The sequence below is a fragment of the Sphingopyxis indica genome, from assembly GCF_032879645.1.
Taxonomy (GTDB): domain Bacteria; phylum Pseudomonadota; class Alphaproteobacteria; order Sphingomonadales; family Sphingomonadaceae; genus Sphingopyxis; species Sphingopyxis indica.
Map to the genome: position 1 here is coordinate 111,253 of NZ_CP076394.1, position 57,671 is coordinate 168,923.

Here is a 57,671-nt window from a genome sequence, read left to right on the forward strand (position 1 = left end):
CGGAGGAGTTGCTTCCATTGGCCGAAAGCCGAGCCGAACTCGAACGAGCCAGCTTTGCGGCGGGCAGAGCGGAACTGCTCGACGTGATCGAAGCCATCAAGGCGCTGGCGCTGCTTCGCATCGATATTCTCGAACGCGAGGAAGCGACTGTCGAAGCTGCCGCCAACCTACGACTGACATACAGGGAACACCATCTATGAGAGCCGCAATGGGAGCTGCGTGGGACAGATTGTCACCACGCCAGAAGTCTTGGACGATGGCAGCCACGGTTGCCCTCATCAGTGTTACCGCCGGATATGGCCTCTCGCAGCTTGGCCAAGATGGCGCAGGAACGGCCGAGAGCAGCGGAACGTCGGGCGCAGAATGCGAGGATGTCCTCTACTGGTACGACCCGATGGTCCCCGGACAGCACTTCGACGAACCGGGCAAATCGCCGTTCATGGACATGGAACTGGTGCCCAAATGTGCAGGCGAGGAGGCGACCGCTGGCGTTCAGATCGACGCGGGCTTGGTCCAGAATTTTGGCATTCGCACCGCCGAAGCAGAGTACGGTCTTCTCGAGCCCGAGATAACCGTCACTGGCGTGCTCGCTTATAATGAACGCGACGTCGCGATCGTCCAGCCCCGCGCCGGGGGCTATGTTCAAAGGACTTACGGTCGTGCGCCGGATGACGTGATTGGACGGGGCGCGCCGCTTGCGGATATCCTGGTTCCCGAATGGGGCGGAGCGCAGCAGGAATATCTGGCCGTCCTGAATAGCGGTGATGAAGAACTTGCGCAGGCGATGCGCGAGCGCATGCGCCTTCTGGGCATGTCTCCAGGCCTGATCTCGTCGGTGGGACGCAGCGGACGACCGCATTCGACGATCACTGTTACCGCGCCGATCGGCGGGGCGATCACATCGCTCGGCGTGCGTCCGGGAATGACGGTCATGGCCGGACAGACGCTCGCTGAGATCACCGGTTTCTCGCCGATCTGGCTGGAAGCCGCGGTGCCTGAAACGCAGGCTGCGAATGTACGGGTTGGCCAGCCTGTCAGCGCGAACCTGACCGCGTTTCCCGACGAACGGTTCGCGGGGCGCATTATCGCCATCCTGCCGAGTGCACAGGATGCGAGCCGGACGATCACCGTTCGTGCGCAGCTGCCCAACGCATCCGGACGCCTCAAACCGGGCATGTTCGCGCAGGTTTCGCTGACCCCGGACACACGCCGCGCGCTGCTGGTACCGTCCGAAGCGGTTATCAGGACCGGACGTCGAACCATCGTAATGGTGAGGCAGGACGAGGGCGGTTTCATGCCCGCCGAGGTTCGGATCGGCCGCGAAGCGGGTGGAAGGACCGAAGTGCTGGCCGGACTTTCCGCCGGCGAACAGGTCGTGACATCGGGTCAGTTCCTGCTCGATTCCGAGGCAAGCCTGGCCGGGCTCGATGTCCGCCCGATTGAACAGGTCAGCCGCGAGCAGGCAGATGAAGACGAAGCAACGACTTTCAGTGCGATTGGAACAATCGAGAAAATCGCCGATGGCTCGGTAACGCTGCGCCACGGGCCCGTCCCGCGGCTCGACTGGCCAGCCATGACGATGACCTTCCGCACGAAGAGCGCGGCGCAGATGCGCGGGCTCGAGAAGGGAGACAGAGTCCGTTTCACCTTCATCCAGGAGGATGAGGGCCCCCGGATCGAGACCATCGGGAGGGCCGGACAATGATTGCTCGGATAATCGATGCCTCGATCGCCAACCGCTTGTTCATCGTTCTGGCGGCCATCGCGGTAACGCTAGGCGGTTTCTGGGCAGTGCGCACGACGCCGGTCGACGCGCTGCCCGATCTTTCCGACGTCCAAGTTGTGGTCCGGTCCAACTATCCGGGGCAAGCCCCCCGGATCGTCGAGGACCAGGTTACCTATCCGCTGGCAACGACCATGCTCTCGGTGCCGGGGGCGAAAACCGTCCGCGGTTACTCGATGTTTGGCGACAGCTATGTCTATATCATCTTCGAGGACGGAACCGACCTCTACTGGGCGCGCTCGCGCGTGCTCGAGTATCTCAACCAGGTGCAGAACCGCCTGCCCGATGGTGTGACGAGCACGCTGGGTCCAGATGCCACGGGGGTCGGCTGGATTTACGAGTACGCGCTGGTCGATCGCACCGGCGGTCATGACCTTGCCGGGCTACGCAGCCTGCAGGACTGGTTCCTGCGCTACGAGCTCAAGACGATCCCCGGCATTGCCGAAGTCGCGAGCGTCGGCGGTATGGTCAAGCAGTACCAGGTGGTGCTCGAACCTTACCGGATGGCCTCGCTCGGCGTGACCCACGCCGAGATCGTGAGCGCCATCCAGTCTGCCAACCAGGAAGCGGGCGGCTCGATCGTCGAGATGGGCGAAGCCGAATATATGGTTCGCGCCTCGGGCTATCTCGGCGACCTCAATGATTTTCGGCAAATCCCTTTACGTACCGCGAGCGGCGGCGTTCCGGTCACGCTTGGCGACGTAGCGACGATCCAGGTCGGCCCTGAACTGCGGCGTGGCATCGCCGAGCTCAATGGTGAAGGTGAGGTTGCCGGCGGCATCATCGTTCTGCGCCAGGGAGCGGATGCGCGAAGCGCGATCCAGGCCGTGGAGCAAAAACTCGACGAGTTGCAGGCGAGCCTGCCCGAAGGCGTCGAGATCGTCACGACCTACGACCGTTCACAGCTTATCGACGCCTCAGTGGAGAATCTGACCCACAAGCTGATCGAGGAATTCATCGTGGTTGCGCTCGTTTGCGGGCTGTTCCTCTGGCACGCGCGCTCCGCCCTGGTCGCCATCATCACCTTGCCGCTGGGTGTGCTGGCCGCTTTCATCGTGATGCGCTTTCAGGGAGTGAACGCCAATATCATGTCGCTGGGTGGCATCGCCATCGCGATCGGGGCGATGGTCGATTCCGCGGTGGTGATGATCGAGAACGCCCACAAGCATCTCGAACGATGGGAGCACGAAAACCCGGATACCGTGCTCGCGGTAAAGGAACGGTGGAGGATCATCGCCGATGCATCGAAGGAAGTGGGACCAGCGCTGTTCTTCAGCCTGCTGATCATTACGCTGTCATTCCTGCCGGTCTTCACCCTGCAGGCGCAGGAAGGTCGGTTGTTCGCGCCGCTCGCTTTTACCAAGACCTATGCCATGGCGGCAGCCGCCATTCTCTCGGTAACGCTGGTACCGGTGATGATGGGATGGCTGATCCGTGGGAAGATCCCTTCGGAGGATTCCAATTTTCTCAACCGCTGGCTGACGAAAATCTACCGCCCGGGACTCGATTGGGTCATGCGGCGCCCCAAGGCAACGCTGGCGATCGCGGCGGTGATCTTCCTGACCACCGCGATTCCCTTCACCAGGCTTGGCGGCGAGTTTCTCCCCCCGCTCGATGAGGGCGATTTGCTTTACATGCCGAGCGCATTGCCCGGGCTTTCGCCCGGCGAGGCTTCGGCGCTGCTGCAGCGCACCGATCGCCTGATCAAGTCGGTCCCGGAAGTGGAAACCGTGTTCGGCAAGGCGGGCCGTGCGGATACGGCGACGGATCCGGCCCCCCTGACGATGTTCGAAACGACGATCCGTTTCAAGCCGCGCGAGGAGTGGCGCGAGGGAATGACGCCCGATCTGCTCGTCGAGGAACTCGACCGGGTCGTGCGGGTGCCGGGCCTCGCCAATGTCTGGGTGCCCCCGATCCGCAACCGGATCGACATGCTCGCGACCGGCATCAAGAGTCCGATCGGGGTGAAGGTTTCAGGCGACGACCTTGAGCAGATCGAACGCGTGGCGCTCGAGGTGGAAGGTGTGGCCAAGACGGTCCCCGGGGTCAGCTCGGCATTGGCGGAACGCCTGTCGGGTGGCCGCTATGTCGATGTCGATATCGATCGGATGGCCGCTGCGCGATATGGGCTCAACATAACCGACGTGCAGCAGATAGTCTCCGGCGCGGTCGGCGGTGCCAATGTCGCCCGGACGGTCGAGGGCCTCGCGCGCTATCCCATCAATGTGAGGTATCCGCGCGAAATCCGCGATAGCGTCGATGAGCTTAGAGCCTTGCCGGTCCTCACGCCGTCTGGCCAGCAGATCACGCTTGGAACCGTAGCCCGGGTGGGGGTCAGCGACGGTCCGCCCATGCTTAAGAGCGAACAGGGCCGGCTGACCAGCTACATCTATGTCGATGTCCGGGGCCGGGATCTCACCTCGGTGGTGGCCGATCTCCAGGAGGCGGTTGCTGCGGGTGTCGATCTGCCCGCCGGTGTCAGCCTCTCATATGCGGGCCAGTTCGAATATCTGACACGCGCTTATGAGCGGTTGCAGATCGTGGTGCCCGCGACACTGGTGATCATATTCCTGCTGCTCTATCTCATATTCAGGAGAGTGGATGAGGCGATGCTCATCATGGGCACCCTGCCTTTCGCGCTCAGCGGTGGTTATTGGCTGCTCTATCTGATGGGCTACAACCAGTCCGTGGCGACAGCGGTCGGCTTCATCGCGCTCGCCGGTGTCTCGGCCGAGTTCGGTGTGGTGATGCTGATCTACCTGAAAGCCGCGCTGGAGCGGCGGCAAGGTACCCTCAGCGCTGAAGAAGTGGACGAAGCCATCCGGGAAGGCGCGCTCCTGCGCGTGCGACCCAAGGCGATGACGGTGGCGGTCATTCTTGCTGGCCTCTTCCCGATCCTGATCGGCACCGGTGCAGGTTCGGAAGTGATGAGCCGGATCGCCGCACCGATGATAGGGGGTATGATAACTGCCCCGCTTCTGTCGATGTTTTTGCTTCCCGCCGCATATCTGCTGTTGCGGCGGCCCCGTCCGGAAAAACCGGCACAAACCGAAGGAGACGAAGAATGCGTACCCCAACCTACATGATCCTGCTCGCAGCTCCGCTGGCGTTGGCGGCTTGCGATAGCGCCGAGGATGCGAGCGAACCGGCAGAAACGATGATGGCCGACGAAATGTCCAACGCGGACAGCATGCCGATGTCAGACGATATGCCGATGATGGACAATGCGGAGGTGGGCCAGTCTGGCAGCGGCGAAGGCTCGGTGACCGAGATTGACGAGACCGAAGGAAAGATCACGATTGATCACGGCCCTATCCCCGCGGTGGGATGGCCGGCCATGACCATGGCTTTCGCCGCCGATGAGGAAAGCCTCGGCAAGGTGTCGGTCGGCGACCGCGTGACTTTCGAGTTCCGGACTACAGAAGGCGGGAGCGGAGAGCTCACCGCAATCGCCAAGCAGTGAATCGAGAAGCGCCGCACCGAAGGACGGTGCGGCGCACTTCAACCCGGATTGTTTAAATCAATATCCGTCAGAAAGGAGCGCGAGATGATGACCGGAAACAGCATGATGGATGCCCCCATGATGATGTGGGCGATGGGCCTCTTCTGGGTCCTGCTCCTGACACTTATGATCCTTGGGATCCTGGCACTGCTCAAATACCTCAGAACGTAGAAGACCATACGGCGGCGCGAAGTGGTCGTGGTCGAGGCCTTGGACGGTTCGGAACAAGTGCAGCCAGAGCATAGTATTTCAATAGGCGCTTTCGAAACGGGAAGAATACATGACTGATAAATCTGTCACAGGCACGCAGACCGCTGTCCCGAACGAAACGGCGGTCGATCCCGTATGCGGAATGAACGTCGCTATGAAGACGGCGAAATATACGCATGAGCATGAGGGAGCCGAACATTACTTCTGCTCCTCGCGCTGTCTCGACAAATTCCGCGCCGATCCCGAACTCTATCTCTCGAAGGCTCACCTCGACGCCGTAGAAGATGTACCTGAAGGCACGATCTATACCTGCCCCATGCATCCCGAAATCAGACAGCCCGGACCGGGGTCCTGTCCCATTTGCGGGATGGCGCTCGAACCGGAGACAGTCAGCCTTGACGACGGGCCGGATCCCGAACTCGTCGACATGAGTCGCAGGTTCTGGTGGAGCGCGCTCTTCACGCTTCCGCTGTTTGCGTATGCCATGGGCGACCTTTTGCCCTCGAGACCATTCCACGGGGTCATCGACCCGGCCTGGGCACAGTGGCTGCAGCTGGTGCTTGCCTCTCCGGTCGTTCTGTGGGGCGGCTGGCCTTTTTTCACGCGTGCGGTGCAGTCGGTCCGCACGATGAATCTCAACATGTTCACCCTGATCGGGTTTGGCGTAGCGATCGCCTATTTTTTCAGCGTGGTGGCGACGCTCGTGCCGGACATCTTTCCCGATGCGTTTCGCGATGATGCGGGCCGCGTCGGCGTCTATTTCGAAGCCGCCGCGGTCATTACCACACTGGTACTGTTGGGCCAGGTGCTGGAGCTCAAGGCGAGGGGGTCTACTTCGAGCGCGCTACGCGCCCTGCTGGAGCTAGCACCTCCAACAGCGATGAAGATTTTCGCCCGCGGCGACGAGCGAGAAGTGCCGCTCGACGAATTGAGTTCGGGCGATCTCCTGCGCGTCCGCCCAGGTGACAAGGTTCCGGTTGATGGCAGCGTCGAGGAAGGCAGCAGCGCCATCGACGAATCGATGATCAGTGGCGAGCCCATCCCGGTCAAGAAAAATGCCGGCGATACGGTAATCGGCGGTACGGTGAACCAGACCGGCAGTTTCACCATGCGCGCGACGCAGGTTGGCGCGGATACGATGCTATCCAAAATTGTCCAGATGGTGGCGGAGGCGCAGCGCAGCCGGGCGCCGATCCAGCGTCTCGCCGATCAGGTTACTGCCTGGTTCGTACCCATCGTTGTTCTGGTGGCCATCGTCAGTTTCGGTGTCTGGGCGGTGTGGGGGCCTGCGCCGGCTCTGGCATACGCATTGATAAACGCGATCGCCGTTCTGATCATCGCCTGTCCCTGCGCCCTCGGACTGGCGACGCCGATGTCGATAATGACCGGCACGGGCAAAGGTGCCCAGCACGGGATCCTTATCAAGAATGCCGAGGCACTCGAAACCCTCGAAAAGATCGATACACTGGTGGTCGACAAGACCGGCACGCTGACGCTCGGGAAACCGGATCTGGTCGATGTGCAACCCCGCTCCGGCTTCACCGACGGCGAATTGCTCAGCCTGGTGGCGGCGGTCGAACGCGGAAGCGAGCACCCGCTCGCGCATGCGATAGTCGAGGGTGCTGAAAACCGCGGAGCAGCCATTCTGGATGCCGCGAATATCGAATCCGTCACCGGCGAAGGCATCCAAGCAAGCGTCGAGGGTCGCAATATCGCGATCGGCAACGAAAAAATGATGAAGCGCATCGGCGCCCTAGAGGAAACCTGGCGGCAGTCTGCGGAAGAAGGTCGACAGCTGGGCCAAACGGTGATGTTCGTGGCAGTGGACGGAGCGCCGGCGGGCCTCATCGCGGTCGCCGACCCGATCAAGGAAACGAGCCACACTGCCATTACCGCGTTGCACGAGCGAGGCATCAAGGTCGTGATGCTGACCGGCGACAGCGAGGCTACCGCCCTCGCGGTTGCCGAACAGGTCGGCATCGATGAGGTCGAGGCGAACGTCTCGCCAGAAGACAAGCATCGCAAGATTGAGGAGTTGAAGAGCGGCGGCAGCCGTGTCGCCATGGCCGGCGATGGGATCAACGACGCCCCTGCGCTCGCCGCTTCGCACGTCGGAATTGCAATGGGATCCGGGACCGATGTCGCCATCGAAAGCGCGGGCGTGACACTGGTCCGCGGTGATCTGCTTGGCGTTGTTCAAGCGCTGGTCCTGTCCCGGGCCACGATGCGCAATATCCGCCAGAACCTGTTCTTCGCCTTCGCTTACAACACGCTCGGGATTCCCGTGGCCGCCGGCGTCCTTTATCCTTGGACTGGCATGCTCCTCAGCCCGATGATCGCAGCCGCGGCAATGAGTTTGTCGTCGGTCTCCGTTATCGGCAATGCGCTGAGGCTTAGAGGCCTATCGCTCCCAAGGTTCGACGCGTGAGGTGTACTGACCGAAAAGACGAACGCACGGATGTCGCCACGCGATCGCATGGAACGAGCGCTAATCCGAGCGGTGAACCATGGCGCGGCGCACATCCATTGGTTTGGATTTCGGTGATCGGGTTTCTGATCGCGTTCGTCTGGGAGATGCTACAATTGCCGTTCTACGAGGCGGGCGGCCTGACGCCCGCGCAGGCCGCATACCGCTGCGGCCTCGCATCGCTCGGCGATGCCGGTATCATGGTCGCGGCCTATCTCGTGGGCTCCATCGGCAACTCGTATTCCCCATGGCTGGTGCGCTGGCCCGCGGGACGGTTTAGTGCATACCTCGCGACAGGTCTTGTCATCACTGCGAGCGTCGAGGTTCTCGCGGTCGGGGCCGACTGGGGCTGGACCTACAGCGATCTCATGCCCCTGCTGCCAGGAACGCATATTGGACTTGTTCCTATGCTCATGTGGGTCATTGTCCCTACTGCGACCCTGTGGCTGGTCCGCAGAATAGGCGTCGGACCGAAGGAGCGTCTCCCGAACAATTAGAGCAAGTTCGAGATGCCCCGCTACTGTGAGCGGTGGTGACGATTACCGTAGCGAAATCCAAGCACCAAAGCGAGGAAGGCTACCAGCTGAGCGGCGAGCGTTTCCACGGTGGGAAAGAACCCGAGATCGGGCAGGCGGGGAAGTCCCGACACCGCGGTCATGGAGATCGTGCCCGCTTCCTGGAACGCGCCCACACCCTTGCCGGCCAGGATGATCGCGAGGACTGCGATCAGTATCGCGCTGTACTTGAAGAATTGCGTGATCGGCAGCTTGCGGCTGTAGCGGAGCATGAACCATGCAAGAGCCGACAGGACGGCGAGAGCCGACACCGCCCCTGCAAGTATCACCGAACTGCTATCAGGGGTCCAGAGGGCGGCATAGAACAGGATCGTCTCGAAGGCTTCGCGATAGACTACGACAAAAGCGAGCCCGAAGAGAAACCATGCTGATCGCCTGGAAAGAGCCTTCCCCATCCTTTGCTGAATATAGCGTCGCCATTCATCTGCCTGGCTCTTGCCGTGCATCCAGATCCCGACGGAAATGAGGATGACCGCCGCCAACAGCGCACCGAATCCTTCGGTGAGCTCGCGGCTCGCTCCGCTAATAGCGACGAAGTAGGTCGCGGCCACCCAGGTGGCGACGCCTGCCAGCAGCGCGGCGATCCAGCCGCCATGAACGTAGGCGATTACTTCGCCGCGATCCGATTTGCGAACGAAGGCGATCATGGCAATCACCACGAGAAGTGCCTCTATCCCCTCGCGCAGCAGGATCGTGAAGGCACCCAGAAAAGTGGAGATGTCGCTGGCTGCTTCGGGCGCGAGAGCGACATCCGCTTGCTCAAGCAGGCTCGCGGCGAAAGCGTGTCGTTCGCGCAATCGCGAGACAGGCACGTTGCGCTCGATATCTGAACGATATTGGCTGAGCGCTTGCTCGATCTGCCGCATGAGATCACCATCGCGCGTCGCGAGAATACCCTCGACCGGTTCGAAGCCGTCAAGATAGGCCGACAGAGCTAGTCGGCGCGCCTCTGCGCGTTCGCCCCGCTCGTAGGCGGCGAGACTTTGCTGCAGGGTCTGCCGCGCAAGATCGAGCGAGCCGTTCTCGCTTCTCTGGCTGACAACTCCGGGATTTGATCGCAGGTATGCCATGACGGCCAATGCCCGGTTCTCTCCGATCGCGTCGGCGAGCTCTGCGGGCGTGATGGCCGCAAGTGTCTCGAGATCGGGTATCAGACGCCGCACCCGGTCATCTTCGCGCCAGATTTTCTCCCCCCGTTCGAGATCCTCGAATGCAATGCCGCCTGCATAGAATGCGAGGGCCCAGCGATCGGCTTCCGAAAGTCCAGCAAAGCTGGGCATCGACGTGCCCTCAAGGCCCTGTGTTATGACCTGATAGAGACCGAAAATGCTGCGCTGGCGCGCTCGGTCGGCATCGGTGAAATCGATCGGAGGAGGCTCGAGCGTCATGCTGGCTGCCGGAGGGGAACGGCCCGATGCACCGTGACACGAGGCGCAGTTCTGGGAAAAGAGTGTCGATGCGCGAGACAAATCGGGCGGGCTTCGGGGAGCCAGCGGAACCGGGTACGCCTCCAACAGCGATCCACCCAAGGCACGGGCCAGCCGGGAAACGCGCTCGACCGAAGCTTTCTTCTCAATCGCCTGACGCAGGTCCACAGACATCGCGATTAGACCGGGTTTGGCCGAAGCATCGGGAAGCGCGGCTACTTGTTCGCCGACGGTCGAAGAAAATTCGACCATTTCGTCATATTCGAAATTGTCAATGACCTGCCCGTTCGACACCGCTGCGGAGTAATCGACAGCGATGTAGTCGAGAAGGCGCCACGTCGTGCGCACCTCTGAGCCCTCCGCGCGCGCCATGCCCGACAGGCTCAGAAGGAGGGCCAGTATGAAGACCTTGAGCACCTTGTGCGGCGATGGAATGGAAACAGGCATCCGAGCCCCCTTAAGGATATGCAACTAACTCGCAATAGCGAATAGGCTACTTCTCATGTCGGACGCAACCGGCGGCTGTACTTCGGACCTTTCATGCTGTCCTGAGCTCGCGCCTCGCCTGGGCGAACACGTCGGCACTCCCCCAGATCGCCAGGCTTGCCAGGATTCCCGCAACAGCAAGATCGGGCCATGCCGCCCCCGTCCCGAAGACACCGACCGCGGCCGCGAGCACCGCGACGTTTCCGATCGCGTCGTTGCGCGAACAGATCCACACCGAGCGCATATTCGCGTCCCCGGTTCGATACCGAAAGAGCATCGCCGCGACCGCGAGATTTACTGCGAGCGCCAGGAAACCGACGATGCCCATCGTGCCGGCATCTGGTGAGGCACCCACAAAAAACCCCCAAAGTGCCGAGCCAAGGACCCAAAGACCAAATCCCAGCATGGTCGCCGCTTTCGCGAGCGCCGCGCGTGCGCGCCATACAATTGCCATTCCGGCAACTCCGAGGCTGATGGCGTAATTGGCTGAATCGCCCAGAAAATCGAGTGCATCGGCCTGCAGCGCGCGCGAATCTGCGGCTATCCCGGCCACGATTTCGATAGCGAACATAATGGCGTTGAGAGCGAGGGCCACCCACAGGACCCGGCGCCATCTCGGATCGTTATGGGCATCGCCGACTGTCCGCCGTCAGCACCAATGGCACAGATTTGAGGTTGTGATTTAAGGAGGATTTGGGCTTCGTCGTAGTGACGAAGGAACGAAGATGAAGCCCAAATCCTCCTTGAAAAAATCGGCGCCGAAGGCCCCTGCTGAGCGGGTGGTGAAGGACATACGGCGTGCGACGCGCCGACACTTCTCTGCAGAGGACAAAATCAGGATCGTGCTGGAAGGCCTGCGCGGCGAGGACAGCATCGCCGAGCTGTGCCGCAAGGAAGGCATCGCCCAGAGCCTGTACTACACCTGGTCGAAGGAGTTCATGGAAGCGGGCAAGCGGCGCTTGGCGGGCGACACCGCCCGTGCCGCGACCACCGGCGAGGTGCACGACCTGCGCCGCGAAACCCGTGCCCTGAAGGAATGCGTGGCCGACCTGACGCTGGAAAACCGTCTGCTCAAAAAAAGCATGATCGCGGATGGGGGCGACGACGAATGAGGTATCCCGCATCTGAGAAACTCGAGATCATCAGGATCGTCGAGCAGTCACATCTGCCAGCCAAGCGCACGCTGGACCAACTCGGCATTGCCCGCCGGACCTTCTATCGGTGGTACGACCGCTACCTCGAAGGAGGGCCGGAGGCGCTGGAGGATCGGCCATCGGCGCCGAGCCGGGTGTGGAATCGCATCGGTGACGACATCCGGGACCAGATCGTCGAGATGGCGCTGGAGACGACCGAGCTATCCCCTCGCGAACTGGCGGTGCGGTTCACCGACGAGAGGCGCTACTTCGTGTCGGAAGCCACGGTTTACCGCCTGCTCAAGGCCCATGACCTGATCACCAGCCCGGCCTATGTCGTGATCAAGGCCGCCGATGCGTTCCACACCAAGACCACCCGCCCGAACGAGATGTGGCAGACCGACTTCACCTACTTCAAGATCATCGGGTGGGGCTGGATGTACCTATCGACCGTACTCGACGACTTCTCGCGCTACGTTATCGCCTGGAAGCTGTGCACCAACATGCGCGCCGAAGACGTGACCGACACCCTGGACCTCGCCCTGGCGACTTCCGGCTGCGACAGCGCCACGGTGCTGCACAAGCCCCGGCTGCTCAGCGACAATGGCCCGAGCTACATCGCGGGCGAGCTGGCCGAATATATCGACGCCAACAAGATGACCCATGTCCGCGGTGCCCCGATGCACCCGCAAACCCAGGGCAAGATCGAGCGCTGGCACCAGACCCTCAAGAACCGCATCCTGCTCGAAAACTACTTCCTGCCCGGTGACCTTGAGGCCCAGATCGAGGCCTTCGTCGAGCACTATAATCACCGCCGATACCATGAAAGCCTCGGCAACGTGACGCCCGCCGACGCCTACTTCGGTAGGGCGCCGGCCATCATGAAACAGCGTGAAAGGATCAAACAACAGACCATAAAATATCGGCGCTTGCATCACCGCATGCTCGCCGCTTAACATCAACCCCCAGACGAGGCCCGCACTCCGCTAATTTACGCCGCGAATTGTGCCAAATGTTCTGACGACAGACACTCGTTGATTGTCGGCGTTCTCGTAGATGTCCGGGATTCGGAGTTTGGGCTTCCACAAGAAAGCATGATCCGCACCTTTGAAAATCTGTCGTTGCTCGGCGATTGAATGAACAATGATCTCCAATGACGAGCCCCGATATGCCGCTCCAAAGGTGCCGGCCTCAATTTCGGCGACGACCTGCGAGATGCCTCTTCTGATCGACCGAAAATTCTTCAGTCGCTCCTCCCACAGGAACCAGCTTTGATAGGTCGAGCCGGAATCGCCGCGCCAGCGCTCGATCAGTTCGCGAACAAGGTCGCGCTTCATGTTTATAGCCCCCGCTTGATCCATTCCGAATTGCTGTTTTCCACCTGCGGCTTGCCGGCCAAGACAGTTCGCTCGATTCGGCCCTTAGCGAAAGGCGAAACCTTCCGTCCCACCGGCAAGGTGGGCGGGAATGGAAGGTCGAAACGAGCCCGTTCACGCCCGGCGCTGCATAATTGTCGACGACCTCAGTGCCCTGCGTGTTCGCCCGCTCCGCTTGGTTTCTGACTCGCGCCTTCCGCCTCTGTCATGCCCTTCATCATCGCGTCATGGTCCATTGGCGCATTCTGCGTAATAGCCTGATATTGTGCCGGCGACAGGCCAGGGAGTTTTCGGACAAACGCGACCATATCCCAGATGAGACGATCATCATGCGTTTTCCCCCAGGCCGGCATGGCGGTCATCTTGATGCCATGCTTGATGATCCAGAATTGCTCCGAAGCCGAACGTTCCGAACCTTTGAACAAGACGGGCGCTTGCGGATACAGCCCTTGACTCATTTCGGTCTTTTCCATCCCGGGCGCGAGATGGCAGCCGCTGCACATCTCGGTATAGAGACCTGCGCCCGACGCGATCCGCGCCGGAGCCGCCAAATCTGCCGGCACCGCGATCGATCCGGATCGCGCTGCGATGGACTTCTCCCTGAATGTTTCGATGACGCTGTAAGTCAGCCGGTTATGGGGGGCATCGGCCGCTATATTATATAGGCCGAGATAGACGGTGATCGCACCCGCGCCCGCTATCAGGGCCACCGCCAGCAGCGTGAACGTCACGCTCGGCATATGCTTTCGGAAATCGAAAGTTCGAAATCGCTCCATTATCTATCTCCCGCATAACAGGCCTTGAGCTTTGCAGCCGAACGCAATGCGGCGGCTGTTCAACAGATGATACGCACCCCAACAGCTTTGCCCTTGTCACAGACGAGGCAGGCGTTTCCGTACTTGCCGCGACGAGCCATTTCAGGGTGCCCACACCCGCTCGGGCTCATGCGTCCTGCTAGGTGTGGGTTCGGAGAGATCGTGAGGACTAGCCCCTTTTTTGCCCGCTCAGCTGCCACCCGCCGGTCGCACCTTCGGCTTGCGTGAGGAGCTGTGGAGATTGAAGATCTGCCACTTTCCGTTGTCCTGTTTGAGGACACTCGTAGCGACGCCATCCCGTTCGATGGTCTCGCCGCTCGCGAGCACAATCGAGAAGCTGTAGGTCTCGGTTGCGATCGCGATATTTCCTTCGCCGCGAACCGAAATCTTGTAATTGCGGAAGGTGAAGGATTTGAATTCCTTGAGTTCGGGACCCAGGTGATGGTCGCGATAGTGGGCGAAATTCCCTTCAACGCCGCCGGATTCGAATATCTGGGCGTCTGGCGAAAAGAGGGCCTCGACGCCGGTCAGGTCCAGTTTCTCCATCGCCGATTTATACTGCGCGAGCGCTGCCGCCGCGCCCTGAAAATCCGCAGGCTCGGTCGCCTGAGCCGGGACGGCCACCAGCATGGCCAATGCGATTGCTGTAATCGTCAGTCGTCTCATATCATTTCCCCTTGTTGTGCCGACACTTCACGAGTGCCTCCCGTGGTTTCGATCAGATTCTGGCAAAGCGCAGCCGCAAAGAATTGGCAATGACGCTGACGGACGAGAGTGCCATTGCAGCGGCGGCAATGACCGGCGAGAGCAATAGTCCGAAAATCGGATAGAGCACGCCCGCAGCGACGGGAATCCCGGCGACATTATAGGCGAAAGCGAAGAAGAGATTCTGACGGATGTTCGCCATCGTCGCATGGCTGAGATGCCGCGCCCGCACGATGCCCAGAAGGTCGCCGCGCAGTAGCGTCACACCCGCGCTTTCGATGGCGACATCGGTTCCCGAGCCCATCGCGATGCCGACGTCGGCGGCGGCGAGCGCGGGGGCGTCGTTGACCCCGTCGCCGGCCATGGCGACGATCCGGCCCTCTTCGCGCAGCCGCTGCACGACCGCGCTCTTCTGGTCGGGGAGGACATCGGCCTCGACGTCGTCGATGCCGAGGCGCCGCGCGATCGCCTCGGCGGTGACGCGATTGTCGCCGGTGAGCATGATGACCTTGATTCCGGCTTCGCGCAGCGCAGCGAGCGCGTCGCCCGTCGTTTCCTTGACGGGGTCGGCGATGGCGATAACGCCGGCCGCCTTACCGTTGACCGCGATGTAGATCGCCGTTGCACCGTCTGTACGAAGCCGGTCAGCCGCCTCGGCGAGTGCGTCCAGATCGACGTCATATTCTTCGAGAAAGTTCGAATTGCCGAGGACGATCGCCTTGTCGTCGACAACCCCGACGATGCCCTTGCCGACCGGCTGGTCGACTCCCGATGGCTCGACGAGCGCGAGGCCGCGGTCTTCCGCCGCTTTGACGATTGCGGCGGCCAATGGATGTTCGCTGCTGCGCTCGAGGCTCGCGGCAATCCGGAGGAGGTCGTTTTCCTCGAACCCTTCGGCGACTTCGATGGCGACGACCGAGGGTCTGCCTTCGGTCAGCGTCCCCGTCTTGTCGACGACGAGCGTGTCGACCTTCTCCATCCGCTCAAGCGCCTCGGCATTTTTGATCAGCACGCCGGCTTCGGCGCCGCGCCCCACGCCGACCATGATCGACATTGGCGTCGCGAGGCCGAGCGCGCAGGGACAGGCGATGATGAGCACCGAGACGGCGGCGATAAGGCCATAGGCCATGGCGGGCGCGGGGCCCAGAAGCGACCAGACAACGAAAGCGACAATGGCGACGACGATGACGCCGGGCACGAACCAGCCCGAAACGGTATCGGCGAGACGCTGGATCGGCGCCCGGCTGCGCTGCGCGTCGGCGACCATCTGTACGATCCGCGCGAGCATCGTGTCGCGCCCGACCTTCTCGCTGCGCATGAGCAGGCCGCCCGTTTGGTTGATCGTTCCGCCGATCAGCGCCGCCCCGGCCGCCTTGGTCACCGGCATCGATTCGCCCGTGACCATCGATTCGTCGACCGTGCCGCGGCCTTCTACGACGATGCCATCGACGGGGACTTTTTCGCCCGGACGGATGCGTAGCATGTCACCGACCGCGACGTCCTCGAGCGCGACCTCCTCGTCGCTTCCATCGCTGCGGACGCGCCGGGCGAGCTTCGGTGTGAGGTCAAGGAGCGCGCGGATCGCGCCGCTCGTCGTTTCGCGGGCCCTGAGTTCGAGCACCTGCCCGAGTAGCACCAGCACCGTGATGACCGCCGCCGCCTCGAAATAGACCGCGACCGAGCCATCGGCGGCGCGGAAAGCCGCCGGGAAGATTTGCGGGAGAATCGCCGCGATCATGCTGTAGCCCCAGGCAACGCCCGTCCCCATCGCAATGAGGGTGAACATGTTGAGGCTCTTGTTGCGGATCGAGAGCCAGGCGCGCTCGAAGAAGGGCCAGCCCGCCCATAGAACGACGGGGGTCGCGAGCAGCATCTGGATCCAGTTGTTCGTCTGGCGGCCGACATATTGGTGGAGGCCCGTCAGATGGCCGCCCATTTCGAGCGCAACCACCGGGAGGGCGAGAAGGAGCCCGGTCCAGAAGCGCCGCCGCATATCGCGATATTCTTCGCTGGGGCCGCCCGATGCTGTCGGCATGACGGGCTCGAGTGCCATGCCGCAGATCGGGCAGCTTCCAGGGCCGGGGCGCTGGATCTCGGGATGCATCGGGCAGGTCCAGATGGCGCCTTCGGGTGCATCGGCTGCGGCTGGCTCGCTTTTTGCGGCATAAAGATCGGGATCGGCCTCGAATTTGGCGAGGCAGCCCGCGCTGCAAAAATGATGATGGTTGCCGCCGTGCGTCGCCTTGTGCGGCGTGGTGGCCGGATCGACCGTCATGCCGCAGACCGGATCGGTCGTGCTTCCGCTGCCTTTTTCTGCGCCCTGATGATCGTGCATCGCCGCCGCTCCCGTATGTGTCGGATGCCCGCCTCGCGGCGGAGCGGTCCAAACGCCACCGGTCGAGTTCGCCGCTGGCGTCGTTCCTGGTGGTTCCAGAATGGAGCCGCTTCTATCGATACGCAAGAAAGGCGATTGTCCCTTGGATTTTCTTTGCCCTGTGCCGTCAGGTCCCGGGCTTTCGGGCCTCGATGATCGCGATCGCACCGGTTGGCGTGCGGAACGTCTCAAGTTCGCGAACATCGCAAAAGCCTGCCTCTCTCATCAGAACCGGGAGCAATCCATCGGCGTTGGGTTGGGTGTCCTGGACGCCGTCGAGCTGCTGGATCGTCAGGCGGAACAGCAACCGCATGAGGCGGCTGCGCTGTTCTCCATAGTCGGCGACATAGAGTTTGCCGCCCGGCGCGAGCACCTGCCGGGCCTCGCGTAGCAGACGTGCCTTTTCCTCAAGCCCGACCTGATGAAGGACGAGGCAGATCGCAATCTTGGCAGGCGGGGGCCAGTCATCGATCGCCGAAGCCGCGAAAAAGCCAACTCGAAACTCCGGCGGTGGAACAATCTGCGCGGTCTTCGTTCGGGCAATTCGCGTCGCTGCCTCGTCGGGGTCGAAACCAAGATAGCGGACGTCCCGGCTATGGCGAGCGATCGCCAGCGCAAGATTTCCCGTACCCGAGCCGATATCGAGAATGACGTCACCCTCGCCGAGCGCCATATGGCGAACGAGACGGTCGCGCCACACGCGCTCGCGCGTTGTCACCGCGACGCCGAAATCATAAAAGGGCGTCAGGAAGTGATATCCTGCCGCTGGCGTGTAGGATCTTGCTACGGGTTTCGGGTCGGGCATGGCCGTCTCCTTTCGACGCTTTGGCTTGCCGCCGGATTGCGGCCGCAATCGCCGGTCTCGACGAGACGCTTAAGGGCAAACAGGCGCGGCAGTCTTGAATGTTTCGCCGGGGCGACGCGGTGCGAGGCGCATCCGGCTCAGGGCACGATTTCGAACGCGAAGGCACTAAGGCCGGCCGAAGGCGTCACGCCTAGCCATTGAGCGCAGCGGCGCGTGAAGTGCGACTGATCGGCGAAGCCTCCCGCCGCCGCGGCGTCGGCAAGACCTCCGCCGCCGACCAGCGTCCGCACGGCGCGTTGAAGCTGGAGCCATTGCAGCAATTTGGCCGGAGGCACGCCGAAGTCGCGGCTGACGATTTCGCGGAGGCGCGAGGGCGAAAGGCAGGCGACGTCGGCCAAGGCGCGCGCGGTCGACAAATCGTCAGGGGCCGCGAGCACTTCGGACAGGCGGGCATCCACCGGACGCGCCTGCGAGCGGTCGAGATAGTCGGACGCCCAGCGCTTCGCGTCCGCGCCGCTTGCGATGTCACCTAGTCCGGCTGTCTCTATCGGCGTCAACAGGACAGGCGCCGATCCGGCGGACAGCCGGGTGCCGGCACGAAAAAGCGGGTCGAGATAAAATGACCGCACGAGGGCGCCCGGCGGCCCGAGGCGGTGCCGGACATGCGACGCTATCGCAATGGCGTGTCCGGCGGGAACTATCAGGTCGGCATCACCGGAAATTTCGAGGTCGCGTTCGATGGCGAGGCTGATCTGGTGCGCCACATGGTTATGGGGACGGCTGCTCCCGATGCGCGCGTCAATGAGCGCCCAGCCGGTCCCGAGCATGATCGAACCCGACCAAGAGGCGGTGCTTGGGGTCAAACCGGATCGGCGGTGACGAAGGGTTCGAGCGTACCGAACCAGGCAACCAGCGCGAGTATGGCGAGCGCGGCCGACGCTTCGATGATGAGGCTTCTGCGCATGGCTGCAATCGCGAGGTCGGGGTCGGCGTCGACATTGTCGGTATCGGTCCCCGGGACGGCGGCCGCGAGCGCCGGGGTCAGCCGCCAGCGGTTCGCCGCCGCGAGCGCCAGCATCAGTCCGAACAGCGCAAGCTTGGCGAGAAGCAATTGTCCATAGGGCGAGCCGAGGGAACGGCCGAGATTCTCGGCGCCGACGATCATCTGGCTGTTGACGAGGCCGGTGGCGGCGATGACGAGGACGCAGATCGTACCGACGCGCGAGAATTGATCGAGGCTCCGCGCCGCAATTTGGAGTCCGCCCGGCCATTCGCGGACACGACGTGGTGAGATCAGGATCAGGAAGGCGCCGATCGCGCCGATCCAGACCGCCGCTGCAATCAGGTGCAAGATGTCGCTGATCCGGTGCACGGTGCCTGCGGCGCCTTCGGTCGCGCCGGCGTGGCCGGACCAGACCAGACTCGCGACGGCCACCGAGCCCGCGGCCGCGAGTACGGCGGCCGAAGTTGTCGGCCAGCGGACCATCCAGATCGCGACTCCCAGCGCGAGCAGCAGCGCTGCGCTCCGGTAGACCCAGGCTGTGCCGACCTCGGTCTCGCGAACAAGGTCCCAAAAAGGCTGGAGTTCCAGGGAGAGGAGCCCCACACCCTGCATCGAAGCCGCGAGCACGCCCATCCCCAAGATGGAGAGAAGCAGTCCGGCGGCGCAGAGCCATCGCTCTGCGCGCCAGATCGAGGCCATCATCGACTGCGGCGCAAGGCGTTCGCTCCGTGTCAGCGCAAAAAGCGGGAACGCAGCAAGGCCGGCGATGAGCATCAGGTCCGCATAAAGTGCGAACCTGATGCCGATCAGAACGGGGTCCCCCACCGTCTTTTACTTTACGGTGAAGCTGAATTCGCTGCCCATGCGGTGGGTATCAGCGCCCGCCGCCGACCATGTGACCTTGTAGGTTCCGGCTGTCAGCGGCCGCTTGAGCATCAGCATCGCCGACTTGCCCTCTTTGCCCATCATCGACGAGTAAGGCACCTTCATCGGGGCATGATTGGCCATGCCGGGCATGCCGGTCATGACCAGCTCGGTCTTGAGGGTCGAGGCGACGATCTTTTCGTTGAACTGAAGATTGACCGACGTGACCTTCGAAACGGTCGAATTGGCGGCGGGCGTCGAGCTGACGAGCTTGGTGTGCGCGCTTGCCGTGGCCGGCATGAGAAGCAGAGCGAAAGCCGCCGCTGCAGAGGGGAGAAGAGACTTGAACATGAACACCTCCAAATGCGTGTCTGTCCTGCTAATACGCAGGATATCGGCATGGCCCTCAAATATTCCGGAATAATATTCTGGTGTGAGGGGTGAGGCGCTTCGGCGCGTATGTACAATGATGGAAAGGTTTGAAGAGACGATCGATGGATAAGGAGCTTCGCATTTTGAACAGGATCGATCTGCCCGCAGCGCTCGATGCGCTCGATGATCGCATCATGGGCGCATTGGCGATCCGCCGGCGCGAAGCGGTAGCGATGCGCCGCCTGATGGCGCTCGCGGCCTTTGTCTCGCTCGGCGGCGGTGTCTTTGCGGGGAGTGCGATTTCCCAGCCGGCGGTCGCGGCAAGCCCCCTGACCCCATTCGGCCCGCCTAGCGCATTGGTGCCTTCCACCTTGCTGGATGTACAGTAGCGATGCCGTCGCGCCGTCTTCTTCTCTTGGGGCTCATTGCCTTCGCCGCGGCGATTGCCGGCGTGTTCATCGGCCGTCTGGTAGCCGATGCGCCCAAAGCCAGCGAAACCGAACTTCATGCGCTTCTCCACGGCCAACTCGACCTGACCCCGGAGCAGGAAAAGAAACTCGAGCGGATCGAAGCCGACTTCGCCGGTCGCCGCCAGGCGCTCGAACTCGAGATGCGCGCCGCCAATGTCCGGCTCGCGCAGGCGATCGAAGCCGAGCATGGCTATGGACCGCGCGTCACCGAGGCGATCGACGAGACGCATGAGGTGATGGGGACATTGCAGAAGGAAACGCTCCAGCATCTCTTCGCGATGCGCGGGGTTCTCAACCCCGATCAAGCGGAAATGTTCGACAAAAGCGTGGTCAAGGCGCTGACCGCCGATGCGCGGTGAGCGCCGACCTATCGCAATGTAGCGACCAGGATCTGGCGGCCTTTGCGCGCGCGCACCGCGAAGACGCCTATCGCGAGTTGCTGCGCCGTTACAAAACGGGCGTCTACCGGCTCATCGTAAAGCAGATCGGCGATGCCGACGAGGCGATGGATTTGACGCAGGAGACGTTCGTCTCCGGCTTTTCGGCGCTCGATCGCTATGATGGCGAACGCCCCTTCCGCACATGGATCGCCCGTATCGCGCTCAACAAATGTCGCGACTGGGCACGACGGCGAAAGGTGCGCGCCTTTTTCTCCCGCGCGCTCCCGCTCGAAAATGCGCATCACGTAGCAAGCGATGGTCCTGGGCCCGATTCCGCGGCGACCGACAGGCGAGAGCTCGCCAGGGTTCGCGGGGCGATCGATCAGCTGCCGCAGAATTTGCGCGAAGTGTTGCTCCTCCGCGGTGTCGACGAGGTCAGCCAGGCCGAAACAGCGGTCATTTTGCGGGTCAGCGAGAAAACAGTCGAAACGCGCCTCTATCGAGCGCGGACCAGGCTCCGGGAATTGCTCGCGGGAACATCTGCGAGCGCCGAGGGTTGAGGGTTCGACCGCTCGTTCAGGCGGCATCTCCTCATCGTCCGGCATTTTTATTGAGGGGCAGGCGTGCCGCCTGCGTATAGCTTTAGGAACAGTCAGTAACGGTCGGAAAGAATATGCAGATGGAAAGGCGTCGGTTCGTCAGTGGAGCTTTGGGTGGAGGGGCTGCTGCGGCGATGGCCGCATGGTTCCCGGCCTGGGCCCAGCCGGTGTCGTCCGGCATCACCGCGCCGCTTCCGACCGTATCCGGCAATGACATAACGCTGCGCATCGCGCGCCAGACGATGCGCATCGACGGCAAGGTCAGTCGCGCGATCGGGATCAACGGCACCGTGCCCGCGCCGCTCGTCCGGCTGAAGGAGGGACAAAACGCGCGCCTCACCGTCGTCAACGATCTCGACGAGGACAGCTCGATTCACTGGCACGGCCTGATCCTGCCGTTCCAGATGGACGGCGTGCCCGGCGTCAGCTTCCCCGGGATCAAGCCGCGCTCGAAGTTTGTCTATGAATTCCCGGTCGTTCAATCGGGGACCTATTGGTATCACAGCCATTCGGGGCTTCAGGAACAGCTCGGCCATTATGGCCCGATCGTCATCGATCCCGCGGGCGCCGACCCGATCGGCTACGACCGCGAGCATGTCGTCGTCCTGTCCGACCACAGTCAATTGTCGCCCGAGGCGATCTTCCGCAAGCTCAAGGTCAATCCCGGCCATTTCAACATGCAGCGCCAGACGCTGGCGGGCCTGCTTGCCGGCAAGGATCAACCGCTCAAGGAGCGGATCGATTGGGGCAAGATGCGGATGGACCCGACCGACGTCGCCGACGTCAATGGTTCGACCTACACCTTCCTCGTCAACGGCCATGGTCCGCGCGACAACTGGACCGCGCTCTTCAGCCCCGGCGAGCGGGTACGCCTGCGCATCGTCAATGCGTCGGCGATGACGATCTTCAACGTCCGTATCCCGGGCCTCAGGATGACCGTCGTCCAGGCTGATGGGCTCAATGTCGTGCCGACCGAAATCGACGAGTTCCAGATCGCGGTCGCCGAAACCTATGACGTCATCGTGACCCCGGTCGAGGACCGTGCTTATACGCTCGTTGCCGAGGCCAATGACCGCTCGGGCATGGGACGCGCGACGCTCGCACCGCGCGCTGGCATGGTCGCCGAGGTGCCGCCGCTCCGCGAACGGCCGCTCGCGACCATGAAGGACATGGGCATGGGCGACATGTCGGGCGGCGCGATGGCGCGTATGGACCATTCGGGCGGCGATATGGGCGCCATGCCCATGCCGGCGAGCGACCCTTCTTGTCCTCCCGAACATGCCAAGATGGGCCATTGTACGCCAGCGGGGGAAAGCGGCGCGATGGCGGGCATGGATCATGGATCGGGCGGAGGCATGCAGCACAGCATGCGCGACTTCAGTGTCGCGCCGCAGGTCAAGCGCGATCCCAGCGTTCAGACGATCTCGCCGATGCCGATGGATCGCATGGGCGAGCCGGGGCAGGGACTGGAGAATGTCGGGCACAAGGTGCTGACCTACCATGACCTTGTCGCGCTCGAGCGCAACCCCGATACCCGCGCCGCCTCGCGCTCGCTCGACATCCATCTGACCGGCAATATGGAACGCTTCATGTGGTCGTTCGACGGCATCAAGATGTCCGACTATCACGAGCCCATCCCCTTCATCGAGGGAGAGCGCGTGCGGATCAACCTCATCAACGATTCGATGATGAGCCACCCCATCCACCTCCACGGCCATTTTTTCGAACTGGTGACGGGCAAGGGCGACCGGTCGCCGCGCAAGCATACGGTGCTTGTCCAGCCGGGCGGCATCGCGAGCTTCGATTTCACCGCCGACGCGCTCGGCGACTGGGCGTTCCATTGCCACCTTCTCTATCACATGCACGCGGGGATGATGCGCGTCGTCAGCGTCCGTCCGAAGGGAGACGGCGAATGACCCGGGTCGCGCTTCTCCTCGCGGGTATCGCCCCGCTGGCCTTTGCTGTGCCCGCCGCGGCGCAGTCGATGGATCATTCGATGCATGGTGCGGCGCCCGCGCCGACACCCGCTCCCTCGCCAACGCCAGCACCCGTAGCGCAGTCCGCGCCCGAAGCGCCCGCCGAAGGGTCGATGGAGCAGATGGACCATGGGAACATGCAGGGCATGGACATGGAACCCGAGGCTTCAAGCTGCCCGCCCGAACATGCGGCGATGGGTCATTGTACGCCTGAGGCGGAAGCTCCAGGCAAGGGCGCTTCGGACATGGGTGCGATGGATCATGGCGCACCGCAGCCGTCCGATCCCGATTGCCCGCCCGAACATGCCAAAATGGGCCATTGCACCCCGAAGGGCGGATCTGCGGACGCGATGGCGGGAATGGAAGGCATGGCGACCACGAGCAGCGCTAGCGGCACCGATTTGCCGCCGGGCGATGCTACCGCGCCTGCGCCTCCCGGCGACTGGTATGCCGATCGCATTTATCCCCAAGCCGAAATGGAGCATTCGCGCCACGACATGATGAAAGAGAATGGTGCGCAGACCATCGCTTTCATCAGCTTCAACCTTGCCGAATATCAGGCGCGCAAGGGCCGCGACGGGTTCCGCTGGGACGGTGAGGCTTGGTACGGCGGCGACATTAACCGGCTGACGATCAAGAGCGAAGGCGAGGGCGTGTTCGGCGAAGGCATCGAGAGCGCCGAGGTACAGGCGCTCTACAGCCGGGCGATCGGACCCTATTTCAACGCGCAGGCGGGTATCAGGCAGGATCTTGGGCCCGGCCCCGACCGCACCTATGCGACGATCGGCTTCGAGGGGCTCGCCCCCTATTGGTTCGAAGTCGAGGGCGCGCTGTTTCTTTCGAACAAGGGTGATCTGCTCGCCCGGCTCGAAGGCTATTACGACCAGCGCATCACCCAGAAACTGATCCTCCAGCCGATGGCGGAGGTCAATTTTGCGCTCCAGGATGTCCCCGAGACCGGCGTTGGTTCGGGGCTTTCGGATTTCGAGCTCGGGCTTCGCCTGCGTTACGAGGTCGTGAAGGAATACGCGCCTTATGTCGGCGTCGAATGGGCGCGCAAGGTCGGCGATACCGCGCGTTTTGCCCGCGCCGCGGGCGAGGATGCGAGCGGCGTCAGCTTCGTGATGGGGGTGCGGGCCTGGTTCTAGAAGTTTCGCGGGGTGGCGACACGTCGAGGAGAAATGCCGTGAAACCAGCCTATCGCAGCCTCGCGCTGCAGACGATCGTCAGCGGCGTCATCATGTATCTGGTGATGTTCGTCATGATCGACCGCCTCTCGAGCTTCTACAATAATCTCAACATGCTCTACATGACGCTGATGATGGTCTCGCCGATGGTCGTGCTGATGATCGTCGCAATGCCGGGCATGTTCCCGTCGAAACGTCTCAATACGTTCCTGCTGCTGGGATCGGCAGTTGCCTTCTTCGGGAGCTTCGGGCTCATCCGGACACAGACGACGATCGGCGACACGGCCTTCTTGCGTTCGATGATCCCGCATCACTCGGGCGCGATCCTCATGTGTGAACAGGCTTCTCTCAAAGATGCCGAGATACGCGAACTCTGCCGCGGCATCATCGCGGGGCAGGCGGCCGAAATCGAACAGATGAAATCCATTCTCGCGAGGAAATGACATGAAAAATCTGATGACGCGCCGTCATCTTTTCGGCCTGATTGCGGTCGGATCGGGGATGGCGCTTGCGGCATGCAATTCTGCCTCGGGCCCGGCGGCGACCAGCGATAAGAATGGCGCGGCGCCCGCGCCGGGCGCCGAGACGTCCAGCCCCAAGCGAATGCTCGTTTATCGCGATCCCGAATGCGGCTGCTGCGAAGCTTGGGCGGATATCGCACGCAAGGCCGGTTATGATGTGACTGTCGAGAACCGCGCTGACATGGCCGCCGTAAAGACGCGATATGGTGTGCCTGGCCAGCTGGCGTCGTGCCACACGGCCGTGATCGGCGGCTATGCGATCGAGGGTCATGTGCCGATGCGGCATGTTGCGAGACTCCTCCACGACAAGCCACGCGACATTCGCGGAATCGCCGTGCCCGGCATGCCGCGCGGTTCTCCGGGAATGGAAATGCCGGACGGAAGCGCGGACGCATTCGAAGTGATGGCATTCGGCAGCGACGGCAAGGTTTCTGAATTCCGCGCATGACCTGCCGACACGAAGAGGAGACAGATATGACGAGATTCATTCCCCTAGCGAGCGCCGCCGCGCTGATATTTGCTCTGGCAGGATGCGGCACTGAGCCCGCGCAGCAGAGCGACGTCACACCGGAACAGAGTGAGGTCACTGCCGGTGAGCCGCCCGCAATGGTCGAGACCATGCCCGTAGCGGACGAGCCGCCCGCCGCGTCTGCCCCGGCGGCGCCGACCGAAGAAGCGATGCCTCCGGAGAAATCCCGCCCCAAGCAAGAACCCGCCGCGAAGGCCGCTGTGCCGCCGCGGGCAAAGGCCGCGCCGGAAGCGCCGAAACCTGTCGAACCCGAACCCGATCCTCATGCCGGGCACGATATGGACAAAAAATAAGGAGCATGTGCCGACGCGGCATGTCGCCCGGGCGGTCGAGGACAAGCTGCGCGAAGTGTCCGGCATCGCCGCGCCCGGCATGCCGCGCGGTCGGGTGCTGTTCGATGCCGTGCAGCGAGAGATATAACCATATGGAATAACCATCTCGTTTATAGCGATGAGTGGTGATTATTTCTGGTCATGCCAAGGCCGCGAAGATAGCTCGGTGGCGAAGCCGAGAGCTTTCGCAAATGGGAGGGGACCATGAGAAAATTGCTTCGCACGAGTGGCTCGATTATCGCCGTCCTGGCAGGCATGTCGGCCGCCGCCGCCTTCGCGCAGGATAAGGCCAAAGAGGCGCCGCAGCCGGGCGCGTCGCAGGGCGAAATCGTTGTGACGGGCACGCGGCGGAACGATCTCAAGGCGGCCGATTCCGCTCAGCCGATCGACATCATCACCGGCGCCGAACTGCTCGAAAAGGGCACGGCCGACATGAACGATCTTCTCCGCACCGAGGTCCCGTCGCTCAACGTCCAGCGCCTCGTCAGCAACGACGGCGCCGTTTTCACCCGGCCTTTCTCGCTCCGCGGCCTGCCGCCGGACCAGACGCTGGTGCTCGTGAACGGCAAACGGCGCCATCGCGGCGCGACGGTCCAGTTCACCAATGTTCCCTATATCCGGGGATCGCAGGGACCCGATCTTTCGGCGATTCCGTCGATCGCGATCGGCCAGCTCGAGGTTCTGCGTGACGGCGCGTCGGCGCTCTATGGATCGGATGCGATCGCCGGCGTTCTCAATTTCGGTCTGCGCCGCGACCGCGAAGGCGGATTGCTGATCGCCCGCTATGGCCAATTCTACAAGGGCGACGGCGAGGATGTCCTCATCCAGGGCAATGTCGGGCTTCCCTTCACCGATGCCGGTTTCGTCAACATCAGCGGCGAATATGTAAACGCGAATACGACGTCGCGCGGCGTTCAGCGCCCCGACGCGCAGGCGCTCATCGATGCGGGCGTCGAGGGCGTCCCGGTCCCGGCGCAGCGCTGGGGTAATCCCGAGTCCGAAGCGGCCCGCATCTTCGTCAATGCCGGTATCGACCTGTCGGACGAGATGGAATTCTATACCTTCGGCAATTACAGCTGGAGCCGTGGGACGACGGCCTTCTTCTACCGCAACCCCAATGCCAGCTTCATTTCTACCTCGATTCCGCTCACCAATACGCCCGGAGGACAGCGGTTCAGCTTCCGCCAGCTCTTTCCCGGCGGCTTTACCCCGGATTTCGGCGCGACAGTGACCGACGCCGCGCTTGCGGCCGGCCTCAAGGGCGAATTCTCCTCGGGTCTGACCTATGACCTCAGCGCTTCCTATGGCCAGAACCATGCTTCCTACCGGATCGACAATACGGTCAATCCGTCGCTTGGCCTCGCGTCGCCGACATCCTTCAAGCCGGGGCAGCTCGAGCAGCGCGAACTCGCTTTCAATCTCGATCTCACTTACCCCATCGCGATCGGCACCTCCGATCCGCTGACGCTTGCAGGCGGTCTCGAGTATCGGCGCGAGACATATGAGATCACGGCCGGCGACATCGCATCATGGCAGGTTGGTCCTTTCGCGTCGGTCATCGATCCCGATACAGGAAACCGCGTCGGACTGCCGGTCGGCTCGAACGGCTTCCCGGGCTTCAGTCCCATCCAGGCGGGCGAGTTCGCGCGCAGCAACTGGGCCGCCTATACGTCGCTCGAAGGTAATCTCACCGACGCTCTCCAGTTCGGCCTTGCCGGCCGTTACGAGAATTATTCGGACTTCGGCTCGAAATTCACCTGGAAGGTCAACGGGCGATATGATTTCTCGGACGTCTTCGCGGTGCGCGGATCGGTCAACACCGGCTTTCGGGCGCCGACGCCGGGCCAGTCGAACGCCTCGCAGGTCCAGACCAACATCGACTCGATAACCGGGGCGCCGCTGACCGCGGGCATTATCGCGCCCAACAATCCGGTCGCGCAATTCTTCGGGGCGACGCCGCTCCGGCCGGAAAAATCCTTCAACCTGGCGGGCGGCATCGTCGTGAAGCCGTCCAATCGCGTCACCTTCACGCTCGATTATTTCAACATCAAGGTCGAAGACCGGATCGCGGTATCGGGCAATTTCAACCTCACGCCGGCGCAGCGGGCGCAGCTTGCGGCGCTCGGCATTCCGGGCGGGGATTCCTTCCAGCAGGTGAGCTTCTTTACCAACTCCTTCGACAGCCGCACCCAGGGGGTCGACGCCGTACTGACCGTCGGCTTCGACCTCGGCGCAGGCAAGGCAACACTGGGCCTCAACGGCAATTATACGAAGACAGACGTCATCAAGGCTTCGCCGGTGATCACCGCCGACCGCGAGCGACTGCTCGAACTCGAAGGCTTCGTCCCCAAGTGGAAAGGCAACGCCTCCTTCAGCTATGAAGGCGAGCGCTTCGGCTTCCTCACGCGCGCGAACTATTATGGCAAATGGACCGACTATGGCGCGACCCCGGCGGCCGACCAGACCGGCGGCGCCGAACTGCTGGTCGATCTCGAGCTTTCCTACCGGGTCAACGACATGCTCAAACTCGCGGTCGGCGGCGAGAATATCTTCGACAACTACCCCGACCGCGAGGCGCGCCAATCGCAGATCAACAACGGGATCCAGTATCTCCGCTTTGCGCCGACGGGGTTCAACGGCGGCTTCTGGTACGTCCGCGCGACCGCTTCCTTCTGATCGGTGGCGCTGGGCGGGCGTGCGACGACTTTCGTCTTCAGCCGGCTTCGGCGCCGAACATCGCGTCGCGGTGGGCTTCGAGCATCGCGATGAAGGCGGCCGCAACTTGCGACATCGGCCGCAGCATCGGCGTGAAGAGCATATATTCGAAATGAACCTCCGGCGCGAAATCACGGACCGTAAGCCCCCGCTCAGCATAATCCGCGGCGGTTACGGGGTTGAGGATCGAACATCCGACGCCCTGCATGACCAGCGCGCAGATCGTCATCGCATATTGGGTTTCGATGACCATTTCGCGGTGGACGCCCGCGTCCTCGAAAATGCGGTCGATGCGGTGGCGCACGCCGTCTTCGAGCGCGAGCGAGATGAAGGGCTCGCCCTCGAGGTCCGCCGGCCGGATGACGTCCTTTGCGGCGAGGCGGTGCCCGGCGGGAAGGACGCAGGCACCGGGGCAGCGCAGAAAGCGCTCCATCCGGATGCCAGGCAACTCGCGCGCCGGCGTCGCCAGCCCGATGTCGAACTGCTGGTTCGCCATCCATTGCCGCACCGTGGACGAACTGCGTGTCTGCAGCTGAATGGTGACGCCGGGATGCGTCTCGCGAAACGCCGCGATCACGCGTGGCAGGAAGCTGACGGCAAGGGCGGGGAGCGCTGCGATCCGCAAGGTTCCGGTCGCCATGTTGCGGATGTCCTCGGCCACCCGCTTCAGCGCGGCGATGCCGGAAAAGCTACGCTCGACCTCGTAAAAAAAGGCATCGGCCTCGGGGGTCACGGTGAGCGCGCTGCCGCGCGAGCGCAGGAAGAGCTGAAAGCCGAGTTGATGCTCGAGATCGGCGAGCATCTTGCTCACCGCGGGCTGCGACAGGTTGAGCGACTGCGCGGCCTGGGTAACCGATCCCGAGACCATCACCGCCCGGAATGCTTCGAGGTGACGCAGGTTCATCGCACATCGCTCCTTATAGCTATTCTTTATGGCATTAGCATTGAAAGCTTCCATTATGAATAGGTCGCGCGCGCCGCGCTCTCTGCTTTCTGCCCTACTCGCCGCGGGCGCCCTGCTACTGGGCGGCTGCGGCGGCAAGCCTGCGGGCTCTGGCGAACATGAGGTCGCCGCTGCGGCGAAAGGTTCGACCCTCGCGCGAATCCGGGCGCGGGGAACGCTCAATTGTGCCGTCCACACGGGACAGCTCGGCATGTCCTATCTCGACCAGCGCGGACGCTGGCAGGGGTTCTTCGTCGATTACTGCCGGGCGCTCGCCGCCGCCGTTCTGGGCGATGCGCGCAAGGTCCGCTTCATGCCGGTTGCCTCGAACAAGCGCTTCACGATCGTGCAGACGGGCGAAGCCGACGTCCTGTCGCGGACGACCACATGGACGCTGACGCGCGACACCGATCTCGGGGTGAATTTCGTCGGCATCATGTATTATGACGGGCAGAGCTTCCTTGTGCCGAAACGCTCGGGCGTGCGGCTTCCGGCGGATCTCGACGGCGCGTCGATCTGTATCACCAAGGGGACGACATCCGAACTCAACACCGCCGAATATTTCGAGCGCAAGGGGCTCCGCTTCCAATCGGTCGTCTTCGAGAATCCCGAGGAAGCGAAACTCGCCTTCTTCGCGGGGCGATGCGACGCGATGACCACCGATGCCTTCACGCTGACGGTGATCCGCCTCGCCGATACGGCAACGCCGGGCGATTATGTCGTGCTGCCCGAACGGCTCACCAAGGAACCGGTCGGGCCTGTCGTGCGCAGCGACGACGAGCAATGGTTCGAGATCAACAAATGGGTCCTGAACGCGCTGTTCGCCGCCGAGGAAATGGGAGTCACCCGGGAGAATGCGGCGCGGATGCGTTCAACCTCCCCCGATCCCGAGGTCCGCAAGATGCTGGGCGGCCTGCCGGGATTCGGCAAGTCGCTCGGCCTCGACGATGACTGGGCGTATCGGGCGATCCGGGAGACGGGCAATTATGGCGAAATCTTCGACCGCCACATCACCCCGCTCGGTGTCGAACGCGGGCAGAACAGGCTATACCGGGACGGCGGGCTGATCTTCCCGTTGCCGATGCGATGACCCCCGTTCGGCGACGATCTGCCATCGCCGCGCTGCCCTGGCTGCTTTTGGCGGGAGGGCTGGCGGCAAGCTACGCCTTGTTCATGACACTCACCGACAATCTCGCCGACCGGAATATCCGGACGGGGTTCGGTTTCCTGTTCGACCGGGCGGGCTTTGCGATCGGCGAAACGCTGATCGCATACGCGCCGGGCGACTCCTATGCCGCTGCGTTGTCGGTGGGGCTGCTCAACACGCTCCTGATCTCGGCGCTCGGCATCATTTTCTCGACCCTGTTCGGCCTCGCAATCTGTATGGCGCGCCTGTCGTCCAACTGGCCGTTTGCGAAGCTTTCCGGCCTCTATATCGAGCTGGTTCGCAACATTCCGCTGCTGCTCCAGATGTTCGTCTGGTACGCCATATTGCTGTTCGGGTTGCCGGGTCCCGCCGCAGGATCCGTCGGTGCGTTCGATCTCGACAATCGGGGGTTGCATCTCCCCGCACTTGTGCTCTCCGATCCCGGCAGGCTCGCCTTGCTGACCGCGATCATCGCGGTGGCGATCCTCTTCGGCGCCGTCGGGCGCCAGCGCGTTCGGGTGCGCACCGCGCTGGCGCTGGCTGGCATCGCCTCGCTTTCGTTCATCCTGTGGGGCGGGGTCGATCTGCCGCGGGCGGGGCGTTTCGGAACGGTCGGCGGCCTCTCGCTCTCGACCGAATTTCTGACGCTGGTTGCCGGGCTTTCGGTCTACGCTTCGGCCTATCTGGCCGAGATATTCCGCGGCGCCATTCTCGCGGTGCCCGCCGGGCAGCGCGAGGCGGCGAGGGCGCTCGGCCTGTCGCCCGCGCAGACGATGGGACGGATCGTCCTTCCGCAAGCCTTGCGCGTCGCGATACCGCCGATGACGAGCTGGCATCTCAATACGATCAAGAACAGCTCGCTGGGGGTGGCGATCGGATATCCCGAATTTGTTTCGGTCGTCGATACCGTCATCAGCCAGACGGGGCAGGCCATCGAGGGCGTCGGTCTGATTGTGGCGACCTTCCTCCTACTTTCGCTTTCCTTGTCCTTCGTCACCGGCCGCTATGCCCGCCGTCTGGGCTGGAGTGTCGCCGGACAGCCGGGCCGGAGTGCCGAGGCACCCCGTCTTGAACCCTTCCCCTTGCGCCGGATGGCCGACTGGCCCGCATGGATGCGGCGCAATCTGTTCGGGGGCGGAGGGCAGTCTGTCCTGACGCTCGCCATTTTTGTTCTGGCGGCTCTGGCCATCGGCAAGGGGCTGTCGTGGCTGTTGCTCGATGCGACCTTCGCCGGCGGGGCGATCGAATGCCGGTTGGCCAGCGGCGCGTGCTGGCCCTTCCTGCGGGAAAATGCGCGGCTCATCCTGTTCGGCACCTATCCCGAAGCCGAGCAGTGGCGCGCCGCCGCAGCAGCGGCGGTACTGCTGCTGTCCCTCGCGCTGTCCTTCGTCCCGCGCTTTTGGGGCCGTCGCCTCGGGCTGGTCTGGGTCGGCGCTATTCTGGTCGCTGTGCTCTTGTTGCGAGGCGGGTTCGCGGGGCTCGTGCATGTGCCCATGGAAAAATGGAGCGGCCTTCCGGTCACGCTTCTGCTCGCCAGCATCGCGGTGGTCGGCGCATTTCCGCTGGCGATTGTCCTCGCATTCGGTCGCAGGTCGTCGCGGCGCACGCTTCGCTGGGCGAGCACCGCCTTCATCGAGCTCGTTCGCGGAACCCCGCTGATCGGCGTGCTGTTTCTCGCCGCGGTGATGTTCCCGCTGTTCGTTCCCGCCTATCTTTCGATCGACAGCCTGCCGCGTGTCCAGATCGCGCTCCTCTTCTTCACCGCCGCCTATATGGCCGAGGTCATCCGGGGCGGCCTGCTCGCGGTATCGGCCGGGCAGGGCGAGGCCGCGCAGGCGCTCGGCCTGAGCAAATGGCAGGCGCGGCGGCACGTCCTGTTGCCGCAGGCGCTCAAGGTCAGCGTGCCGGGTCTGGTCAACACCTCGATCAGCGAGGTGAAGAATACCACCCTCGTCCTGATCGTCGGCGTCTTCGATGTGTTGCAGACGACGCGCCTTTCCTACGTCGAGGCGCAATGGCGACCCTATTTCGCCGAAGCCTATCTTTTCACCGGGACCATCTTCTTCCTCCTCTGCTTCTCCCTGTCCCGGCTCAGCATGAAGATCGAACGGAAATTATCCTATGCATGAACAAGACCCAGCATCGCCCCGCGAGCGGGCTGAACCCGCCGGGGGCGCCTGGCAGGATCCAACCCGCGCCGTTCACGCCGGCCCGCGCGCGAGCGATCAGCGGGGTCTCATCAATCCTCCCGTCGATCGCGCCTCGACGATCATCTACGACAGCGTCGAAGCCTATATGGATCGCCACCGGGGGCTTTATGACGAGGTCATCTACGGCCTGTATGGCACGCGCACGACCTTTGCGCTCGCTGAGGCCGTCGCCGAGCTCGAGGCCGGCTATGCGACGGTCATCACCTCCTCGGGAACAAGCGCGATCGCGCTCACCCTCACGGCGTTTGCGGGCGCGGGCGATCATCTGCTCGTCGCCGACTGCGTCTATGGGCCGACCCGAAAATTCCTGACCGATGTGCTCGCGCGTTTCGGGGTCGAGGTCGAATATTTCCGGCCCGATATCGGCGCGGAGATAGCTGACCTGTGCCGCAGCAACACCCGCCTCATCTATATGGAGACCCCGGGCTCGCAGACATTCGACATGATCGACGTGCCGGCGATCGCGGCGGTCGCGCGCGGCCGTGGCATTTTGACGGCGGTCGACAACACCTGGGCGACGCCGCTCTTCTTCAAGCCGCTGGCTCATGGCGTCGATGTCTCGCTCGCGTCGGCGACCAAATATCTCTCGGGGCACTCCGATTGCCTGCTCGGCACGATGACCGCGGGCAGCGAGGCCATCTATCGCCACCTCAAGGATGCGGCGGCGCGCTGGGGCAATTGCGCGAGCCCCGACAATTGCTATCTGGTCCACCGGGGCATCCGGACGCTCGACGCGCGTCTCGAGCGCCACCAGCGCACCGCGTCGACCCTGATCGACTGGTTTCTGTGTCAGCCCGAGGTGGTCGCGGTTCGCTATCCGGCTCACCCCGCCGATCCGGGCCACGCGATCTGGAAGCGGGACTTTGCGGGGGCGTCGGGATTGTTCGGCGTCCAGCTCGATCGTCTCTCCCCGCCGGAGACCAGCGCATTCTTCAACAAGTTCTCGCTATTCCAGCTTGGGTCGAGCTGGGGCGGTTTCGAAAGCCTTGCGGTCCCCGCGTGGCCGGCGCCGATCCGCGACTTTCCGAATGGCGAGGCCGAAGGTGCGCTGATTCGTATTCATGCAGGGCTGGAGGCGCCCGACGATCTAATCGCCGATCTCGATGCGGCCTTCGGGCGGGTGCGGATGATGCGGAGCGGAAAGCGGGCGTCATGACGGACGCTTCGATTCCGGCGGCTGTCAGTCTGCGGCAGCTCGAAAAATATTACGGCGGCTATCACGCGCTTCGTTCGATCGACCTCGATATCGCGCCGCGCCAACGCGTTGTGATTTGCGGTCCCTCGGGCTCCGGTAAGTCGACCCTGATCCGCTGCATGAACATGCTCGAAGCGCCGGACGCCGGAGAGGTGCTGATAGAGGGCGTCAGGATAAACCGGGTGTCCCGCGATGCTGCCGCGGCGCTCCGTGCGGTCGGCATGGTTTTTCAGCAGTTTAATCTGTTTCCGCACAAGACGGTGCTCGAAAATTGCACCCTCGCGCCCGTCCTCGTCGGCGGCGTCGCGGTCGAGGATGCCGAGGCGCGGGCCATGTCCTATCTGGACAAGGTCCGGATCGCAGATCAGGCGAGCAAATATCCCGGGCAGCTTTCGGGCGGGCAGCAGCAGCGAGTAGCCATCGCGCGTGCGCTGGCGATGGAACCCCGGATTCTCCTCTTCGACGAACCGACATCGGCGCTCGATCCCGAGATGATCAAGGAGGTGCTCGATGTGATGACAGCGCTGGCCGGCGAGGGGCGGACGATGGTGTGCGTGACGCACGAGATGGGATTCGCGCGCGAGGCAGCCGATCGCATTCTTTTCATGGACCAGGGGCAAATTGTCGAGGACGCGAGGCCGTCCGACTTTTTTGCGGCTCCCAAAAGCGAACGCGCACAGACATTCCTTGAACAGATACTTTCGCACTGAGCAGTCGCTTGTGAGCGGCCCCGAATGGCTTCGATCTGCGTCCCCTGTCATTTCATGAGCAAGTCGAAGGGGAAGGCGGTCGGCTCCTTGCGCGAATGGGCCGGACCCTGCAAAAAATTTCAAAATCGATGAGGGGTGAGGCGTCGGCATGCGTATTAGACAAGTATGATGCGCGCCGAATTTGGCATTTAACTAATTGATATATTTCGATAAATTCCTGTTGACCTGTATATACATTTAATGCTCTCTGAGGGAAATCGGCCAACCAACAGGGGGTTTCGCTATGATGATCAGAACATTTTTGCTCGCCAGCGTCGCGGCAGTCGCGGTCTTGGCAACGCCGGCACTTGCGCAGGACGAATCGTCAGGGCAGCCGCCCCTGGCCACCGACGCGCCGAATGGTTCGGACATCGTCGTGACGGGTTCACGCATCCGCCGCCAGGACCTCGCGGGCGTCGGACCCGCCACGGTCGTCTCGGCTGAGCAGATCGAGAATACCGGGATCGTCAACATTGAAACGGTATTGCAGCGCCTTCCCGCCAATGCAGGCTTTGCGGGCAACCAGACCTCGGCCTATTGGACAAGCAACGGCTATGGCACGGCGCAGGTGAACTTGCGCGGGCTTGGCATCAAGCGCACGCTCGTGCTGCTTAATGGTCGCCGTCTCGTGGCAGGCGGCACCGGCGCGAACTCGTCGCCGGACCTGAACATGATCCCGGTCGTAGCGCTGGCACGTACCGACGTGCTGAAGGACGGCGCGTCGGCAATTTATGGCGCGGACGCGATGGCGGGTGTTGTCAACCTGGTCACCCGGACCGATTATGAAGGTCTTGGCCTGAGCGCGCGCTATGGCATCACGGGCGAGGGCGACGGTTCCGATTTTTCCGCCGACCTGATCTGGGGCATCCGCAATGATCGTGGTGGTGTCATGATCGCCGCGACGTATCAGAAGACCAGCGCGGTCAATATGGCGACGCGCGCGCCCTGTTCGCTCGCTGAGGTCACGCCAGGTTCGCTATCGTGCGTCAACAGTGCCTCGACGATCGGCGGCCGCGCCGTGTTGCCCAACGGGCAACAAATCAACTTCAATCAAACTCCCGGCGGCGATGGCGACTTCTTCGAGCCGTACAGCGCGGCGAAGCATAATTTCAATTCGGCGCCCTTCCTCAACGCGGTCAGCCCCGTCGAACGCATCAGCACGGCCTTCTTCGTCGACTATGACCTCAGCGACAGCATCGAGGCTTTCGGCGAGTTTCTCTATACATTCCGCAAATCCAATCAGATTGCGACGCCGGGCACGCTCCGCAACCTGTCCATTTCGGCGAGTAATCCGACCAACCCAACCGGGCAGGACATCGTGCTCATCCAGCGCCGGCTTGCCGAACCAGGGCCGCGTCAATTCTTCCAGGAAACTGATACCTGGCAGGGTACGTTCGGCCTGCGCGGAAAATTGTCCAACGATTGGGCGTGGGAAGTCGCGGGGGCATTCGGACGCAACACGGCGATCGACGGATCGACCAACATCGCCAACCTCGAACGCATTCGCAACTCGATCGACCCGAGCAAGTGCAGCGTGACGGTTGGAGCTGCGATCCCCTGCGCTGACTATCTGGGCGCCGGCGACCTGACCCCCGAGGTTCTCGACTATATCCTTTTCACCTCGCGCGATCGCGGCGGCAACGAACTGGCGACGGTCACCGCCGATCTCAACGGCAGCCTGTTCAACCTTCCAGCTGGCCCCGTCTCCTTTGCGACAGGGGTCGTCTATCGCAAGGAAAAGGGCTGGCGCGATCCCGATCCGCTGACCGTGCTCGGTATTGCCAACACGAACCAGCAGGATCCGATTTCGGGTTCGACCACGGCGAAGGAAGCCTATCTCGAGCTGTCCGTGCCGATTCTCGCGGGCAAGCCTTTCTTCGAGGCGCTGACGCTGGACGGCGCGGTGCGCTATTCGGACTATAATCTGTTCGGCAGCGACTGGAATTACAAGGCCAGCCTCGACTGGATGATCAGCGACAGCTTCCGCCTGCGCGGGACCTATGGCACCGGCTTCCGCATTCCCAACGTGCCCGAACTTTACGGCGGCGTATCGGAAGGCAATCTGACAACGACCGATCCCTGCTCGCGCTATTCGACGAGCGGTAATGCGACGCTGATCGCCAATTGCCAGGCATCGGGGGTACCGGCAAACTATGTCCAGCTCGGTACGACGATCCTGACCACGGTCGGTGGCAACGAGAATCTGAAGCCCGAAAGCTCCACGACCTGGACGGTCGGGACGGTGATTTCGCCAAAGGGGCTGATTCCCGGCCTGTCGCTCACCGCGGACTGGTTCGACATAAGGATCAAGGATGCGATCCGTGCGATCCCTGGTTCGACCAAGCTGTCGATCTGCTACGCGAGCCAGAATCTGTCGCATCCCTTCTGCGACGATTTCACGCGCAGCCCGCTGACCGGCGAGGTTACCTTCCTGTCGGCGCAGCCGATCAATACGGGCCGCGAGGAAATGAACGGGCTCGACCTCGGGCTCGTCTACAATAATGATATCGGCAGCGTGAACGTCTCGCTCGACGTCAACCTGACCTATCTCAACAAATATGTGGTCCTGCCCTTCCCGGGCGGCGCACCGATCGATTTCGACGGTTTCATCGGCGGCGGTAACGGCGGCTATCCGAAGTGGCGCGGCTATGGCGTGCTGACCGCCGAGAAGGATGGGATCAGCGCCACCTGGTCGACCCAATGGATCGGCAAGGCGACCGACTTCAATGCGTCGCCGGGCGAAATCGGCTATCGCACCCCGAATGTCTTCTATCATAATCTCCAGCTTGCCTATGAGGTCGACGAGAAGACGCGCTTCCAGCTGGGGGTCGACAATCTCTTCGATCGCAAGGCCCCCTATATCCAGAGCTTTACCGATGCGAACACCGATACGATGACCTATGACCTGCTCGGCCGGCGCTTCTATGTCGGTTTCCGCACCGCCTTCTGAGGAATTGGGAGATGGCGATACGTTGGCCGCTGCTCGTTCGGCGAACGCATAAATGGCTGGCGCTGGTCGTGGGCGTCCAGGCTTTGCTCTGGACCTTGACCGGCTTCTACATGGTGGTCGTTCACATCGACACCATCCACGGCGATCATCTGGTGCGCTCCCCGGTGGCCCAGCCCTTCGACCTCGACGGCCTCGCAGCGCCGTCGAAGGTCGTCGCGGCCGCGCCGGGGGTGTCCGAAATCCGTCTCCAGCGTTTTTTTGGCCAACCGGTATGGCGCGCCGAGACCCCTGAAGGCGCGCGCCTGTTCGACGCGCGTTCGGGTGCGCCGCTGCCTGCCCTGACCGAGTCCCAGGTCCGCGAACAGGCACGGCGCATCTACACCGGCGACGGCAAGATCGTTTCAGTGCGACTTTTGACCGAGGCGCCTCAGGAAATGCAGGCGCGCAAGCCACCCTATTGGCAGATCGAGTTCGAAGGCTGGAACCGCCCGACGCTCTATCTGTCGCCGACGACCGGCGAGCTCATTTCGCGCCGCCACGCATTGTGGCGCGTGTTCGACTTTGCGTGGATGCTCCACATCATGGACTATGATGAGCGGGCCGACGTCAACAACCCGCTGCTGCGCGTCGCAACCTGGAGCGTCTTCGCGATGGCGCTTTCCGGTGCGTGGCTGCTGATCTGGTCCTTCAAACGCCGCAAGAGGAAGCAGGCATGAAACGCATCCGGCTGACGCCGCTCTTCTTCCGGCGCATCCACAAATGGGTCGGACTCATCCTGGGCCTCCAGTTCCTGCTCTGGGCGCTCAGCGGATCGGTCATGGCGCTGCTCGACAAGGACAAGGTTGGGGGACACGGCGGCGGCATGTCGCATGCGCATGCCTTGCCCGCCGGCGAATATTTCGATGTCGCCGCCCTACCGCGCGGCGAACCCGTCACTGGCGTGGTTCTGCGCGATCTCGGTGCGCGGCCGGTCTATGAGGTCCGCGCCGCCGGGGGCACACGCCTTGTCGATGCGACGAGCGGCGAGGATATTCGGGTCGACGAGCAGGTCGCCCGCGATGTCGCGGCGATGATGAACGAGGCGCCGATCCGCAACGTAAGTGTGCTCGCCAAACCCAATCTTGAATCGCGCGACCATGAAGGCGCGATGTGGCGCGTCGATTTCGCGGACGCCGAAAACAGCAGTGCCTATGTTTCGCTCGACACCGCGCGCTTCCTCGTGATGCGCGGCGATACCTGGCGGACGTGGGACTTCTTCTGGATGCTTCACAATATGGATTATGTGAACCGGAAGAGTTTCAACCACCCGCTGATCATCTTCGTCGCATTCGGCGCGCTGTGGCTTTCGGGGACCGGTTTCTATCTACTCTTCAAAAGCTTCAGCCGCGCCGATTTTCGCTGGCTGCGCCGTCGCCGCAAGCCCGTCGTTACCCGCAGCACGGCCTGACGCGTCAGTCGTCTACCGAAAAGGCGGCGGAAAGCTCGAAGCGCGTGCCGGGATGGGAGAGCCAGGCGTGCGACACCAGCCGACCGTTGCTCCAGGTCCGCCGGGTCATGCGCAGAACCGGTTCCCCCTCGTTGAGACCAAGCATGCCGCGCGTGCGCGCGTCGGGCATTTCCGCGCGGACGCGGTGTTCGACCCGCTCGAGCGGCGCGGTGCGCGTCAAATATTCGTTGGGCGTGAGCTGCGTAAAATCTAGCGTGCCATAATCCGGCGCGGCAGATGCGAGCACGAACCGCTCTTCGAGCTGGATCGGGAATTCGGCCTCATGGTGCACGATGATCGAGTGGAAGATTTTCGTGCCCACCGGCACCTCTAGCAGCGCGGCGGTCTCGGTGCTGGCCTTCTCCTCGACATTCTGGATGACCCTCGCCCGGTAGTCATGACCGCGTCCCCGAATTTCCTCGGCGATATTCCGGATCTCGATCATATGGCCGATCGGCTTTGGCTCCGCGATGAACGAGCCGCTGCCTGCACGGCGGACGATGATACCTGCCGATTGCAATTCGCGAAGCGCCCGGTTCGCCGTCATGCGCGAGACGTCGAATTGCCCGACCAGATCGGCTTCCGACGGCACGCGGTCGCCCGGTTTCAAACGGCCGTCGCGGATGGCATCATGGATGCTTTGCTTGATCGCTGCGTAGCGCGGTGGGGCATCCGGGGAAGCACCGTCGGCAGACCGCTGGGCACTGTTCGAGTTCAGTCGAGGCATAAGATCCATCACCCGTCTATACAGGTGAAACCATTCAGATTCCAAGCGTTCCGACGTGAATTTCCGATGGACTCCTTCCAAAGTCATATGACTGCAAGAAACGATTCGCGGCATCGGGGCGACTGGTGCCTGATGCCACCGATTTGTGACGGCAAGTCATCTCGCCAAATGACTATTGGGCTTGCCCATGCCAGCCAAAAGCTCGGCTACCTTGAGTGAAGCTCGGCGATTAGTCAGGGCCTGCTGATGCTGTGGGCAGCGGCGGAAGCTCGTTCAGGAATTCGCGGATGGCAGGCGCCAGGCATCTAGCGAAATCCTCGGCTGTCATGATCGCGTCCGACATTGCTGCCGCAGCCAGCTTGCCGTGCGGCAGCAGGTCAGCGAGCTGCTCCGCTAACGCTTGTGGATGCCTCTCGTCCATTCCTGGAATGATCAGCGTCGGCATTGCTATACCTGCGAGTTCGCTGACGCCGCGGAAGGCGCGGTCATCACCTATTGCCGCGGCAGCCGCAATGCTGGCAGCATTGCTTCGCGGAATCGCGTCGTAAACCATCTCGCGAATGACTGGCGCCAAATTGGGCAGTATTGGCGCCCAGGCCGCATAAAGCCCTTCTTCGCGGACGCGCGCCGCGAACTCTCTCATGAATGCCGTTTCAGCTACTTTGGCCTCGTCGTCTTCGATGTCTTCAACGCTGATCAAGATGGCCGCTCTCACTCTCTCCCGATGGGCGCGTGCGGTTCGCAAAGTGATCGTGGCGCCGAGCCCCGCACCGCCGACAATGGCGGAATCTGCCTTCAGGTGATCGAGAAGCGCGATCACGTCGGCTGCGTAGGACGTCCAGGTGTGTTTCGCTTCCTCGCTGCAAAGGGACCGGCCATAGCCACGGACATCGGGCAGCAGTACCGCATGCCGGTCGCACAGCTGGCGCGCCAAGGGTATCAAACTTTGATGATCAGGGCCGCCGCCATGCATGAGCACAACGACGTTGGCGGTCGGCAGCCGGCGATAGGGATCTACAAGCGCAGCAAAGAGCGGCCAGCCGTCAGGTCCGGAATAGGTTATGTCGATTATGTCGGTCCGCATGCTAACCGCCACGAGCTGCCGAGAGGATGATCGCACCGTCATCCGAAAGACCATTTAATCGGGCTATATCAAGCAGCCTCTCCAGATCGCCGCGCAATCCGCAAGGCTCCAGGATCTCGTGAAGCCTCTGTCTGGCCGATAATTCGATTTGGGAAACGGAGAGGGGCACGAGAAAAAGCCTACAAGAATAGTCGATCCTAAAGCCCGCGGTCAGAAATGGGGCGGCGAGATCAGCTGGCTGGGGGCAGGGATTGTGCACAAGACCGGCCCGACGGTCTATTACCTTTATCCATTCGTCATATAGCTGTGCTGCCCGCTGCGATGGAATGGCCGCATCGTACCAGCAATCCAACACTACGACACCAAGCCGTGCGACCCTGATTGCCTCCTGAAGCCCCCTATGAAGGTTTTCCAGATGGTGCGCGGCGTATTCCAAAGTCACCACATCAAAGCTTTGATCCGGGAATGGAAGTGTCTCTGCTCGGCCGAGGTGTATTTCCAGACCTAGCGCGCGGCCTTCCTCTACCGCCTCTTCCTCCGGGTCTATACCGACGCAGTGGGCGACATCGGCTTCGCTGAATAGCTGCAGCGAAGCACCATTGCCGCACCCTACGTCCAGTATCGACGACGGCTTGAAGGCGAGCACACGCGATAGGAATTCCTTGCGATACTTCCCGTGCGGGCGAGGCATTTCTTCCGGCTCTCGCTGTTCGACCATCTTCAACGACATCTGCAACTCCACCTGATGGCGTCTGGTAGGCAATCCGCGTTGTGTCGGATATGTGCTCGCATGACAAAGAATATTCTGAATCGGACATATTGTGATAATTGCCGAAGGCGGGGCCGATGCCCTCTCAGTGAACCGTTCGGTTTTTCCGGCGGGGTTCAGGGGCACGTGGCATGCCCATCCTGCCGCACAGCTCATCTATCCGAGCCGCGGTGTGATGATCCTCGAAACGGCGGCTGGATGCTGGGTGGTGCCGCCCCAGCAAGCCTGCTGGCTTCCTTCCAATGAAGATCACCGCGTGCAAACTTCAGCTGGCTTCGAAATGCTCAGCGTTTACTGTCGCGGCAGCGTGCTCCGCCGGCTGCCCGAGGCTCCCGGTGTCGTTGCGGTGAGTGGCCTCCTGCGCGAGTGCATCTTTGCCCTCGAAAAGGCAGCGCTGCGCTCCCGGCGCATCAGTTTGACGATCTTGTTCTCCCAGGAAGTGTCCGTCGAAATCGCGCCATCCCTGTTCGTCCCTCAACTGCGGTCCTCGCGTCTAAGAAAAATCGAGGCCGCTCTCTCGCGGGAGCCGGGGAATGACAAACCATTGTCGGAGTGGGCGAGCGAATTGGGCGCGAGCAGCAGGACCTTGGCTCGCGCGTTCGAGCGTGAAGCCAATATGACTTTTACCAATTACAGAAGACAGGCGCGACTTCGGGCCGCCCTGGTTCGCTTGGCCGAAGGAGAGCCCATCACCAATATCGCCCTGGATTTGTCATTTGGCTCGGCCAGCAATTTCATCCGTATGTTCCGTCAGGCGACCGGCGTCACCCCGGGGAAGTATTTCCAAAGCCAGTCCAAGCGGAGGTAGATGGTCGAATTTCGGCGCGCCCTTAGCTGCGGCTTGCGATCTGAATTCAAGCCTCCCTCCAAAATCGCGTAGCCCTGTCCCAGCTAGGCTGCCTTGCGGATTGGTGCCTCCTGTCGCTCGAGGAACTCGGAGAGAGCCGCCTTCCGCGATGCGCGATCGAGCGAATAAGCACGCTGCTTGAAGATTCTTCCGTCGAGCAGGGCGGCAATGTAGCCGGCCAGTGTGTCGGCCGCCATAATCAACGCCGCGTCCAGGACATGGATATATTTGCTCGTTACCGACCCCTTCGCATGACCCATAAGGGCGGCGATGGTGACCTCGGTGAAGCCCAGGTCATTACCGATGCTGGCGAAGCTGTGGCGCAGAACATGCGCAGTGACGCCTTCGAGGGGCGAGCCCAAGAATATCTCGTCCCAATGGTTTGGAAAGCCGCCAAATGCCGTGTCCTCCCCGCGTGGGCCAGGAAACACATAGGTGCCATTGTCTTCGCTTTGGCGCTGCTCCAGAAACTCCACAACCGGCAAGCCGACAGGGCGGACCGACTTTCCCTCCTTGCTCTCAGAGAGACGCAGGCAACTTCCGTCGATATCGACATCGCACCATTTGAGATTGATAATCTCACCGCGCCGGCAACCCGTAAGCGCGATTTGCCGAATGATATCGATCGTCGGGCCGAACTTCTCGATTTGCGCAGCGGCCTTGAGCATGCGGCCAAGAATTCGATACTCGCCGTCGTTGAGACGCCGCGAACGGACATTGTCTTTGGGACGCTTGATGCCATGCGCGGGATTGCTGTCGATGATGCCGAGATCGACGGCATAGGTCAGTATTCCGCCAATCAACCCCAGCGTCCGAGCCGCCGTGCCTGGCCCACCCCGCACATTGGCGCGGCCGCGGAGCTTTTTGGTCTTGATGAAGGCTTTGGTCTTCCCCGCCATGATATCGCGCATGGCTTTCGTGAGGATCGCCTTAGTGAGGTCTTTGACCCGGCGGGATCCGAGGAGCGGGATGACGTGCCGTTCGATCCGGCCCAGATCGATGTCGACGGTCGATTGCTTCTTCGGGCGGCCCCCTTTGCCCAGAATGAGTCCATCCCTGAGATCCTGCATGTAGAGCTCGCATAGCTCCTTCATCGACATCGCTTTGTTGAGTTCGGCCCGTTCTTCGGCAGGGTCCTCGCCTTGAGCAACCCTACCGAGCTGGGACTTGGCCTCCCGCCTGGCAGTTTCCGGGGTCCAGACTCCATGGATGCCGATCGTGTAACGACGCGAGCGGCCTCCGGCGCGATACTGAATGAGGTAGCTGCGCTTGCCGGTGGGGAATATCCGGAGCCCGAAGCCAAGTAGTTCATCGTCCCAGAGGACATAATCTTTCGTCTCTGCTACAGCTGCATCGACAACGCGCTTGGTCAGTTTGACCATCGAGCCTACTCCCGTTTGGCCCGGTTTTCGCGTAAGCACCACGTAAGCACGCGGAAGGAAATCAGGGCGAATTCAAGGTTACGGCAGCGCAGATCGACAAATCAAGAATAGCGTTTTATTATAGTGGCTTAGGCTAGAAAAACTTGCTCTGGCGTAGGCTGGCGCAAACATGCTAGTACCCCCTCCGAAGGCAGAGGCCACAGGTTCGAATCCTGTCGGGTGCGCCATTATTTTCAATGACTTACGAGCAGAGTGGCGGCTCTGTATGGCATCCTGATCCGGATTATCTCCGGATTAAACCGCCTTTGTTTGGCGATCCCCGCCCCCTACATGGCACCGCTTTCCAGTGCCTGAGCCAGAACGACGGACAGCAAAAAGCCGCCGAAAGGGCTGCCACCCTTTGCGACGGCGCATTGCATAGCACAGCAGCTATAGGCGAATCATACGGCAGGGCTGCGCTCCGTTCAAGCGGCATGTCACCGGGAGGTGCAGCATGAGCATCACCCTGACGCATTCCGGTCTTCCGGATGAGGATCAGCGTGCAATAGGCACCCCCTTCGTGGGGTGATCGGCGTGCAAAAAGGACCCCTTCATCCCGGGGATTTAGTCGGCCGACTGGTTTTGATCAGTTGGCGAGAACGGGATGTTGATCGTGGAGACAGTGGTTCGGATTCGGCGTGAGCATGCAGCGGGGAAGGCGATCAAGGCGATCGCGCGCGACCTTCGTTTGTCGCGGAAGGTAGTCCGCAAGGCGATCCGGTCGCCGGAGGCGGCGTTCAACTATCAGCGCAAAGTCCAGCCGCTGCCGCGGATCGGTCCTTATCAGGATCGTCTCGATGCGCTGCTTGAGGAGAACGAAGGTCGCGGCCGCCGCGATCGGCTACGGATGACGCGTATCCATGACCTGCTGGTGCGCGAGGGGTTCGATGGATCCTATGATGCGGTGCGCCGCTATGCGGCGCGCTGGCGTGCTGCGCGGCGGAAGGATGCTGGCGAAGGCGCACCGGCGTTCATCCCGATGACCTTCCAGCCGGGTGAGGCCTACCAGTTCGACTGGAGCCACGAGGATGTGGAGATCGCCGGCAAGCCGATGCGGGTGAAGGTGGCGCATATGCGTCTCTGCGACTCGCGCGCACCTTATGTCCGGGCTTATCCGCGCGAGGGCCAGGAGATGCTGTTCGATGCCCATGCCCGGGCGTTCGCTTTCTTCGGGGGTGTGCCGCGACGCGGTATCTACGATAATATGAAGACGGCGGTGACGGCCGTGTTCACCGGCAAGGAACGTGTGTTCAACCGCCGCTTCCTGATCATGACCGATCATTACATGGTCGAGCCGACCGCCTGCTCGCCGGCGGCGGGATGGGAGAAGGGCCAGGTCGAGCAGCAGGTCCAGACGATCCGAGGCCGCTTCTTCCAGCCGCGGCTCCGGTTCGCCAGCTTGGCTGAGCTCAACGGGTGGCTCGAGGCCGAGTGCCGGCGCTGGGCCGAGCATCATGCCCATCCCGAACGCGGGGATATCACCGTCGCCGAGGCGCTGGATATGGAGCGACCGGCCTTGCAGCCGATCCTGGCACCGTTCGACGGCTTCCATGAGAGCGAGCATGCGGTCACCGGCACCTGCCTCATCAGCTTCGATCGCAACCGCTACTCGGTCATGTCGACGGCCGCACGCCGGACCGTTCAGGTGCGCTCCTATGCCGATCGCATCGTCATACGCTGCGGCGATGCGCTCGTCGGGGAGCATGAGCGCCACTTCGGTCGGAACCGCACGATATACGATCCCTGGCATTATCTGCCGGTCCTCGCGCACAAGCCCGGCGCGCTGCGTAACGGCGCACCGTTCCAGGACTGGGATCTGCCGCCCGCCCTGCACCGATTACGGCGAAGGCTGGGCACCGGGGACGAGGCCGATCGCAGGTTCGTGCGGGTCCTCTCGGCGGTGCTCACCGATGGCCTGGAGCCGGTAGAGGCTGCCGTGCGCGAAGCGCTGGCGAGTGGAACGGCCAGCGACGAGCTGATCCTCAACATCCTCTCCCGGCGCCGCGAGCCGGCGACACCCCACAGCATCGTCACTTCGGAAGACCGGATGCTGCGGCATCCTCCGCTCGCCGACTGTGCCCGCTATGATCTGCTGCGAGGCTATGATGCAGCGGCATGATATGATCGACACGATGCGCGGCCTCGGACTCAAGGGCATGGCGGCGGCGTTCGACGAGGCGGTCACCACCGGCCTCCAGCGCAAGCGCACCACCATGGAGATACTGACCGATCTGCTCCGCGCCGAGGCGACCCACCGGGATGCAGCCTCCATCCGCTATCGGATGACGGCTGCGAGGCTGCCCGTGGTGAAGGACCTGGAGCGGTTCAGCTTCGAGGGCACGCCGATCAATGAGGAGATGATCCGGTCCCTTCATGACGGCTCCTTCCTCCCGCCTCGCCGCAATATCGTGCTGGTCGGCGGCACGGGGACAGGCAAGACCCACCTCGCCATCGCGATCACCGCCAATGTCGTGCGAAGTGGCGCTCGCGCCCGCTACTTCAACACCGTCGATCTGGTGACACGCCTCGAAGAGGAGACCCGGATCGGCAAGGGCGGGACCTTGGCGGCGCAGCTGTCGCGGCTCGACCTGATCGTGCTCGACGAGCTCGGTTATCTGCCGTTCGCCCGCTCGGGAGGGCAGTTGCTGTTCCACCTCATCAGCAAGCTTTATGAGCGGACCAGCGTCATCATCACCACGAACCTCGCCTTCGGCGAATGGCCGACCGTGTTCGGCGATCCCAAGATGACCACGGCGCTGCTCGACCGCGTCACCCACCACTGCGATATCGTCGAGACGGGCAACGACAGCTGGCGCTTCAAAAACCGCAGCTGACAGCCACCTTCGGCGCCTTCAAAAATCTATCTTGCGCTGCGCGCGCCTCCGGTCGGGCTACGCCCGCCCTCCGCCGCACGCAGCGCAAGGCCATCTTCAACAAACCAGCATCATATTATCCGAAAAGGGGGTCCCTCTTCGACGCCGATCGGGGGTCCCTTTTGAACGCCGTTTGACACTTCCGGAAGGGTGCGGACGATTCGATCTACTGTCAGCGTTCGAAGCCGTGGCCAAAGTTCAGTATCGCCTGTCTCGAACAGCGATCGCCCTGATGCGACATTATGTGCTCAGAACCTCCGATGAGGATTATCTGGAGGGACGCATTTGCGCGGTCTGGGCACAGGTTTGTCGCACGGCGCGCGTCCTGAATCTGTCGCCGAGATCCATCAATTATGCCGAACGCGAGCTTGAGACCGCCGGCTTCCTGGTCCGATCCACCGGAAATAACGGCTCGCGTTCGGGTGATCGTTGCAATGGTCGAATCACATGGGCGGCCGGCGCCAATCTCGGCCCACTGATCCAGCGCTATCAGGAACTATTGGGCAAGGCTCAGGCGATGCGCCTCCGCAATCGGGCCATCGACCAGTGCAAGGCCGAGATTCGGCAGATCAATCGCGCGATCAGAAAGAGCGAGGTTGCCGAGGCAAAGACACTAGCCGCCGATATTCTGCCCGATGGGCGCACGGCGCGGATTAATGACCTTGAGCGATTGGAGGACATCAAGACCGCGCTCGCCGCCGTTCTGGTGGAGCTGGAGCCATGCCCCGGTGCGCGAAAAACTTCCGATCGATCGGAAGAAAACTGCGCACCTGATATACCACCAGAAGAATCTTCAAAAATCTGTAGCGGCAGCGCTGCCGCGCCACCTTCTTACGATCGGATCACCCCGCGTCTGGCAGCGGTGCTTGCAACCGATGAGTATCGCAGCGTGCTCGACATGTATGGCGGGGTGAACTGGCCAGCCATCGTGGAGACGTCATTCCAGATGGCTTTGCAAATGGGCGTTGACCAACGAACCTGGCAGACAGCTTGCGCTCGTCTTGGTCGCGAGCGAGCGGCTCTGTGCATCATTATCATCCAGCGCAATGCCGTGCTCGATGTGTCTCATCGTTATCACGTCAAAAGACCGAACGGCTGTCTGGCTGGCATGGTGGAAAGCAGCCTGCGTGGTCAGATGAACCTCGCCGGCCTTGTGGGCGCCATCCTTGATCGGACGAGGGCGATTCCTGCAAAAGCGGGATGCGCAAGATGATGCGGAGGGAGCGGAGACCGGAGGGCCTTCATGGTCTTCGCGTTGCCGGCGCTCGAATTGGCCGTATGCGGGTGGTGGCACGTGCCACCATTGTGGAGGTCAGTGGGGGTAGGTTTTGCTTAGAGCAGGATAAGCCTCGCGGCGTGCATTGTGCACCTCTGCGCTCGCCATTGTGGTTTCGAGCGCAGCGGCAAGGGACACCTACCCCCTGATGGACGGGTGGCTCAGCCTCCGGATCGAGCGTGAGAAAGTCGCTCAGATCGACGTGATCGCGCGGCCATATGGCGGACGTGGACCGTTCATGCGGCAGATTGTGGACAGGCTTCTCGCTCAGGCCGGTGTGGCTCCAGGCGACAATCCCATTCCCAAAGAAGGAACGCCGGCAGGCAAGCGATTGCCACCCCTTCGGCTTACCGAGGCCGAGCTTGCGGTTCTGCGGTATCGGGCACGCGAGCGTCGCATGACTCCATCGACATGGGCAAAGACGCTCATTCGCCTGCATCTGGAGATCGGTGCGCCTGTGGATGACGAGCTGCGAGCAGAGCTGTTGAACTGCCGCCGGCAGCTCCAGCACATTGGACGCAACGTCAATCAGATTGCCAAAGCCATAAACAGGATGGCTTTGGCCGACGGCCCTGCCGAAATTGTCGAACAGTTGCATGCCATGAACGAACTACGCGCCGCGATCGGTGCGGCCGTCGAGGGAATTGGCGCGGCGACCAAGGCCGATCTTTCATATTGGGAGATTCCCGGTGAGCGACTTTGATAACAGCTTCGAAGCCCATCAGCTTGCCTTGTTGTTTCGGCCGCGCCCGAAGGGCGATCCGAACATACGGCTGTCGGCAGGGCTGGCCCGCGCGACGGGGCGAAAGGCTGTGCGTGGAACCACGGCTCGCCTGGCACGCGTTGTCAGCCGGGCACCAGAGGTAATGGTGAAAGTGACAGGCCGTCCAAAGGGAAGTCAGCACCTCGCGGCGCACCTGGACTACATCGGCAGAAGAGGTGGGATCGTCCTCGAAAATCGCGACGGTGACTATCTGGACGAGCGTGACGAGCGGCATGAGCTGGCGAGGCATTGGAGTGATCCGATGTATCGGCGGAATGCTTCGAGCGTTGCCGCTGTCGGCATGATCTTCTCGATGCCGGCGGGCACAGAACCGGGTAAGGTCTTGGCGGCCGTGCGTGAGGTCGCCAAGAGTGAAATCGCGCAGGAGTGGGACTACGTCATGGCGCTGCACACCGATACGCCGAGGCCCCATGTGCATCTTACGGTCGCAGCGCGCGGCGATACGGGCCGGCGCTTTAACCCGCGGCCGCACACACTGCACCGCTACCGCGAGCGGTTCGCTGAGGAGCTGCGAGCAAGAGGTGTGACCGCTGAGGCGACTCCGCGTGCCGCACGAGGTGTTGGGCGTGCGGGGCACAGCATGGCGCTCCATCGCATGCGAGAGCGATTGAAAGCGGGGACTGCGATACCACCGCGCGCCAATCAGCGGTTCCGCGCCGCCGTCATCGCCGACTATAAGAGTGAGGCGCCACCACCACGGTTCGTCAGCGCGAGTAAGAAACTATGGGCGGAGACATCCCGTGTTTATCTGGCAGCGGCCGACCAGCTTGCCCAGAGCACGGATGCTGCCGACCGTCAGCTTGCCGACAAGGTGCGGGACTTCGTGAAGCGCGGGCGGATGCCCACCGCTCACGAACAAGCGATAACCGCAATCGAGCGCGCCGCAATTCGCGACCGGTCGCCAAGCGAACGAGAGCAACAGCCGGGACCGCCAGGTCGCTCGCGTTGATCGCCAACTATCGTTGTTGCTTGTAGACTACACTGAAATCAGCCGGGCGGTGGCACGTGCCACCGCTTATCGAAGCGGTGCGCAGTTCTCGGCCGCCCGCGCAACCGGCAGCGGCGTTTATGCTTGGAAATCGGTGTAAAAAAGAGGGAGGCCGGAGCCTCCCTCGGTGCGTCAATTGAAGAGCTGGGCTGCGCCGCTCATCACCACGCCTGCGGCGATGATAAGGCCGAAAGCACCGATCAACCAGGTCTGTGCTTTCAACTGCGCCCTGATCTCGGCGTTAGCATCCTTAATCTTCACTGCAACATACTCCTCAACAGCCTTAACAACTTCGGCTGCCGCGTCGTCGGACACATTAACCGATTGCAGCGCTTGATACAATTCAATGTGGATCCGGTTCTCCTTCTGCGTTGTGGGGAGTGACGGGCAGGCATGGGCACCGGCGGCGGCTGTCCAGGACCGCGACGCGGCCGCGCAAGCGGGCGGTGGGGGAGCCGATTTGCGTAGCAAATTGGGGGGAACCGCCGATCCTTGATGGGCGCCGCGAACCCATGCCACAATAGGACGACAACAGAGCGTATCCCCCCGGAAGTCGTCAGCTCATTTGGCAGGCGGTGGCATGTGCCACCACCTGCTGCGCGAAGCGCATTAAGGATTGATTCTCGATGTTACGAAATTCGCGAGAAGCTTTTCCGACCGGCCTTTGCGATGCAAGTATGGGTGCGCGATTTTCGCTCGGGCGGAGCAGCCGCATCGCGCTCCGATCAATATCCGGCTTCCTTCTGATGTCGGAACGCCAGTACATAGATCGCATCATCGGCGGGTTCATGGCGATACAACGCTACATAGCCGGAATCTCCGAACGGTATCACCAGCTCGCGAAGTTCCGGAAACTCCGGAAACGGCCTGCCTATGCTCGGCGACTCTTCCAGCAGCAGGAAATGCCGCTCGATCGCCTGTGCAGCCCGCTGAGCGGCTTCCGGAGCCTTGTCGGCCAGAAAGCGGCGGCAACGATCCAAACCCGGCGCTGCGCCGGGCGTGACGATCAGTTGTGGCACTCAGGCACCGCCGTCTCGTCCTCGGTGCCCCATGTGCGGAGCCAAGCGCGCACTTCCTTACCGGTTAGATGCTGTCCGGTTTCCTGATAGGCCGCCCAGCTCGCCAAGGCTTCCTGCTTGAAGCTCTCGCGCGCTTCTTCGCGGTCGACATACTGCTGGATTGCTTCGAGCATGATCCAGTGAGCCGATCGCCGGCGCTGACTGGCAAGATGCCGCACGCGCCCTTTCAGCTCGTCATCGAGCTTGATGGATGTCGCTGCCGCCATTGAGAAAGCTCCATAGCAAGAGGTAATACCAAACACTACTTTATGCCTCCTCCGGCCCGCTGTCCAAGGTCAAATTGTCCAGGGTGGTGGCACGTGCCACCACCGATGTGGCGCCCGAAAGATCAGCCGCTCCGTTCAGTGGCGCGATGTTACAAATATCGCCGCGATGGGCGGTAGAAGCGCTCGCCGCTCCCATAAACGGGCATGAGGGTATGCAGATCGAGAAAAGCGAACCGCCCCAGCCTCCTGCCGCCGCCGGTGTCGATGAAGTGGACATTCCCCAGGACAGCTACATCCGGGATAGTCATGTGCCCATGGACGACCGCTCGGATATTACGGACAGGGCGATCATACTGCCGGACGTAGCGGGCGCACGACCACAAGCTGACCATCATGGTTTCGTCGAGATCGTCCAGGCTATCCCAATCCACCGTGCGCATTTCTTCCCAGTCATCGAAAGGGCAATCGGCGTGGACCAACCCGACCGTGCCCGCCGGTGTCTTCACTTCCATCACGACAGGCAAAGCCTTCAATCGTTCGCCGATAAGCGCTTGCCGCTCAGGAGGGAGTTCCTGCAACCATTCTCCGCCTTCCTCGGCATGCACCACACCGGGGAACGGTTCGCCTGCGACGGAACGCCATGTGAGCATTTCGTGATTGCCGGCGATGGCGTGAAACCAGGGCTTGTCGAGCCAGTTCAGCACGTCGGCAGATTGTGGTCCGCGATCGACAAGATCGCCCACCGCGAACAACCTGTCCATCGCAGGGTCGAAACCAATTTCGTCCAGCCCCTCCTGCAAGACCGAAAAGGCGCCATGAATGTCCCCCACGGCGAAATCGCGCCCCCTCTCGTTGAGACCGTAGCTGACAAACCGGCGCTGTCCGCTGCGAGGCATCGTTGGTTCCATTGCATCATGATACGGGGGCAAACGGTGGGAACCAATGGCAATGCGCGGGGAAGCTTCATACGCTCCCTCATGCCGTCCCGTCAGAGATACGCGGGCAGGTTCGCCTTCCATTCGCTCATCAGGATCAAGGTGCCTTCCACGGTTTCGCCGTTGTTGACCAGTTCCAGTTCGCCGACCGGCGTGGTCTCGTCCCACTGGAAATGATCCGATAGGAACGAAAGCGCTTCGCGCTTGTAAGCCGTGTCGAGATTGTCGAGCTGATCGCCCTTGGTCTCCAGCACAGTAATCCGGTTGGCTTCTCCGTCACGCTGCACGGCGAAGATGAAATCCGGATAGATTTTGGCCTTCTTCCACCCCTGAATACCATATTGCGTTCGCGCGACATTGCGGTGCCACCAGGCCAGCGTCTTTTCGCCGTCGAGATAGACCGCCACATCCCGCTCATCGCTGTTCAGCTCGTTCTCATAGACGGGTGCGAACAGGCTCTTTTCGAGCGGGCCGCCCGCGCGGTTCAGGAGCTGGCGAGCATTCTCCGGTTCCGTTGTTTCGACGCTGAAGGGCATCCGCCAGTTGCGGCCATCGAGCCGCAAACGGAACTGGATGCGCCCCGCCGCCACTTCGTTCTTGAACATGGCTTCAGCGCGCGCATTGCGTGCGGCGTCGAGACCCTTGCGCAGCTCTTCCACGATCAGGCTGGCGAGCAGGCCAAGCTTGGCGTCATCGAAACCCCGCGTCCGAAGGGCCGCGACTGCCGCGCCGACAATCTCGCGCCCGACGAAGGGATTCGGCACGATGTCGGAAATCATCCGGACGGCATGCGCCGGATCGAAGGCAAGGATTTCCGCATTGGCGGCCACCGTCTCGCCGACGAACAATTCGTCGCCGTCCTCGGCAAGCCTGATCCGTTGGAGTTGGCTTTCCGCCGCCTGGGCGTTCTTCGGCACGCGATCCGCGATTTCCTTCGGATCGAAGCCCCGCCAGTCGAGCGCGGAGAGCACATCCATCTCATAGTCCAGCTCGCGCGCGTCGCCGTCGTCCTCCACCACCATCACCTTGGGCAAGTAGATTTCCGTGGAGGCGAAAACCTGGCGGCGTTTGATCGTGCGGGCCGTCTTGTCTGTCCCGCTCTTGTCGTCCTGCGTCACGCGCAGCACCAAATCGCCGAGGCCATCCTGCTCAAGGCCATCCTTGATAGCGCCGACCACCGTGGCCGTATCGGCGTGGTGCGTGATGACATGGCATTCGTCGAGCGCTTCAACGCCAGTCTTCAGCGCGCCGGGCTGGCGGAGGATGCGGCCGACGAGCTGCGTCATGGCCTTGAGGTTGGCGCTGGCCGCAAGACTGCACAGCACATAGGCGAAGGGGCAATCCCAGCCCTCTTGCAGCGCTTGTTTCGTGATAATCGCCCGCACGCGGTTGGTGGGCGACAGCAGGTCCTGATTTTCGGGATTGTTGAGATCGTTTTGCTGCGCGGTTTTGACTGCGATTTCCGCTGGATCGAAACCCGCCGTCAGGAGCCAGTCCTTCACATCTTCGGCGTGGATATGGCCGCTTTCGCGCTGATCCGCGCCCGTGCGCTCTACCTGGATCAGCATGATCGGGCGAATATAGCGGCCTGTGTCGGCCCGCAATTGCCGAGCTTCGACATCAAGCGTGTCGAGCTTGGCGAGCGCCGCGTTCAGCGTGGCCTTCCAGTCATTGCCCTGCCGGGGATCGAGGTTGAGCGGCATCTTTATCATGCCCTCACGGTCCAGCTCGCGCCCCGTCACTTCCACCAGCACATTGGCATAGCGGCCTTCGCGCGGATTGCGGCCGCCGCGCGGCTGCACGTCCTGCGGCGTGGCCGTCAACTCCAGCACGAAACACGGATTGAAACCGTAGAGCGTGCCGAAGGCGAGATCGGAAATGGCGCGGTGGCCCTCATCCATCACCACCACGGGCCGGATGATCCGAAGGGCGTTCCCGAGGGAATCCTTCACCATCGGGAACATGCCCGTATAGGCGGAGAGGTTCGGCGTGCGGTCGATGGCGGCCTGATGCGCCTGTTGCTCACCTTCGGGCGGGAAGAAGCCGTGCACGTCGCCCCGGTCCTGAAACATTTTCAGGGAATCCTGCGTCTCGCGGTTCGCGGATTGCAGCATCAGCAGCATGACGCAGAGATTGGTTTCCACGTCCCGCGCATCGAGCCGGTCGGTTTTCTCCATGATCTTCACGCGCCCCGCCGCCGCGCGGTCGAGCGCCTGGCGATAGGGGTGCTGGCGATCCTTCAAGTGCTTGAGTGTCTGCGTGTAAATTGCCTCATTCGGCACGATCCACAGGACGAAGCCGGTGTTGCGGTCGAGATAGCGGCCCATCACCCGCGACACGGCGGAGACGGCAAGCCACGTCTTGCCGCCGCCGGTCGGCACCTTCAGCACGGCGTTGGGCACGGGGCGGTCGCAGCCGTCCATGCGCGGCGAGAACGGAATCGCGGCGCGGGAAGCGGGCAGCTTGCCCACCGCGTTCATGGCTTCCCAAGCCTCCTTCGCAAAATCCGGAATGGCAAGGCCAAGGTCCGGGTCTTGCGCGGCGAGTGCCGCCACTCTGTCGGCGCGCGCCTTCTTTTCCTTCAAGAGGTCCAGATAAGCGTCGAGCGTCGAGAGCACGCGGTCCTGATAATCGAGCTGGCGAAACACAGCGTCAGCTCCGATCTATCCGGTAGAGCGCGAAAGGCAGCGGCACGAACTCCACGGGGATGTTCTGTTCCGCCAGCATCTTCTGGCTCACGAATCGCGCCGGGGCGAAGACAAGGTGCCGCCTGTCTGGATCGGAGGCGGCGAACGCCTTAGCGCGAGCTAGCGTCAACGCCGCTTCCGGCGACTTCAGCCAGTCGAGATCCGGCTTGTAGATCAGCCAGACATGCTGGCCTTCGGATGCGCCGAGGTAGAAATCATCTTCGCGCACGACAACGGTATCTAGCGCGTGATTGGTCGCCATATGGAACAGCGCCGAACCCAGACCGGAATAGGGCGGCAAAGTTTCACCGTTGAGCACCTTGTCCAACTCGACAGGATCGCCGAGCGTGCAATAGGTGAAGCAGCCGCCAAGACCTTCGGCGCGCTCCGCCACCGTTTTCTCCCCGGTCACGATCAACTCGCCGTCCTTCACTTCCTTTTTGATGCGGTCGTACTCGTGGCCGTGCAGGTTCTCGATAGCTTCGACCTTGTGCACCAAATCGCCGCTATTATTGAGGGCGCGCCAATTCAGCCGTTCGCGCAGAAGTTCAGTCTTCTGCGTGCCTTTGAAGTCATAGCCGTTCATAACGCGGCGGACGCGCTCCGCCGTCAGGCGGTCGGCATAGTTTTCCATTTCAACAAGGATGAAGTGGCGGTTGCCGCCATCTTTCTCATTTGTAGCGAGAACGGCGTGTGCCGTTGTACCTGAGCCTGCGAAGGAGTCGAGAACGATGGCATCCGGCCCGCAGGAGAGCTCCAAGATGCGCTCGATGAGTTGCCGTGGCTTGGGGGTTTCAAAAGGCTTCTCACCCTCAAAAAGCTCCTTCAATTCTGCTCCTGCGTTTCGAGTACTCCCCGCGAATGTGTACGGCCACCACGTCTGATTAACCACGCCTGGCTTTGCTTCTTTTAGAAACTTCTTCTCCATTGGGAAATCGGCGTCACCGTTCTTACCCCACCAGATTCGTTTATCACTTTCGAGCCACTTCATTTTGGCGGGCGGTCGTCTCCAGCTACTGCCTTTCGGTGGGAAAACTTCTCGGCCAGCCCTGTTAGTAAGAGCGTAGTAATCTCTATCGCGATGCTCTGCGCGCGTCAGCGGCGCGGCCAACCAATCGCCCCTATGGTCGCCGTCAGGGTTGGTGTAGTTCGCGATCTGATCTTCGTTTCTCTCCAAAAGATCGGGAGTAAAATCTTCCGATTTTCGGAATGCGATTACATGGTTATGAGTTTCAGCGATTCCAGAACTGTTATTACCGGGTGTATCCTTCGACTGCCATACGAAGTTTGCTAGGAAGTTTTCTTTCCCAAAAACTTCATCGAGCATTAATTTAAGGCGGTGCCCTTCATTATCATCTATCGTGATCCAGATACTTCCGTCATCCGCGAGAAGTTCATGGAGTAGCCGCAGGCGCGGCCACATCATTGCGCACCATTTGTCGTGGCGGAGACCATCTTCGATGCCGATGGGGTTGGATTCCAGCCACTCGCGGATCATTGGGGCGTTGACGTTATCGTCGTAACACCAGCCCTCGTTGCCGGTGTTGTAGGGCGGGTCGATAAAGATGCAGTCCACCTTGCCCGCGTAAAGCGGCAGAAGCGACTTTAACGCGTGCAAGTTGTCGCCGTGGATGACGAGATTGCCGTCGAGCGCGACGGGGCCGATGCCTTTGGTTTCATCGGGCACGAGTGGGCGGAAGGGCACCGCCAGATGGTGGTTATAGACAAACTCCTTACCCTTGAAACTCAGCTCCGTCATGCCCGCCCCTTCTTGGTGCCGCCTCTTTACCGCTCATGCGGCAGATCTCTCGGTGTCGTCGTGAAATATGGATCAGCCAGCGGTTTCCGCGTTGCCGCTGGCTGGCTTGGGCATCTCGAATTCCCAATGCCAGAATCCCGATCCAGGGATGCCGCGCGGACGCAGAACCGGCTTGCCGGATCGCGCTTCCACCCACCCCAGGCCAATCAGCACGGCCAACGCCGCACCAGTGATGATTGCCCCATACATCGAATGCGACCCGATCGCCGGAGAAGCAAACGCCAGAAGGCTCAGCCCACAAAGCGCTGTGAGCAATATCAGAGCCTTTCCGCCCAGCAGAAGAGCTGAGTATCCGCTACGCGATCGTTCATGCACAATGTAACCGTGCATGACCCTGCCATAGAAGTCCGGGTTATTCCGTTCCATAATTGACCCTCTCATGAAGAAGCGAACTTATTTATAATGTCGCGCCCCTCCGCGATGATGCTACGCTTATCGAAGAGGTAGAATTGGGCGAATTTTGTGGCATTTATTAGCTTCTCTTCATCCCATTGGATTTTCTGATCCTTATAGGCATCGAGCAGCATCAATACGATCCGCGCGGCATTTTCGACTAAAAGTTCTTCCTTCGCGGAAGATGGCCCTCGTTCATTACCGCGAAGCATCCAGTATGGATCGGTTCCGAACTCCCGCAGGAGGGCGTCGAGAACGCTGGATGGAATCTCGCGCCCACCTCGACTGTAGTGCTGGTAGGCACCCCGACTGATGCCAAGCCGCTGCGAGAATGCTTCCTGCGACAGATTCTCGCGCTTGCGAATCTGCTCAAGGCGCTCCGCCATGTCATCCAGGACAGCCAAGTTCCCTCCTCAACCCACTTTTCAATCCAAAACTGCCTTGATTGATTGAAATGTATTCATTATGGGTGATGCGTTCATTGTCCGCGCAATCGG

General features: G+C 62.0%; 52 protein-coding genes and 1 pseudogene (1 of these 53 running past the window's edge). 30 read left to right on the forward strand and 23 right to left on the reverse strand.

Going from position 1 to position 57,671, the window contains the following annotated elements; translation table 11 throughout:
- The 7 genes from KNJ79_RS00570 to KNJ79_RS00600 form a co-directional block, all read left to right on the forward strand.
- Positions 1-200 carry the 3' portion of a TolC family protein gene (locus KNJ79_RS00570; protein ID WP_241554626.1) on the forward strand. It extends 1,030 nt beyond the left edge of the window, so the window shows 200 of its 1,230 coding nt (coding positions 1,031-1,230); the start codon falls outside the window, past its left edge; it ends in the stop codon at positions 198-200.
- 8 nt (positions 201-208) lie between these two features.
- The gene (locus KNJ79_RS00575; RefSeq protein ID WP_160733282.1) at positions 209-1,705 is read left to right on the forward strand and encodes an efflux RND transporter periplasmic adaptor subunit; all 1,497 of its coding nucleotides are present in this window, start codon (positions 209-211) and stop codon (positions 1,703-1,705) included.
- Complete coding sequence (locus KNJ79_RS00580; protein ID WP_317152386.1) at positions 1,702-4,869, forward strand: efflux RND transporter permease subunit; 3,168 nt, start codon at positions 1,702-1,704, stop codon at positions 4,867-4,869. Before KNJ79_RS00575 ends, KNJ79_RS00580 begins: the two co-directional genes overlap by 4 nt.
- On the forward strand, positions 4,848-5,246 hold the full coding sequence (locus KNJ79_RS00585) for a copper-binding protein (RefSeq protein WP_237486934.1): 399 nt from the start codon (positions 4,848-4,850) through the stop codon (positions 5,244-5,246). Before KNJ79_RS00580 ends, KNJ79_RS00585 begins: the two co-directional genes overlap by 22 nt.
- A gap of 84 nt (positions 5,247-5,330) precedes the next feature.
- Positions 5,331-5,456: a hypothetical protein gene (locus KNJ79_RS00590; protein ID WP_255351904.1), complete on the forward strand. Its 126-nt coding sequence runs from the start codon at positions 5,331-5,333 to the stop codon at positions 5,454-5,456.
- Positions 5,457-5,565: 109 nt separating this feature from the next.
- Positions 5,566-7,923 carry a heavy metal translocating P-type ATPase gene (locus KNJ79_RS00595; protein ID WP_317152387.1) on the forward strand — a complete coding sequence of 786 codons (2,358 nt, stop codon included), beginning with the start codon at positions 5,566-5,568 and terminating at the stop codon, positions 7,921-7,923.
- A 113-nt stretch (positions 7,924-8,036) separates the two neighbouring features.
- A complete protein-coding gene (locus KNJ79_RS00600) occupies positions 8,037-8,459 on the forward strand; it encodes a hypothetical protein (RefSeq protein WP_251104431.1) in 423 nt (140 codons plus the stop codon).
- Positions 8,460-8,479: 20 nt separating this feature from the next.
- Here the strand turns inward: KNJ79_RS00600 and KNJ79_RS00605 are convergent, their stop codons facing one another.
- Together KNJ79_RS00605 and KNJ79_RS00610 are read right to left on the reverse strand one after the other, a co-directional pair.
- Positions 8,480-10,411: a cytochrome c/FTR1 family iron permease gene (locus tag KNJ79_RS00605; RefSeq protein WP_202389008.1), complete on the reverse strand. Its 1,932-nt coding sequence runs from the start codon at positions 10,409-10,411 to the stop codon at positions 8,480-8,482.
- A gap of 91 nt (positions 10,412-10,502) precedes the next feature.
- Positions 10,503-11,021, reverse strand: coding sequence for a cation transporter (locus tag KNJ79_RS00610; RefSeq protein ID WP_317152388.1), 519 nt, complete (start codon positions 11,019-11,021; stop codon positions 10,503-10,505).
- A gap of 154 nt (positions 11,022-11,175) precedes the next feature.
- Here KNJ79_RS00610 and KNJ79_RS00615 point away from each other — a divergent pair.
- Positions 11,176-12,539, forward strand: a protein-coding gene (locus tag KNJ79_RS00615; RefSeq protein ID WP_317152389.1) for an IS3 family transposase whose coding sequence is annotated in 2 segments (ribosomal slippage) — positions 11,176-11,523 and positions 11,526-12,539 — 1,362 coding nt in all. Because the reading frame shifts where the segments join, the coding sequence is not laid out codon by codon here.
- Between the two features lie 75 nt (positions 12,540-12,614).
- On the opposite strand, the pseudogene KNJ79_RS00620 reads toward KNJ79_RS00615, so the two are convergent.
- The 8 genes and pseudogenes from KNJ79_RS00620 to copC all read right to left on the reverse strand — a co-directional run.
- A pseudogene (locus KNJ79_RS00620) lies at positions 12,615-12,920 on the reverse strand (type II restriction endonuclease); the annotation flags it as partial.
- 185 nt (positions 12,921-13,105) lie between these two features.
- The gene (locus KNJ79_RS00625) at positions 13,106-13,699 is read right to left on the reverse strand and encodes a c-type cytochrome (RefSeq protein WP_317152390.1); all 594 of its coding nucleotides are present in this window, start codon (positions 13,697-13,699) and stop codon (positions 13,106-13,108) included.
- A 264-nt stretch (positions 13,700-13,963) separates the two neighbouring features.
- Complete coding sequence (locus KNJ79_RS00630; protein ID WP_037553291.1) at positions 13,964-14,440, reverse strand: YybH family protein; 477 nt, start codon at positions 14,438-14,440, stop codon at positions 13,964-13,966.
- A gap of 52 nt (positions 14,441-14,492) precedes the next feature.
- Positions 14,493-16,814, reverse strand: a complete 2,322-nt coding sequence (locus tag KNJ79_RS00635; protein ID WP_317152391.1) for a heavy metal translocating P-type ATPase — start codon at positions 16,812-16,814, stop codon at positions 14,493-14,495.
- Between the two features lie 166 nt (positions 16,815-16,980).
- A complete protein-coding gene (locus tag KNJ79_RS00640; RefSeq protein WP_317152392.1) occupies positions 16,981-17,658 on the reverse strand; it encodes a class I SAM-dependent methyltransferase in 678 nt (225 codons plus the stop codon).
- A gap of 137 nt (positions 17,659-17,795) precedes the next feature.
- A complete protein-coding gene (locus tag KNJ79_RS00645) occupies positions 17,796-18,485 on the reverse strand; it encodes a helix-turn-helix domain-containing protein (protein WP_003046411.1) in 690 nt (229 codons plus the stop codon).
- 32 nt (positions 18,486-18,517) lie between these two features.
- Positions 18,518-19,486 (reverse strand): copper homeostasis membrane protein CopD, encoded by a 969-nt coding sequence (gene copD / locus KNJ79_RS00650; RefSeq protein WP_003046408.1) that lies wholly within the window; start codon positions 19,484-19,486, stop codon positions 18,518-18,520.
- A gap of 6 nt (positions 19,487-19,492) precedes the next feature.
- A complete protein-coding gene (gene copC, locus KNJ79_RS00655) occupies positions 19,493-19,825 on the reverse strand; it encodes a copper homeostasis periplasmic binding protein CopC (protein WP_231732871.1) in 333 nt (110 codons plus the stop codon).
- Between the two features lie 215 nt (positions 19,826-20,040).
- Between copC and KNJ79_RS00660 the strand changes: the two genes are divergently transcribed.
- The 9 genes from KNJ79_RS00660 (at position 20,041) to KNJ79_RS00700 (ending at position 28,567) form a co-directional block, all read left to right on the forward strand.
- Positions 20,041-20,286 carry a hypothetical protein gene (locus tag KNJ79_RS00660; protein ID WP_137870392.1) on the forward strand — a complete coding sequence of 82 codons (246 nt, stop codon included), beginning with the start codon at positions 20,041-20,043 and terminating at the stop codon, positions 20,284-20,286.
- A gap of 2 nt (positions 20,287-20,288) precedes the next feature.
- Positions 20,289-20,726 (forward strand): periplasmic heavy metal sensor, encoded by a 438-nt coding sequence (locus KNJ79_RS00665; RefSeq protein WP_003046401.1) that lies wholly within the window; start codon positions 20,289-20,291, stop codon positions 20,724-20,726.
- The gene (locus KNJ79_RS00670) at positions 20,723-21,307 is read left to right on the forward strand and encodes an RNA polymerase sigma factor (RefSeq protein WP_003046398.1); all 585 of its coding nucleotides are present in this window, start codon (positions 20,723-20,725) and stop codon (positions 21,305-21,307) included. The genes KNJ79_RS00665 and KNJ79_RS00670 overlap by 4 nt, the downstream gene beginning before the upstream one ends.
- Positions 21,308-21,426: 119 nt before the next feature.
- Complete coding sequence (locus KNJ79_RS00675; protein ID WP_394357140.1) at positions 21,427-23,262, forward strand: copper resistance system multicopper oxidase; 1,836 nt, start codon at positions 21,427-21,429, stop codon at positions 23,260-23,262.
- Entirely contained in the window at positions 23,259-24,470 is a 1,212-nt protein-coding gene (locus KNJ79_RS00680) for a copper resistance protein B (RefSeq protein WP_317152394.1), read from the forward strand. Before KNJ79_RS00675 ends, KNJ79_RS00680 begins: the two co-directional genes overlap by 4 nt.
- Positions 24,471-24,562: 92 nt before the next feature.
- Positions 24,563-24,952 (forward strand): DUF305 domain-containing protein, encoded by a 390-nt coding sequence (locus KNJ79_RS00685; RefSeq protein ID WP_223181178.1) that lies wholly within the window; start codon positions 24,563-24,565, stop codon positions 24,950-24,952.
- A gap of 58 nt (positions 24,953-25,010) precedes the next feature.
- A complete protein-coding gene (locus KNJ79_RS00690; protein ID WP_223181175.1) occupies positions 25,011-25,478 on the forward strand; it encodes a DUF411 domain-containing protein in 468 nt (155 codons plus the stop codon).
- Between the two features lie 26 nt (positions 25,479-25,504).
- Positions 25,505-25,852: a hypothetical protein gene (locus KNJ79_RS00695; RefSeq protein ID WP_003046382.1), complete on the forward strand. Its 348-nt coding sequence runs from the start codon at positions 25,505-25,507 to the stop codon at positions 25,850-25,852.
- Positions 25,853-26,095: 243 nt separating this feature from the next.
- Entirely contained in the window at positions 26,096-28,567 is a 2,472-nt protein-coding gene (locus tag KNJ79_RS00700; protein WP_317152395.1) for a TonB-dependent receptor plug domain-containing protein, read from the forward strand.
- 37 nt (positions 28,568-28,604) lie between these two features.
- On the opposite strand, the gene KNJ79_RS00705 is transcribed toward KNJ79_RS00700, so the two are convergent.
- Positions 28,605-29,510 carry a LysR substrate-binding domain-containing protein gene (locus tag KNJ79_RS00705; protein ID WP_186401284.1) on the reverse strand — a complete coding sequence of 302 codons (906 nt, stop codon included), beginning with the start codon at positions 29,508-29,510 and terminating at the stop codon, positions 28,605-28,607.
- A 55-nt stretch (positions 29,511-29,565) separates the two neighbouring features.
- Between KNJ79_RS00705 and KNJ79_RS00710 the strand changes: the two genes are divergently transcribed.
- The 7 genes from KNJ79_RS00710 (at position 29,566) to KNJ79_RS00740 (ending at position 39,247) form a co-directional block, all read left to right on the forward strand.
- Positions 29,566-30,639 (forward strand): amino acid ABC transporter substrate-binding protein, encoded by a 1,074-nt coding sequence (locus KNJ79_RS00710; RefSeq protein ID WP_260833893.1) that lies wholly within the window; start codon positions 29,566-29,568, stop codon positions 30,637-30,639.
- A complete protein-coding gene (locus tag KNJ79_RS00715; protein WP_186401282.1) occupies positions 30,636-32,825 on the forward strand; it encodes an ABC transporter permease subunit in 2,190 nt (729 codons plus the stop codon). The genes KNJ79_RS00710 and KNJ79_RS00715 overlap by 4 nt, the downstream gene beginning before the upstream one ends.
- Entirely contained in the window at positions 32,818-34,062 is a 1,245-nt protein-coding gene (metC, locus tag KNJ79_RS00720; RefSeq protein ID WP_003046361.1) for a cystathionine beta-lyase, read from the forward strand. Before KNJ79_RS00715 ends, metC begins: the two co-directional genes overlap by 8 nt.
- A complete protein-coding gene (locus tag KNJ79_RS00725) occupies positions 34,059-34,811 on the forward strand; it encodes an amino acid ABC transporter ATP-binding protein (RefSeq protein ID WP_003046358.1) in 753 nt (250 codons plus the stop codon). The genes metC and KNJ79_RS00725 overlap by 4 nt, the downstream gene beginning before the upstream one ends.
- Positions 34,812-35,094: 283 nt before the next feature.
- Positions 35,095-37,800, forward strand: coding sequence for a TonB-dependent receptor domain-containing protein (locus tag KNJ79_RS00730; protein ID WP_317152396.1), 2,706 nt, complete (start codon positions 35,095-35,097; stop codon positions 37,798-37,800).
- A gap of 11 nt (positions 37,801-37,811) precedes the next feature.
- Positions 37,812-38,516 (forward strand): PepSY domain-containing protein, encoded by a 705-nt coding sequence (locus tag KNJ79_RS00735; protein WP_317152397.1) that lies wholly within the window; start codon positions 37,812-37,814, stop codon positions 38,514-38,516.
- Positions 38,513-39,247 carry a PepSY domain-containing protein gene (locus KNJ79_RS00740; RefSeq protein ID WP_317152398.1) on the forward strand — a complete coding sequence of 245 codons (735 nt, stop codon included), beginning with the start codon at positions 38,513-38,515 and terminating at the stop codon, positions 39,245-39,247. The genes KNJ79_RS00735 and KNJ79_RS00740 overlap by 4 nt, the downstream gene beginning before the upstream one ends.
- Before the next feature lie 4 nt (positions 39,248-39,251).
- Here KNJ79_RS00740 and hutC read toward each other — a convergent pair whose 3' ends face one another.
- From hutC to KNJ79_RS00755, 3 genes are all read right to left on the reverse strand, one after another.
- Positions 39,252-40,058 carry a histidine utilization repressor gene (gene hutC / locus KNJ79_RS00745; protein WP_317152399.1) on the reverse strand — a complete coding sequence of 269 codons (807 nt, stop codon included), beginning with the start codon at positions 40,056-40,058 and terminating at the stop codon, positions 39,252-39,254.
- 184 nt (positions 40,059-40,242) lie between these two features.
- The gene (locus tag KNJ79_RS00750; RefSeq protein ID WP_317152400.1) at positions 40,243-41,097 is read right to left on the reverse strand and encodes an alpha/beta fold hydrolase; all 855 of its coding nucleotides are present in this window, start codon (positions 41,095-41,097) and stop codon (positions 40,243-40,245) included.
- A gap of 1 nt (position 41,098) precedes the next feature.
- Positions 41,099-41,827 carry a class I SAM-dependent methyltransferase gene (locus tag KNJ79_RS00755; protein WP_317152401.1) on the reverse strand — a complete coding sequence of 243 codons (729 nt, stop codon included), beginning with the start codon at positions 41,825-41,827 and terminating at the stop codon, positions 41,099-41,101.
- Positions 41,828-41,954: 127 nt separating this feature from the next.
- Between KNJ79_RS00755 and KNJ79_RS00760 the strand changes: the two genes are divergently transcribed.
- The gene (locus tag KNJ79_RS00760; RefSeq protein ID WP_317152402.1) at positions 41,955-42,674 is read left to right on the forward strand and encodes an AraC family transcriptional regulator; all 720 of its coding nucleotides are present in this window, start codon (positions 41,955-41,957) and stop codon (positions 42,672-42,674) included.
- 83 nt (positions 42,675-42,757) lie between these two features.
- Here KNJ79_RS00760 and KNJ79_RS00765 read toward each other — a convergent pair whose 3' ends face one another.
- On the reverse strand, positions 42,758-44,095 hold the full coding sequence (locus KNJ79_RS00765) for a tyrosine-type recombinase/integrase (RefSeq protein WP_317152403.1): 1,338 nt from the start codon (positions 44,093-44,095) through the stop codon (positions 42,758-42,760).
- Positions 44,096-44,738: 643 nt separating this feature from the next.
- Between KNJ79_RS00765 and istA the strand changes: the two genes are divergently transcribed.
- From istA to KNJ79_RS00790, 5 genes are all read left to right on the forward strand, one after another.
- A complete protein-coding gene (istA, locus tag KNJ79_RS00770) occupies positions 44,739-46,253 on the forward strand; it encodes an IS21 family transposase (RefSeq protein WP_317152380.1) in 1,515 nt (504 codons plus the stop codon).
- Positions 46,240-46,968 carry an IS21-like element helper ATPase IstB gene (istB, locus tag KNJ79_RS00775; protein ID WP_317153878.1) on the forward strand — a complete coding sequence of 243 codons (729 nt, stop codon included), beginning with the start codon at positions 46,240-46,242 and terminating at the stop codon, positions 46,966-46,968. The genes istA and istB overlap by 14 nt, the downstream gene beginning before the upstream one ends.
- A 226-nt stretch (positions 46,969-47,194) precedes the next feature.
- On the forward strand, positions 47,195-48,220 hold the full coding sequence (gene repC, locus KNJ79_RS00780; protein ID WP_317152404.1) for a replication initiation protein RepC: 1,026 nt from the start codon (positions 47,195-47,197) through the stop codon (positions 48,218-48,220).
- A 211-nt stretch (positions 48,221-48,431) separates the two neighbouring features.
- The gene (gene mobC, locus KNJ79_RS00785; RefSeq protein WP_317152405.1) at positions 48,432-48,986 is read left to right on the forward strand and encodes a plasmid mobilization relaxosome protein MobC; all 555 of its coding nucleotides are present in this window, start codon (positions 48,432-48,434) and stop codon (positions 48,984-48,986) included.
- Positions 48,973-50,016 (forward strand): relaxase/mobilization nuclease domain-containing protein, encoded by a 1,044-nt coding sequence (locus KNJ79_RS00790; RefSeq protein ID WP_317152406.1) that lies wholly within the window; start codon positions 48,973-48,975, stop codon positions 50,014-50,016. The genes mobC and KNJ79_RS00790 overlap by 14 nt, the downstream gene beginning before the upstream one ends.
- A gap of 171 nt (positions 50,017-50,187) precedes the next feature.
- Here the strand turns inward: KNJ79_RS00790 and KNJ79_RS00795 are convergent, their stop codons facing one another.
- The 8 genes from KNJ79_RS00795 to KNJ79_RS00830 form a co-directional block, all read right to left on the reverse strand.
- Positions 50,188-50,370, reverse strand: a complete 183-nt coding sequence (locus tag KNJ79_RS00795; protein WP_317152407.1) for a hypothetical protein — start codon at positions 50,368-50,370, stop codon at positions 50,188-50,190.
- A gap of 410 nt (positions 50,371-50,780) precedes the next feature.
- Entirely contained in the window at positions 50,781-51,074 is a 294-nt protein-coding gene (locus KNJ79_RS00800; RefSeq protein WP_317152408.1) for a type II toxin-antitoxin system RelE/ParE family toxin, read from the reverse strand.
- Positions 51,062-51,340 (reverse strand): CopG family ribbon-helix-helix protein, encoded by a 279-nt coding sequence (locus KNJ79_RS00805; RefSeq protein WP_317152409.1) that lies wholly within the window; start codon positions 51,338-51,340, stop codon positions 51,062-51,064. Before KNJ79_RS00805 ends, KNJ79_RS00800 begins: the two co-directional genes overlap by 13 nt.
- A 149-nt stretch (positions 51,341-51,489) precedes the next feature.
- On the reverse strand, positions 51,490-52,236 hold the full coding sequence (locus KNJ79_RS00810; RefSeq protein ID WP_317152410.1) for a metallophosphoesterase: 747 nt from the start codon (positions 52,234-52,236) through the stop codon (positions 51,490-51,492).
- A gap of 92 nt (positions 52,237-52,328) precedes the next feature.
- The gene (locus tag KNJ79_RS00815) at positions 52,329-54,923 is read right to left on the reverse strand and encodes a DEAD/DEAH box helicase (RefSeq protein WP_317152411.1); all 2,595 of its coding nucleotides are present in this window, start codon (positions 54,921-54,923) and stop codon (positions 52,329-52,331) included.
- Positions 54,924-54,927: 4 nt separating this feature from the next.
- Positions 54,928-56,721 (reverse strand): site-specific DNA-methyltransferase, encoded by a 1,794-nt coding sequence (locus tag KNJ79_RS00820; RefSeq protein ID WP_317152412.1) that lies wholly within the window; start codon positions 56,719-56,721, stop codon positions 54,928-54,930.
- Between the two features lie 72 nt (positions 56,722-56,793).
- Complete coding sequence (locus KNJ79_RS00825) at positions 56,794-57,147, reverse strand: hypothetical protein (RefSeq protein WP_317152413.1); 354 nt, start codon at positions 57,145-57,147, stop codon at positions 56,794-56,796.
- An 11-nt stretch (positions 57,148-57,158) separates the two neighbouring features.
- Entirely contained in the window at positions 57,159-57,578 is a 420-nt protein-coding gene (locus tag KNJ79_RS00830) for a helix-turn-helix domain-containing protein (protein ID WP_317152414.1), read from the reverse strand.
- Positions 57,579-57,671 lie beyond the last annotated feature (93 nt).

Bases quoted from the DNA above. Each gene is read 5' to 3' on its own strand.
- KNJ79_RS00575 (WP_160733282.1), top strand. From the start codon at position 209: ATGGGAGCTGCGTGGGACAGATTGTCACCACGCCAGAAGTCTTGGACG.
- KNJ79_RS00580 (WP_317152386.1), top strand. From the start codon at position 1,702: ATGATTGCTCGGATAATCGATGCCTCGATCGCCAACCGCTTGTTCATC.
- KNJ79_RS00585 (WP_237486934.1), top strand. From the start codon at position 4,848: ATGCGTACCCCAACCTACATGATCCTGCTCGCAGCTCCGCTGGCGTTG.
- KNJ79_RS00590 (WP_255351904.1), top strand. From the start codon at position 5,331: ATGATGACCGGAAACAGCATGATGGATGCCCCCATGATGATGTGGGCG.
- KNJ79_RS00595 (WP_317152387.1), top strand. From the start codon at position 5,566: ATGACTGATAAATCTGTCACAGGCACGCAGACCGCTGTCCCGAACGAA.
- KNJ79_RS00605 (WP_202389008.1), bottom strand. From the start codon at position 10,411: ATGCCTGTTTCCATTCCATCGCCGCACAAGGTGCTCAAGGTCTTCATA.
- KNJ79_RS00610 (WP_317152388.1), bottom strand. From the start codon at position 11,021: ATGTTCGCTATCGAAATCGTGGCCGGGATAGCCGCAGATTCGCGCGCG.
- KNJ79_RS00625 (WP_317152390.1), bottom strand. From the start codon at position 13,699: ATGCCGAGCGTGACGTTCACGCTGCTGGCGGTGGCCCTGATAGCGGGC.
- KNJ79_RS00630 (WP_037553291.1), bottom strand. From the start codon at position 14,440: ATGAGACGACTGACGATTACAGCAATCGCATTGGCCATGCTGGTGGCC.
- KNJ79_RS00635 (WP_317152391.1), bottom strand. From the start codon at position 16,814: ATGCACGATCATCAGGGCGCAGAAAAAGGCAGCGGAAGCACGACCGAT.
- KNJ79_RS00640 (WP_317152392.1), bottom strand. From the start codon at position 17,658: ATGCCCGACCCGAAACCCGTAGCAAGATCCTACACGCCAGCGGCAGGA.
- KNJ79_RS00645 (WP_003046411.1), bottom strand. From the start codon at position 18,485: ATGCTCGGGACCGGCTGGGCGCTCATTGACGCGCGCATCGGGAGCAGC.
- copC (WP_231732871.1), bottom strand. From the start codon at position 19,825: ATGCCGGCCACGGCAAGCGCGCACACCAAGCTCGTCAGCTCGACGCCC.
- KNJ79_RS00665 (WP_003046401.1), top strand. From the start codon at position 20,289: ATGCCGTCGCGCCGTCTTCTTCTCTTGGGGCTCATTGCCTTCGCCGCG.
- KNJ79_RS00675 (WP_394357140.1), top strand. From the start codon at position 21,427: ATGGAAAGGCGTCGGTTCGTCAGTGGAGCTTTGGGTGGAGGGGCTGCT.
- KNJ79_RS00680 (WP_317152394.1), top strand. From the start codon at position 23,259: ATGACCCGGGTCGCGCTTCTCCTCGCGGGTATCGCCCCGCTGGCCTTT.
- KNJ79_RS00685 (WP_223181178.1), top strand. From the start codon at position 24,563: ATGTATCTGGTGATGTTCGTCATGATCGACCGCCTCTCGAGCTTCTAC.
- KNJ79_RS00690 (WP_223181175.1), top strand. From the start codon at position 25,011: ATGGCGCTTGCGGCATGCAATTCTGCCTCGGGCCCGGCGGCGACCAGC.
- KNJ79_RS00695 (WP_003046382.1), top strand. From the start codon at position 25,505: ATGACGAGATTCATTCCCCTAGCGAGCGCCGCCGCGCTGATATTTGCT.
- KNJ79_RS00700 (WP_317152395.1), top strand. From the start codon at position 26,096: ATGAGAAAATTGCTTCGCACGAGTGGCTCGATTATCGCCGTCCTGGCA.
- KNJ79_RS00705 (WP_186401284.1), bottom strand. From the start codon at position 29,510: ATGAACCTGCGTCACCTCGAAGCATTCCGGGCGGTGATGGTCTCGGGA.
- KNJ79_RS00710 (WP_260833893.1), top strand. From the start codon at position 29,566: ATGAATAGGTCGCGCGCGCCGCGCTCTCTGCTTTCTGCCCTACTCGCC.
- KNJ79_RS00715 (WP_186401282.1), top strand. From the start codon at position 30,636: ATGACCCCCGTTCGGCGACGATCTGCCATCGCCGCGCTGCCCTGGCTG.
- metC (WP_003046361.1), top strand. From the start codon at position 32,818: ATGCATGAACAAGACCCAGCATCGCCCCGCGAGCGGGCTGAACCCGCC.
- KNJ79_RS00725 (WP_003046358.1), top strand. From the start codon at position 34,059: ATGACGGACGCTTCGATTCCGGCGGCTGTCAGTCTGCGGCAGCTCGAA.
- KNJ79_RS00730 (WP_317152396.1), top strand. From the start codon at position 35,095: ATGATGATCAGAACATTTTTGCTCGCCAGCGTCGCGGCAGTCGCGGTC.
- KNJ79_RS00735 (WP_317152397.1), top strand. From the start codon at position 37,812: ATGGCGATACGTTGGCCGCTGCTCGTTCGGCGAACGCATAAATGGCTG.
- KNJ79_RS00740 (WP_317152398.1), top strand. From the start codon at position 38,513: ATGAAACGCATCCGGCTGACGCCGCTCTTCTTCCGGCGCATCCACAAA.
- KNJ79_RS00750 (WP_317152400.1), bottom strand. From the start codon at position 41,097: ATGCGGACCGACATAATCGACATAACCTATTCCGGACCTGACGGCTGG.
- KNJ79_RS00755 (WP_317152401.1), bottom strand. From the start codon at position 41,827: ATGTCGTTGAAGATGGTCGAACAGCGAGAGCCGGAAGAAATGCCTCGC.
- KNJ79_RS00765 (WP_317152403.1), bottom strand. From the start codon at position 44,095: ATGGTCAAACTGACCAAGCGCGTTGTCGATGCAGCTGTAGCAGAGACG.
- istA (WP_317152380.1), top strand. From the start codon at position 44,739: ATGTTGATCGTGGAGACAGTGGTTCGGATTCGGCGTGAGCATGCAGCG.
- istB (WP_317153878.1), top strand. From the start codon at position 46,240: ATGCAGCGGCATGATATGATCGACACGATGCGCGGCCTCGGACTCAAG.
- mobC (WP_317152405.1), top strand. From the start codon at position 48,432: ATGGACGGGTGGCTCAGCCTCCGGATCGAGCGTGAGAAAGTCGCTCAG.
- KNJ79_RS00805 (WP_317152409.1), bottom strand. From the start codon at position 51,340: ATGGCGGCAGCGACATCCATCAAGCTCGATGACGAGCTGAAAGGGCGC.
- KNJ79_RS00810 (WP_317152410.1), bottom strand. From the start codon at position 52,236: ATGCCTCGCAGCGGACAGCGCCGGTTTGTCAGCTACGGTCTCAACGAG.
- KNJ79_RS00820 (WP_317152412.1), bottom strand. From the start codon at position 56,721: ATGACGGAGCTGAGTTTCAAGGGTAAGGAGTTTGTCTATAACCACCAT.
- KNJ79_RS00825 (WP_317152413.1), bottom strand. From the start codon at position 57,147: ATGGAACGGAATAACCCGGACTTCTATGGCAGGGTCATGCACGGTTAC.